Raw genomic sequence first — 57671 nt, forward strand, 5'->3', positions numbered from 1 at the left:
TACGATGCTTGATGGGTGTAGCCGATCAGATCGTATCTTTTTGATTTAGTTCCATCGATTTAAGCAACAAAGCCGTCGAACGGGGGTCGTCTCTAAAGAACGACAGAAAGGTTGAAACAAATCGGTATCAGGTTGCAGTTCAAGCTGCTCGATTAGCGTTTGAATAAGATGACCATCTAGCTTGAGATGAATTGAGCCTTGATGATCGTCAAACGCAATGTTTAATTGAACGTTAATGCCAATTCCTCTAGGGGTCTCATACTCACCCGTGTCCCACATTTCACCAGGAGCAAGCCAACCGATGATGATTCGACTGATGCGCTCTTGTAAACGTAAGTCACTGGCCGTCAGAGTAGCGGCTGAGCGCTCTGCACTTGCACCATAAAATCTATCAGCCAACTTTATTAGCGTGTGAGGGTTACCATGGATGAATACCATGCCGCCTTCCTGATGTTGATAGGTCGACGTTTGCTCTTTGTCCATCTCAACCGATGTAAAGCGGTGCAAGTCTACTGAGGTTAAGCTAGCTTCCACTTTTCCTGTGCTGAGCCAATTTTGTAATTCAGTCGTAAGGTTTGAGCAAGATTCTGAAATTAAATTATCGAGCTTCTCACGAATGATATGAATAGGTTTGCCTAATAATTCTACATCAAGTAGTTGACTATCAGAAATAGGCTCGCTAACTCTATTTTCCATTTATATTTTACCGTGCGTTAATAATCGAAAGTGTTTTAACTTAATGGCGTGTAGTCTACACAGAAATTTTAATGATCTTTTAGCTCCAAACTCTAAGATTGTGACTTTAGTTCACATGTTGCTTTGTTCATATAGTCATAATCTTTTAATGAAATTTAAAAAGAGTTAGTTTTCTTTATAAATCGCTTAATAAATAAAATAACAATGTTGAGCGTTTTAGTTGTTATAGATTTTTTAAATTGCCTTTATGGCGTAACAACAACTTCAAACAAATAAATTATAAGATACTGTTTTTTATGCTTAAAGCTTCCATTGGAGGCTAAGCGTGCTCTCTTGAGCGTTTTGTAACCAATTTTAATATTCAGAATAGGTAATTAAAATGATTAGCTATGCCAGTTCTCTCGGCTTGGTGGCATATTTAATTAAACGGTTTAAGTCATGGGAATGTAAGATATACATGAATCATGTCCGTTTGATAATTTGTAACACAATTATTGTTATCAGTTTTATTTTTTCAAAAGTGTCATATTCAGAAGAAGTCTTAACAATCCCTATGGACCTCTCTAAATGGACATATGAGGGAAATAAATTCAAATGCAACTTGTTGCAATCAAATAATGACTATGGGAAGTTTTATTTCCTAGCGGAACCTAATAATAAATTCTATTTTATTTCCGATATAGAATATGAAAACAATAAATGGAAAACGATTGCTTTAACAACTCAAAATGCTCCTTGGAGTAATGAGCTTTATAGAAAAGAATTTGGCTCCCTTGAATTTACTAAGCCGTCTCAGCGTTTCATCTTTAATAAAGGCGCTGAAGAATTCATGGATTCAATTGCTTCGGGTAGTTGGGTGACGCTGTCACTTAAAGGAAGTAATGCTTCCTCTGTTTCAGAGATTGTGATTCCTACTCTTCAAATTCAAAACGCATTGAAATCATTTAATGCGTGTCGCGCGCGATTGCCTAAATTGTCTTTTTCAGAGGCAAGGGATATGGCGCTCTCATTTGAGTTTGGTCAGAAGACGTTAAGTCGTGGACAGAAAGCAACACTAGAAGCGCTGTATAGCTATGTATCTGTGGATGATCGAGTGACCAAAATCCTCATCGACGGTCACACCGATAACGTTGGTTCAAGTTTAACGAACCTTTCTGTGTCACGTACTCGAGCAGAGCAAGTCACCAACGCTTTGATTGAGCTTGGGGTCGACGAGTCGATGATCGAAACACGAGCTCATGGTTCGCGTTACCCAATTGCCAGCAATAACTCGGTTAATGGCCAAGCAAAAAACCGACGTGTCACCCTGCGTTTAGTGAGGGACAACGAGTATACGGCTACGAAACACCACCCAGATCTACAATCACAAAATCAACAAACGAAAGTTAAGGTTCAATGATGACGAAAACGAAAATTTTGTTGGTTGAGCCAAATGAAGCTCTTGCTCAACCAGTATTGGATGTGTTGCAAAATGCAGGTTACACCGCGAAACACACTCGTACTGGTCGAGGCGCTTTGCTTGAAGAGCGAGCAGAAATCACTTTAGTGAGCTCTACGCTGCCGGATATGTGTGTTCGTGAGTTTGTCGCGTGTCACCAAAAGCAGCGAAATTCGGGTGTTGTTATTGCGATTGTCGACCAAGAACAAGGCATCTTGGCTGCTGAGACGATGAAAGCGGGCGCTACTGATTATCTATTACGCCCATTTGAATCTAATCAGTTGGTTAATCTGCTTAAACGTGTTGAAGCGTTAGGTAAGCCAATGGCCAACATTGTTGCGGAGTCTTGGAGAAGCAAACAAGTTCTGCAATTAGCGCATCGTGCAGCATGTACTAACGCGAGTGTGCTTATTACAGGTGAATCGGGAACGGGTAAAGAAGTGCTGGCGCGATATGTGCATGAGCACTCTCCGCGTATCAATGGTCCATTTGTGGCGGTTAACTGTGCCGCCATTCCAGAGTCAATGTTAGAGGCTGTGCTATTCGGTCATGTAAAAGGCGCGTTCACCGGAGCGACAAATTCTCAAAGCGGTAAGTTTGAAGAAGCAAATGGCGGGACGATTCTGCTTGACGAGATTGGTGAAATGTCACCTGCGGTTCAAGCGAAATTGTTACGCGTCCTTCAAGAGCGTGAAGTAGAACGTGTTGGTAGCCATAAAGCCGTTCAGCTCGATATTCGTGTTATTGCGGCAACCAACAAAGACTTACGTGAGGAAGTTCAAAAAGGCACGTTCCGTGAAGATCTTTATTATCGATTAGATGTGCTGCCTCTGCACTGGCCGCCTTTGCGTGAAAGAAAAGAGGACATTCTACCGATTAGCCAATTCTTTATTGAAAAGTATCAAGATAGCAGCCGCTGTCACCTATCCCAAGATGCGATTAGTGCGCTGAGTCAGTATCACTGGCCGGGCAATATTCGTGAGTTGGAAAATGTCATTCAACGCGCTTTGGTCATGCGTCATGGTGATTACATTACAGCCCATGACCTGATGCTGCCTATTGAGCTTGTCGCGTCAGTTCCTACAGCAGAGCCAACTTCAAGTTTTGGTCATGTAGAAGCGAAGAAGCAAGCTGAATATCAGTTTATTTTGGAAAAGTTACGTCAGTTTGGTGGAAACCGAACGAAAACCGCAAACGCGCTTGGAGTCTCTACTCGAGCGCTACGCTACAAGCTCGCAGCAATGCGAGAACATGGTATTGATTTACAGTCGGCACTAGGCTCGGCTGCCTAATAGGAGAAAAAATAGATGGCAAGTCAACCTACTCATGCGGTCTCGGCAGAGCAACTTATGTTGTCAAAAATGCAGGCGATGCAGGCACAAGTGCAGCCGCCAGAGTTTATCGTGAGTGCAAATCCTTTAGATCAACAATCACTAAACGCACCTTTATCGTTCTCACAAGCGATGACAAATGTGTTGGATACAGTGAATCAACATCAATCAGTGGCTAGTCAAAAAATGACGGCCGTAGAAACAGGAAAAAGTGATGACCTAGTTGGTGCAATGGTCGCGAGCCAAAAAGCCAGCTTGTCCTTTAATGCTTTGATGCAAGTGCGCAACAAAGTCGTGACCTCATTTGAAGATATTATGAAGATGCCGGTGTAATTCATGTCAGAACTAACCCCCCAAGTCGCCGGAAACACAGCTCTGGCTACCGGCACAGCACAGACATTTTCTACTGCCAACGGCATGGACGATGTGACAACGAAGCTGAAGCAAATCTGGTCTAGCAGTCAGAGAAACTTAGTGCTATCTGCGGTGTTAGCTGCGATTGTTGCAGCGATTATTGTGGTTGCACTATGGAGTTCCTCGCAGAGCTTTCGTCCGCTATATAGCCAGCAAGAGCGTTTTGATATCGGCGAAATTGTGTCGGTATTAGAAAGCGAAGGCGTAAGCTACCGCATGCAAGAGCAAAATGGACAAGTTCTTGTACCAGAAGGTGAGGTTGCGAAGGTACGCATGTTGCTTGCATCAAAAGGTGTTAAAGCTAAGCTGCCGACAGGTTTGGATTCGCTCAAGGAAGATAGCTCTCTTGGTACGAGCCAATTTATGGAAACGGCGCGTTATCGTCATGGTTTAGAAGGTGAGTTAGTACGTACTATCATGTCTTTGAACTCAGTAGCGAACGCGCGTGTTCATTTAGCAATACCTCGTCAAACTCTATTCGTCCGCCAAAACAGTGAGAATCCTTCAGCATCTGTCATGCTTGAGCTCAAACCTGGTGAAGACTTAAAGCCTGAACAAGTTGAAGCGATCATTAACCTAGTGGTCGGCAGTGTCACGGCAATGAAGCCAGAATTTGTTTCTGTCATTGACCAGTATGGCCGTCTTCTTAGTGCGGATGTCGCTTCTGCGGAAGCTGGTAAAGTAAATGCGAAATATCTTGAATACCAGAAGAGTGTTGAAAAACAGATCATCCAACGCGCAGCAGATATGCTTACGCCGATTGTGGGGCCGAGTAACTTCCGAGTACAAGTCGCTGCCGATCTGGACTTTAGCCAAGTTGAAGAAACACAAGAAATTTTGGATAACGCACCGGTTGTGCGTAATGAGCACACCATTCATAACAACTCGGTTGATCAAATTGCGTTGGGTGTTCCTGGTTCTCTAAGTAACCAACCGCCAGTGACAGGATCTGGTGAAGTGGAAACGAACGATAGCCAAAACACGAATGCGCGATCTGAAGTGAATCGTCAATATGCTGTAGGGAGCAGTGTTCGTCGTACTCAATACCAACAAGGCCAAATAGAAAAGCTTAGTGTCTCGGTTCTGTTGAACTCGAAAGCTTCGCCAGATGGTGTCGCGTGGAGTGAAGCCGATAAAGAGCAAATCTCAAACATGATCATGGATGCTGTTGGTATCTCTGCCACACGTGGTGACAGCTTAAGTTTAATGAGTTTCAACTTCACCCCAATTGAAATTGATGCTCCTCCTGCACTGCCGTGGTGGCAAGACCCTACAGTACAGCAGCCAATACGCTACGTTATTGGTGGCTTGTTAGGCTTGGCGATGATCTTCTTCGTACTGCGTCCATTAATCATGCACCTAACTGGCGTTGATAAACCTGTGCCTGAGCTAAATTTTGCTGAGCCCCAGGAAGAACCTGACTACGAAAACTTGCAAACGCGTGAAGAGCGCGAGCATGAAGAAGTACTTGATCGCCGCCTATCTGAAAAAGGCATCTCAGCCTCTTCAGGTTTAGATGTAAACAGCGACATGCTACCACCAGCAGGTTCGCCATTAGAAATTCAATTGAAACACCTACAGCTTATTGCTAATGAAGAGCCAGAGCGCGTAGCCGAAATACTGAAACAATGGGTAAACATCAATGAACACAGTTCTATCAAAGCAGACGCTTAGTTATGTTGAACAAACCGCGCTCGTGCTATTAGGCATGGGCGAGGATGCCGCAGCGAAGGTTTTGCAACACTTTAGCCGTGATGAAACCCAGCGTGTGACTCGTGCAATGGCGAAGTTAAATGGCATTAAGAGCGATTCTGCTCGTGGTGTTATTCAAACTTTCTTTGAAGATTTCCGTGAGCACAGCGGTATTCGAGGAGCCTCTAAGGAATACCTATCTAATACATTGCGCAAAGCGTTGGGTAACGATTTGGCAAAAGGGTTATTAAATACCTTATATGGCGATGAAATTCGCAACAATATGCAGCGCTTACAGTGGGTGGAAGCAGAAACTCTCGCTCGTTTCATTGTGAATGAGCACCCACAAATGCAAGCAATTTTTCTAGCGTATTTGCCAGCGGACAGCTCTTCAGCGGTATTGAAGCACTTGCCACAAGATTACCATGACGAAATATTGTTCCGTATTGCTCAATTGCAAGATATCGATCATCAAGTTGCCGTTGATTTGCATGAACTCGTTGAGCGTTGCATCGAAAAAGTATCCGCAAGTCAAAGCACGCCGTTATCAGGTGTTAAGCAAGCAGCAGATATCATTAACCGCTTTGAAGGTGACCGTGGTTCATTGATGGAAATGCTGAAGTTGCATGATGAAGATGTTGTTAATGCAATCGAAGAAAACATGTTCGACTTTATGGTTCTTGGCCGACAACGCGAAGAAACTATGGACATGTTGGTGCAGCAAATCCCGCTAGAGTTGTGGGCAGTTGCGCTAAAAGGTTCCGATATTACCTTACAACAAGCTATTAAGCGTTCAATGCCGCAACGTATGGTGAAAGCGCTAGAAGATGACATGGACGCACGCGGCGCTGTTGCGTTAAGTCGAGTTCAAAAAGCACGTCAAGACATCATGCAAATGGTACGTGAGCTGGATGAATCTGGTGAAGTTCAGCTGCTTCTCTATGAAGAGCCAACGGTGGAGTAAGGTCATGCTAGAGACAAAATCAAGTACTATGCGATTGCCTCCGAGCGGGTATCGTTTACACCGTTTTCCGCCTTTAGCGCAACCTAAGACTATCGAAGACGAATTCGGGCTAGATAACCAAGGCTGGCAAGAACCTCAAATAGATATCCAACAGCAACTTGAAGAAGGTTTTCAACAAGGTTTGCAACAAGGACATGAGGAAGGCTTACGCCAAGGTATCGAACAGGGCAAGCAACAAGGTCTGTTGGAAGGCCAAAAAGAAGGTTTCCAAAAAGGCTTTGTTTCCGGTGAGCAGTCTGGAAAGCAAGGCTTTTTGGAGGCGGCGAAGCCTGTCAATGAACTTTTTCACGCCCTTTCTCGTTGGCAAGATGAAAAAGAACAGCAACAACGCCATATGATTTGTGAACTGGTACAAAAGGTAGCTCAGCAAGTGATTCGTGCCGAGCTCACTTTAATGCCTCAGCAGATCCTAGCTTTGGTGGACGAGACATTGTCTGCCATGCCTGGTAAAGCGGAAACAGTAACTGTGCATTTAAATCCGCAAGATTTAGAGCGCATTACTCACATCAATGCTGATTTGCCGCAATCTTGGAAACTGGTCCCTAATACGGAGCTTCCTATTGGTGGCTGTCAGTTAGTGACTGATGACGCAGAAGCGGATGCGAGCTGCGACTCTCGTTTGGAAGCCTGTATGGACAATGTAAAGCAACACCTTTTGGATGAAGTCAGTATTCCACAGGTAGAGTCTGAGCATGAGTAATACCCTAAGCCATGAACTATTAAGTGAGCGTTTGAGCGAAGCCTTGGCTTCGCTCGATTCAATCCCTGTTGCTCGCGTAACAGGGCGATTGATAAAAGTAAACGGCTTAATGTTACAAGCCGTAGGGTGTCGGTTTAAGCTTGAGCAGCGTTGTCTCGTAGAAACCGCGGAAGGCGATATGATCGAAGCGCAAGTTGTGGGCTTTGAACACACTATTGCTTACCTCATGCCTATCCGCCGTTTAGGCGGTCTGTTTGCAGGTGCAAAAGTCATCCCTCTTGATGGTGACAGTACCGTGCAGCTAAGCTCTCAGTGGTTAGGACGCGTACTGAATGGTTTAGGTGAGCCGTTAGATGACGGGGCACCGCTTAAGGGGGGAGAGCGAGTTTCACTTGAACCAAAACCGATTAACCCACTGAAGCGACGCCCAGTTGATACACCACTCAACGTAGGCGTGCGTGCGATTAATGGACTATTGACGGTAGGCAAAGGCCAACGTATTGGTTTGATGGCTGGCAGTGGCGTCGGTAAAAGTGTGTTAATGGGGATGATCACCAAAAACACGGAGGCCGATGTAATTGTGGTCGGGCTTATCGGTGAGCGAGGCAGAGAAGTACGTGAGTTTATCGAGAGAAACTTAACCCCAGAAGCGCGCAAGAAAGCGATCATTATCGCGGCTCCTGCTGATGAATCCCCGCTAATGAGGTTAAGAGCGACACTACTTTGTCATCGCGTTTCAGAGTATTTCCGAGACCAAGGCAAAGACGTTCTACTTCTGATGGACTCTCTAACCCGATACGCCATGGCACAGCGCGAAATCGCTCTTTCGCTCGGTGAGCCTCCAGCTTCTCGTGGTTATCCGCCCTCAGTCTTCAGCGTGTTACCTCAACTCCTAGAGCGAGCGGGTAACAGTGAAAATCAACATGGTAGCTTAACGGCAATTTATACCGTATTGGCAGAAGGGGACGACCAACAAGATCCTGTCGTGGATTCCGCGCGCGCCATCTTAGATGGGCATGTCGTTTTATCGCGTCAACTGGCTGAGCAAGGGCATTATCCCGCGATAGATATCAACGCGTCTATTAGCCGTTGTATGAATACTTGTACGCAGGACGCACACAGCACGATTGCGAATAACTTCCGTCAAATGTACTCCAACTACCTTCAGGTTAAAGAGTTACTGCCATTAGGGGGTTATCAACCAGGACAAGATCCTGAGTTAGATCAATCTGTTGCTATGTATCCAAATTTGCGTGCATATCTACAACAAGCTGCCAACGAGTCTGTAGATTACCCAACCAGTTTGACCGAGCTCGCGCAGCTTTTTCAAAGTGCTTAATCAAATGGGAGTGACAAGGCTGAAATGAAATCCAAGTTAAAAGCCGTAGGCAAGTTACAGCAAATGGAAGAAAAACAGCGTGACCGTGTGGGTCAACAACTTGATGCCATGCGTCAGCGTCACTCCCATCTTTCAATGCAATTGGAACAGTTGTCGGCGTTGAAAGGCCACGCTGGACAATCAACCCGAACCGGCCCGACGCTGACGAGCGCGGCTTTGATGAACTTTAATCGTGTTGACCAAATGCTACAAAGAATGCTTCGTCACCACGAGCAAGAGCAAGCCGTTATGCAAGCGGAATGTGCATCTGTACAGAAAACGCTAGAACACAAGCAGGCACGCGTTCAAGGGTTAGAAAAAGTGCTTGAACGTTGGCGTACTAAGCAGAACTATGAAAAAGCGAAAAAAGAGCAAAAGATGATTGAAGACATCATTAACTCTCGCGTTAAGCGCAAGATATTATGATGTCTTGTTGACGCTACTAGGAGCGCGAATAATTTCTGCGGTGTCTTAGCCAACCAAACCAGCCTCCAAGCATGATCAACCCTGATCCGAGAGCACCGCCGCCACTGCTGCCGTTGTTACCAAAGCCAGATGTGTTGGTATCGACAGGCTCAAAGCCAGAGTCCCCTTCGCTATGATAATCTTCCGAACTTGCTAAGAGGGCGTTATAACTGGTTTTTACACCTGAGCTGGTTTGGGTCTCAATCCATGTTGCATAGTTCAAAATCTCGGTAAACACACTTGGAATCGCAGCGGATTCGCAAACTGAAGAACCGTAGCTCACAATGCCAATTTGCTGATACATGCCATTATTGTCTTGATAGGTGAGAGGACCGCCTGAGTCACCACGACAGATGCCAGTGTAGCTTCGTTCAGGAAATCCATTCGCACATAAACTTTCCTGAGCGTTAAACCCTGTTACCAACGAAGCGCATTGGGTGTCGGTAAGGGGTTTTACTTCTGCCCAGCGTAAATAGTTAGGGGGGCTTTCATCATTGGTTGAGGTCTGACCTAAACCGAATATCTGATAAACTGACTTGCTGCTGTAGTCTCCAAAGTCTTGCGGTAAAGTGATGGATTGGACGTTATCGGTGATAGGTCTAGTCAATTCAAGGACAGCGATGTCATTAATCCATAAATCGCTAGGCACATAATCAGGATGAATCGTGATAGAGCGAACATCTTTGAATTCTTCAACAAACACGTCATTCATCGTAGGGTTTTTGACTAGCACTCGTAGATCGTTGATTGTCCAGCCATCAGTAAAAACGCTTGGTTCTACGCAGTGGGCCGCAGTTAAAATGAAGCGGTCGTTTACAATGGTTCCCCCACAAATATTGGCAAACTGATTAGCGCCAGTTTTATGTAGAATAAGACGTGCAAAAAAAGGAAGTTGGTTTTGGGTAGCCTGCTGACCCCCAATAATTGCCGTGGAGATCCCTTGTTCTGAAAGGCGGTTATCATTTTCTACTTCAGCGGTCGTACTCAAAGATACTGCAAAACAGAGTGCGCTTAGCCATATTTGATACTGCTTCATAAACCATCCTTGGATGAAAAGTGCTCTTCTAACTTTATACTAGTTTTTCAGTGAATGTGCTTAACAAAAGTTTCTAATAGTTGAATGATTGTTGTAGCCAAGATCGCAACAGATGAAACGATTCAAGCTTTAGCTTGTGTGGCGGGCATACAAAGTAAAGCTGTTGATGAGGATTAATGACGGGTTCACCCAGCTCGATTAGCTGACCATATTTGATGTCATCCTTCACAAACAAGCGATGAGTGACCAATAACCCCAAACGACGAGTTGTGGCCTGGACGGCTTGTATCGACATGTTAAAAGTGATTGGTTTTTTATTTTTAGGTCGCTGGATACCCGTCGCGTCCTGCCACACGTTCCAGTCATTTTTTCTTCGCTCGTTAGTAACTTCAATGATGGGATATTGCTTTAAGAGTTGAGTGATGTTTGAGTCCTTTGTCTTCGCTATCAATTCAGGACTGCACACCAAAACCAGTTCATCTTCACTGAGCTTTTCGCAGTAGTAATCCTGCCATTCTTCGGGATTTCCATGCACCAAGGCCGCGTCGATACCTTCTTGTTCTAAATTGAATCTGCCAGACAGGTTTGATAAACGAACGTCTAATTGAGGAGCAAACCCTTGTAAATCTGACATTCGAGGAATCCACCAGTGAAGAGCCAATGAATTCACCATATTGAGCGTAACACGCTGCAAGTTCTGATCTTGGATGAGTGCTTCCGTTGCATCGACAATTTGCTCTAAAGCGGGTGCCACCTTCCTGTAATACTTTTTACCGTCCGCGTTGAGTTGAACTTGTCTGCCTATGCGATCAAATAGAGGCTTGTTGACTTGACTCTCCAGCGATTTAATTGCCTGACTTACGGCTGAGTGGCTCACACTTAATATCTGTGCTGCTTCTGTCATGCTGCCAGACTCAGCTACTGCAACAAATGCGTAGATGGACTTTAAGGGGACTAGTTTCCGCATAATTTAAAAACCGTAGCTGGTGATAGATAAGTTAAACTGTAAGTTTTTCTTACATCAATGGTTAATATTACTCGCTATTTACGATAAGTGATGTCTTTTAAAATGCTCCATATATTAAGGAGTATTGAATGAATGCTGTAAATAAATCTATCCTTTTCATGTTGATGTCTACGTTAAGCTTATCTGTTACTGGACTGTTAGCAAAGCAGTTGTCAGGCGAACTTTCCGTCACACTATTTAGCTTCTTACGTTTTTTAGTGCCTGCGCTTATCTTGCTTATCTTACTTCGTGTGAAAAACCTTACCTTTCCTAAAGCGGGCACGCTAAAGCCTATTTTATTGCGTGCTCTTTGTATCGGTTTGTCACAACTTTGCTTTATCGCGTCATTACAAACGTTAACGCTCGTTGAGGGGGTCGTTTTGTTTGCTACTGGCCCATTATTTATTCCCTTGGTTGAAAAGCTGTTCATGAGGGGGCGCATTCGTGTTTCAACATTGGCGGCTTTAGCAATGGCGTTCACTGGTGTGGTTATGTTGGCGGGCGGTGGAAGTGAGATTACATGGCGAGCGGATTTATTGCTCGGCTTGGCTGGTGGACTCTTCAATTCTGGTTCTCAGCTTACGTTATATAAAGTGAGTAAAACAAATATGTCGCCGCTAGAAATCAACTTTTGGGCGTTTGGTTTTGCTGCCGTATTTCTGTTGCCGCTAACTTTGTTTAACGACTTCGACGTGTTACTTAATATGAGTGTTATGGCGCCTGAGATTTCTTCAAATACGCTGTGGATCGGTATGATGTCTCTGATGATCATTAACACCCAAGTTTTTCGCTCCAAAGCATATAAACTGGCAAGCAGTGGCTCTCAACTTGCGCCACTCATTTTTACTAACTTATTGTTCACTGCGGTTTGGCAGAGCCTGTTTTTTGAAGACCGAATGAGTCAAAGTCAAATTGTTGGGATGAGTTTAATAGTGCTCGCAATCATACTGAACACATGTTGGGTTCGTTTTACGGCGCATCGCAGTGGTGGTTTACAAGCGAGAACTTCTTAGTCTGTCGGAAAATGAAGGGGGCAGGTAGATAAATTGGTCGTGTGGTTTGATTTTTTTTGAGTATGGGCTAGCGTCAAGAAAGGTTCAGGGAGAGAAATCATGCTTACGCTAAATTATTACGTCGAAATTTCGGCGACACCGCAACGAGTGTGGGAAGTGCTAACCGATGTTGAGTTGTATAAACGTTGGGCACAAGCCTTTTCACCGCAGTCTCAATTTGAAGGAGCTTGGGAAGAAGGAGGTGGCATCACTTTTTTTGATCCAGATATGGGCGGGACAAGGGCGATCATAGATACGGTGCTACCGCTTCAAAAACTTGAATTTCATCATGTTGCCATTTTTAATCCGGATAATCGTCAACAACTCGATGCTGACCTAGCATCTAGGTGGATCGGATCGCGAGAGATCTACCAGATCGATACCAACAACGATCGTTTACTACTCAATGTTACCATTCATACTCACAATGACTTTGTTTCCATGTTTAATCACGGATGGGAAAAAGCTTTACCCTTGATAAAAGCCATTAGTGAAGAGCAAGTTTAGGGTTCTTGCTTATCTTGAGCTGACGATGCGTTGCCTGAAGGTATACAATAGCACGCAAGATAGCGCACCTAAGAGAGTGGATGATGGAATTTAAAGTTGATACCCATACACATACGTACGCCAGTGGTCACGCGTACAGTACCTTGATTGAAAATGCAAAGTTGGCAAAAGAGAACGGGCTGGATATGTTCTGCACGACCGATCACGCAGAATTAATGCCGGGTGCGCCTCATTACTGGTTCTTCTCTAACCAGAAAATTCTGCCTCGTTTTCTTGAAGGCGTTGCGATTATTCGCGGCGTTGAATCTAACATTATGAATACCGAAGGCGACATTGATATTCCACTGAGTGTGGACCGCAACTTAGATTGGGTGATCGCGAGTTTTCATGAACCCGTTTTTCGTCCAGCAAACAAGCAAACTCACACGGAAGCACTTGTTAATGTCATTCAGAGTGGTCGTATTGATGCGCTCGGTCATCTTGGTAATCCAAATTTCGACTTTGATTTTCAGACCGTTTTAGCGTGCGCGAAAGAGCACAATGTAGCGATTGAAATTAATAACACCACGCTGAAAGGTAACAGCCGAGTAGGCAGCGTAGACCGTTGCCACGAGATTGCACAAATCGGGAAAGATCTCGGTGTTTTCTTCACCACGGGCAGTGACGCGCACTTCTGTCACGATGTTGGTAATCTGGAGTTGGTTGGAGAGTTAATGGACAAAGTGGGTATTGATAGCAAGAAAGTGATTACTCGCACCGCTCAGCAGTTTTTGTCTTTCTTAGCTTTGAGAGGCCGTAAACCAATTGCAGAATATGACAGCATTCTCAACGCATAAACTTGATTACATTTAAGGTATGCACCTGACGCCAGATTGCTTTACACTGCGACCCGGAAATACTCAAATAAGCTAGTTTTTCGCCTTTTATGGCGTAGGTTATTTGGGTGAATAAAGCCGACACAGAATTCGGCACTATAAATGGAGAAGTGAAAAATGTTACGTCCTTTAGTCCTAGGGTGTGCGATTGCGTTTGGCTCAACATACGCAATGGCAGAAGCGGTTGATTTAAAACAAAACATGAAACAGATGAAGATGGAATTCAAACAGGCGGCAGAAGCATCTGATGTCGAAACCATGAAATCTGCGATTGATAGCTTGCAAGCGATTGTTGAACAATCTAAGCGTGGTAATTACCCACCAGAGAAGTTTGATACTTACTTAGAAGGCTTTAACAAACTGACGGTAACGCTAGATAAGATTGAAGCGGATCTTGATGCGGGCAAGCTACAAGAAGCAAAAGCTCAACTGCGTGAAATCGATAGTCTTCGTGAAGAGTACCACGACAAGCGCAATCCAAGCATTTGGAGCAAGTTGTTCGGCTAATTATCTACTGAGCGGAGCATTTGCTCGTGGCAGTGGGTTACGCGTTATTTCTAAGTAATGAATGAACACATTATCAGCCTGCCATTTCGGCGGGCTTTTTTGCGCCTGTCAATCGATGCATTCAAGAAAACCTGTGAGGTAGCAAGCACTTATTGATCCTGTTTTTGAGCTACCACTCAGAATTGGTTACGCTGTGTGAAATTTGTTAAGTCACCGTTATGCGTAGATTAATTCCTTTTTACCGCTCAATGTTATTTGCTAGTGCTCTCAGTTGGGTGCTAGTGACGCTGATGCCTGTTATCAATGCTCATGGTAACAGCATGGGCGTGTGGGCGACGCTATGTACGCTTAACGGTTTTGAATTGGTTCAAATAGAAGAGGGCGACAATTCGGTTAGCCACAAAGGTAAGCCTTGTCCGTTTAGCCACTTCTCGACTTTTCATCACGATACACTTCCAACGACACCGATACTTTCAAGACAGAGCTTGGTGACTTCTGACAGCTACGCTTATTTGGCTCTAAGTGTGCGATTTGAAACACCAGTTCCTAGAGCGCCGCCGGTTTCCCTTTTCTCATAACGAAAACAATTACACGATACCCAAGTAACCTCGAGATGCTTGGTTCAGCGAGAATGACTTGGTTTGTAGACGCGGCGGCGATTTAAAGGTCTAGTGGGTCTAGATCAAGATATCGACAACAAAGTATACAAGCCAAGGCAACTCGCCCTTTGGGAGCGTGTCATTGCTCCGATTGCTGCTTCAAACAACTTGGAAAGAGTGGTCTATTACACAGCGTTGTTTTCTTTGCACTCGAATCAATGACAACGCTCTGAATCCAGCATCTTGAAGTCACTTGGGTATATAGTCAGCAACACTGCCACTTCGAGCAGTGGTACTCCCAAATCTAAGTCAAATAACGCCGCATACGAATGTGTATGTGCAGGATGCGTTTGGCTGAATTTGGGTGTTCAACAATGAAAAAAGGAAAATACACATGTTGAGAAACTCGGCAAAGCCTCAACTCAAGGAAGCCTCACGCGCAAAATCCATCTACTTTATGACGTGGCGATGGCACTTTTACGCAGGTTTGTTCGTCATTCCATTTATGCTGATGCTTTCCCTAACGGGGTTGGTGATGTTGTTTGATGATGAAATCGAACTGGCTCGATACGAAGCGACATTACAGGTTTCACCACAAGAGCAAATGGTTCCTGTCTCTGCACAATTAGAAACCGTAAAGCAGGCGTATCCCGATTTTAATGTCACCCAATTTGTACCTGCCAAAACGGCCGATATTGCCAACCGATTCTCGATTCAAAACCAAGAAGGCAGCTCTCTGATTGTTGCAGTAAATCCTTACACAGGAGACGTACAAGGCACCATTAACCGTGGTGATAGCATCTATGAACTGATGAACAGCATTCACGGCACCTTGCTCATCGGCGACCTAGGTGACCGCTTAATTGAAATCGCCGCAAGTTTGGGGATTTTGCTGTTGGTGTCTGGTTTGTACCTTTGGTTACCTAGAGACAACGCCAGCCGCGCCGGCTTTTTGAAAATCCGCTTTAACAATGGCCCTCGAATTTTGATTCGTGACCTGCATGCGAATTTAGGTGGTGTGCTGTCGATTGTGCTGTTGTTCTTTTTGATTTCAGGATTGTCGTGGGCAGGGATCTGGGGTGCGAAAATGGTACAAGCTTGGAATACCTTCCCAACCTATTACACATGGGGTGAGAAACCGGAATCCACACTGACACACAAAGATCTTAACCATGGTGCTTCAGAAGAGATGCCATGGAACTTAGAGCTTGCTGCTGTGCCTGAATCGAAAGATAAGCCCGCTCATGATCATGCCAACATGAAGGAAGAGATGGCATACGCAGGCAGCCATGATGCGCTCTCCATTGATGATATCATCCTCAAGGCTGAAATGTTGGGCTTCACTGGTTATAAGTTGTTTTTGCCGCGCTCTGAGACGGGCGTTTACACCGTTGCAGCTAACTCTATGGGCGGCGACATTTCCGACCCAAGACAAGATCGCACCAGCCACTTTGACCAATATTCCGGTCGCTTGTTGGTGGATGTAACGTGGCAAGATTACAGCCTATTTGCCAAGTTCATGGCGGCAGGTGTGTCATTGCATCAAGGTGATGTCAGTGTGCTTAACAAAGTGCTCAACGTGGTGTTCTGTTTGGCGTTCATCTTAATCTCAATTACAGGTGTGGTGATGTGGTGGATTCGTAGACCAAGTCGCAGTGCTGCATTGGGCGCGCCACCTAAGTTTCAGCAAGACGGTATTTGGAAGCTTGGCTTAGTAACGTTGGTGATATTGTGCTTGGCGTTCCCGATGGGTGGTTTGGCAATTGTTACGGTTCTCGCACTGGATTGGCTGTTGTTTAACCGCGTCGAGAAGCTGAAAACGGCGTTGAATTAGTAAAGACAAAGAATGGAATAGTAAAAGAGCCAGCGACGTGCTGGCTCTTTTTATTTCTGGTAAATCTCCAGTGGCAAGCCATCTGGATCTTGGAAGAAGGTAAAGGCTTTGCCTGTGAATTCGTCAATACGAATTGGCTCAACTTCAACGTCATTCGATTCTAGGTAGGCTTTCACCTGTTCAACATCATCTACCAAAAACGCGAGATGTCGCAGGCCTTGCGCTTCGGGAAAGCTCGGTCTCTCTGGTGCGCCCGGAAAGCTAAACAGTTCCACTTGGCTGCCGTCAGGTAAAGCGAGGTCAAGCTTGTAGGAGTCTCTGGCTTCACGATAGTTTTCAGCAATGACTTTTAATCCCAACACTTCAGTGTAAAAGCGTTTTGACCTTGGGTAGTCGCTGCAAATGATCGCGACGTGATGAATGGCATTAAACATGGTTAGCCTCTTCAAACATGGCTCGTATCCTCAAGCATGGTTAGTGTCCTCGGAGACTAAATGCTCCTTAACGAAGTCGATAAACACGCGCAGACGAGCAGGCATGTATTTGGTTTGCGCATACTGCATCGCGATAGCGCCGTGGTAGTTACTCTTGATCATCCAATCCGGCAATACTTCCACCACTTCTCCTTGCTCTAACGCGTCTTTGATCACGAAGTCATGGAAGATCCCAATTCCCAAGCCAGACTTAACCCCGTTCAAGCGCATTTGAGAATGGTTGACGGCGTAGCGTCCACTCACGGCAATGGAGTGGAATGCTTCTTCTTTAAAGAATGACCAGATGTTGTCTTTGTCGTTCTCGGCAAGGTAAATGCAGTCGTGCTGCTCAAGTTCAGTGGGATGCTCAGGCATACCGTGTTTGGTGAGGTAATCTGGAGAGGCACATAAAACGAGATTGGTCTTGCTGATCTCTTTAAGTACCAGATTCTCATCGGGTTTGTCGGTGAGCTTAAAGGCGACATCAATTCCTTGGCGGAACAAATCGATCTCACCATCTGCTGCACGCAGCTTAAGCTGAATATTTGGATAACGTTCTAGGAATGGCAACACAAATGGCTGAAGCACCGAATTAAGAAACGCTTCGGGAGCTGCCACTGTGAGTGCGCCTGTTGGCTCGGCATGATCTTCTGCAGATAACTCAACGGCTTGCTGCGCGGCATTCACCATTGCGATGCTTTGGTCGTAAACCTTTTGCCCTGCTTGAGTGATGATCAACTTACGAGTTGTGCGCTCAAACAGTTTCACCGAGAGGGCTTGTTCCAACCGTGTGATCAACTTACTCAAAGCCGATGGCGTTACGCCGAGTTGTTTGGCTGCAGCGGTAAAACTGCCTTCGTTTACCACTAGGATAAACGAAGCAAGATCAGGAAGTAGGGCAATGAGTTTTGGATTAACCATAATTGTTCAGTTCTTCGCAGCGGAATAACGATATTGTCTGGTACGGTTTCACGAGGTTCAAGTGTCACCGTCTCGCTTTAACGATATTTTGCCAAAAATGCATTGAGTGCAGACAAGCCAGATTCACCAGCATGGTATTGCTGCCAACAGTGATAAATGGCCGTTTCGTGGTCTGCAATCAACTCGATAGCTTCTCGCTCAGCGATTGAATACTGCTGTGAAGCGTTCACTTCTTCATGCCACTCTCGATACTTGACCTCATAAGGCTCCACCCACTTAAGAAGAGTCGCCACCAACTCTTGCCATGGTAAACCAATCCACTTGGTTGCATCTGCCAAGCCTTTATCCAGCATCTCTTGGTGTCGACTTTCGATATCCATGCCATTTGTTAGCAGTACAGGTTTGAGCTTTTCTGCGGTGAGTTCTTCCACTTCAATCAAGGTTTGCCACAGTGTTTGTTGTTCACTTTGGCCGTAATGGCTCAAGTAGTGGTTGAAAAAAGCGATGCCGTAGATTTCGCCGTAGTAGGCAGACAGAACGTTATGAATCATGGTGAGAATCGTGATTTAAACAGAGAATACCGCATTGTAGGAGGGGAAAGCGCGACGTGTAAATACCTGATTAAGAGTAAAAAAGTGCTGCTGGCAGAATTCGAACAGAACTTGTGAGAATTTTATGAGAATTCGATGAAGTTGCTGATAGATTTGCTCGTCATTCTTAGAGGCAAGAACGCAAAACGTTCGAAACGTAATGCTTAACCTACTCAAGTCACGAACAAAGAAGTAAAGCCGTACACATGGGCTTGGGTAGTTCAACCCTCATTAAAGGATGGAATCACAATGAAAAAACGTACCCAACTCGGACTCGTCATGACTTCAGTCGCTATGGCACTAGGCTCTGCATCAGTGAATGCGGCGGAATTGGAAATCACCGTGACAAACGCAACCAAAGGCATCTACTTTACGCCACTTATTGTTGCTGCACATGGCTCTGATCTTCAAATGTTCAGAACGGGTCAAGATGCAACGCCAGAACTAGAAGCAATGGCAGAAGGCGGTGATATCTCTGGTCTTGCTAGTGTAATTGGTAACGCTGGTGGTGCGGTGGTCGAGAACCCTGCTGGCGGTATTTTGAATCCGGGTGTTGCAACCACCTTCACCTTGGACAGTGGCGACCACGGTTATCTTTCTTTGAGCGCGATGCTGCTGCCAACCAATGACGGTTTCGTCGGTCTAGATAGCTGGAAGATTCCAACGGAAGCGGGTACATACCGAGCAACGCTAAGAAGTTACGATGCTGGTACAGAAGCGAACGATGAGCTTGCGTCTAGCATGCCAAACCCACCTTTCATTACCTTTGGTACTGGCGGCACAGGCGTTGAAGCAACGGTAACTAACGACAAAGTTCACGTGCATCCGGGTAACCTTGGTGATAGCGACCCAACTGGCGGCATCAGTGACCTAGACAGCAGCAGCCATCGTTGGTTAAACCCGGTTGCAACCATCACAATCGTTGTGAAGTAAGGGGGATGTATGAAATACAGAATCTTACTAGTAGCAGCTTCAGTCGGCTTGCTCGCCGGTTGTCCAAGCGATGATGATAACGATGTAGTGAAATCGTACCGCTACACCGTCAACGTGGCGAACTTGACTGCGAATCAACCTATGTCTCCGCTTGCGGTACTCACTCACAATGGTGACTATCAACTGTTTGAAATTGGCCAAGCTGCATCTATTGAACTTGAGCATCTTGCCGAAGGCGGTAGTAACGCCGAACTGATTGAGTTGATGAACAGCAATGACAGTGTTTACCAAGGTATTTCGGGTAATGGATTGGTGTTGCCGGGGGCATCGGACGAAGTCACCATCACGGTTGACCCTAGTCGTTACGGTTACTTGTCTGTGGCGTCTATGTTCGTGAATACCAACGATGCCTTTGTTGGCGAAACGGGGTTATCGCTCAAATCGCTCGCAGTAGGTGAAAGCTACGAAATGAGCATGAACGTTTGGGATTCGGGCACGGAACTGAACGATGAGCTTGCCGCAACCATTCCGGGTCCAGCAGGTGGCGGTGAGGGCTTCAATGCTGCTCGCAATGACAGCAATGACGTTGTTGCATTCCATGCGGGTGTTGTTAGCCAAGATGATGGATTAGTAAACTCAGCACTTTCTGCGAACCATCGTTTCTTGAACCCAGGTGCGAAAGTCACCATCACTCGAGTCGAGTAACACAGGCTCCGATGACGTCTCCTTTCCAAAGCGCTTGTAGCCGAGCGCTTTATCCCTCACGGCGTCATCGGAACCTTTTTTGAAAGAATTTCTAATTTGTTCCGGTCATGTGCAAAGTGAGGATACTCGAAGGCAAGGAAAGGACCATGGAACAACAGGCAATCAATTTAGTCGCGAACATCTTGTTGGTGGAAGATGACGATGATTTGGCAGAACTGGTTCAGATGCATCTCAAGTTTCAAGGACACCAAGTGTCGCGAGCCACAAATGTCGCCGATGCTAAAACGCAATACCAGCAACAACCCTTTGATTTATTGATCCTTGACCGAGGTTTACCAGATGGTGATGGTCTAGACATTTGCCATTATTTGCGTCAGCAACAAGATTGGAGCCCAGTGCTCATGCTGACAGCCAGAGACGGTGAAATGGACAAGGTTGACGGTTTAGAAGCGGGCGTTGATGACTACATCACTAAGCCATTTAGCGTATTAGAATTCCAAGCACGAGTGCGAAACGTGTTACGCAGAGTCAGCCAAACCGCAGAAGCAAAGGTGGCAAATGAAGTCCTCGACGATGCGATGGATTTTGGTCCGCTGAGAATCATTCCGGAGTTGCACCAAGTATCCCTAAACGACAAAGACGTCACTCTTACCGCGACAGAGTTTACTTTGCTGCAGTTTCTCGCGACTCGTCCGGGCAGAGTTTACAGTAAAGATGAATTGCTCGATCACGTTTGGAGCACTAGTCATTCTGGTTATCACCACACGGTGTGTAGCACCATTAACCGTTTACGCAGCAAATTGTCGTTGTCTGATTCTGATCATCACTTCATTCAAACTGTTTGGGGTGTTGGGTATAAGTTTCAACCAAGACACTAATGCAAGAAAGTAAGTCAAAACATCAAGCCAAGACAGTAAGTCTGCAGTTGTTTTCACCGTCATTTTTCAATCATCACGGGTGTTGCAAAAACACCGCTGTTTAAGGAGGCGATAGGATGAGCTTCAAATCTCGCTTGGTAGTATTTACTAGCTTGTGGTTCTGCCTCGCGGCGGTGGTGATTGCACTGACTTACAATTGGCAAAAAGAAACCATCGAGTTACGCACTAAACAAAGCCTGCATAAAGAGCTAGCTAGCCACATGCGTGATGATAACCCGCTGATGATCGGGACGGATTACAATCCGAAAGCGCTCAAGTCGATTTTTCACACGCTCATGCTGATCGGCCCTGATTTTGAAATCTACTTCCTCGATAGCCAAGGTAACATCACCACCCATGCAGCACCGGAAGGGGCGGAGATCATGGGGAAGGTGGATCTCAATCCCATTAAGCAATTCTTAAATGACCAACCTTTTCCTATTTTGGGTGAAGACCCACGTAATCGTGGTGAGCACAAAGTCTTTTCTGTCGCCGCGATAGAAGAATTAGGCTCTACGATCGGTTATCTCTACGTGGTGATTGGCAGTACCCGACATGACGCCATTGCCAATGCTCAAGTCGATACTCCTTACATCGCGCTGGCAGGATTGGTCTTAGTGTCCATTTTAGGCTTTGCTCTTGGAGCTTATGTGCTGGTCAAACGTAGCCTATTGAATCCGATTGAGCGCGTGACCAAGCAACTTCAACAGCAAGCTGAACATGATTTCCGCCTGCAACCTGATTTTACTCACCAAGTGCCAGAGCTTGTGCCGATTGCGCACTCTTATCAGATGATGGCGAAGCACATTCAGCAGCAGTTTTTACAGTTGGAGTATCAATCGTCTCATCGTCGTCAAAGCTTGTTGCAGCTTAGTCATGATTTAAAAACGCCGTTATCGAGTGTGCTTGGCTATTTGGAAACGTGGCGTTTGCAACATCCGGAATCTGATCCTTTGATTGATGTCGCTTTCCGAAATTGTGAGAAGCTCTCAACTCAATTACATTCTTTGTTAGACGCTGCGCGCAAAGAAGCTCCAATGCCAAATTACGAGTACCGCCCCGTAGATCTTGGCGTGTTGATGGCAGAATGTGCCGAAACGATGCAGAGCCAGTTTTCTCGTAAAGAAGTGGTGTTGAAAGTGGATATCGATAGCGAAATCCAAACTGTGGGTGACAAGGGGCTATTGGAGAGGTTGGTATTGAACCTGCTTGAAAATGCAGTGCGCCACAGCCCAATCGGCTCGGAAGTGCATTGCCAAGCGCATTTGAGTGAGGATAAGTCGCGTATCCACTTTACCTTCGTCAATCACATCGAGGAAGAAGCGGAGGGCGGTTCTTTGGGGATCGGGACGAAGATTGTCCAATCGATCTTAATGCTTCACCACAGCTACCTTGAGACCAATGCAACCTCCTCTCAGTATCAACAGAAGTTCACACTTCTCGCAATCTAAAGAGAAGTGTGAGACATAAGTTAATGTTTATTCAATAACACCACATACGACGCGAGCGCCGCCACCACCTAGCTTACTTGGGTGATCGGAGTGATTGTCACCACCTGCATGGATCATTAACGCTCGACCTTTTAAATCCGATAATTTTAGGCGAGGCGCGACAACGGGCTGATTGGCATTGCCGTCCATGTCCACATAGAGTGGAGGCAAGTCGCCTAAATGATTGTCATCGGTCCAAGGATAGCCATGCTTCCCTGTGTTGTTAGGATCATAATGGCCACCTGCTGCGCCGCCTAATACGGTTTTGTCATCCTTTTCTATGCTATCGCAAGATGGATTAGTGTGAACATGGAAACCGTGCACACCTTCTGACAAACCTGATAATTGGGGCGTAAAAACAACGCCATAATCACTTTGTGAAATCTCAATGGTACCAGCGCTCTCATTGGTGTTGAGAGCAGTCATTTCTACCGTTTTTGCTAGCGCGTTAGGGGCGGCGACAAGAGCGGATGCAACTGAAATGCATAGCAATCCTTTTAACATGGGACCTCCTTCTTTTAGGGTGTACGCTCAAGCACATATTAGTGAAAACCTGTTTTACTTATGTCTGTTGAGCGGTGAGTTTATGTCATAGAGTGATGTGTATCACTTTATGGTCTTAAACTGATATCTCGATCCGAAATCAGCTTTCTTTTATTTAGTCTTAACATGTTGAGATCGTTAAGATATAAAAAGAATAGACGCCAATCTTAAAATAGCCTGAATATTTTTAAATTAACGCAAAGTTGAATTTTTAATGACTTTATAACAAAGCTCATAATTGTTTTATAAAGAATTTGGTGGAATTGTCCGCAATAAAGAATAATCAAATTAACGAATATATTAATGTGAACATTGTTGTTTATAGATTTGTGGTCAAACTGTTGCTTATATCATCAAATAAGATAAAAAAATGGAACTAAAGTCACTTAATGGCAGAGGAAAAAATTAAACTCTGATTGTAATGGGTAATAATGTTTTAGTAACAGATAGTTACGCACTTAAAATTAATAATATGGCTAATTTCCGACAAGGATTGAAAAAGATGAAAGACAAGGAATCTATTCAGACTAATAGCAGCCGCCGTAATTTTCTGAAAGGCGCAACAGGAGCTGTTGTTGCTGGTGTGAGTGCTTCCGCTTTCTCAGGCGTAGCTCAAGCACGAGAACAGAAAATTGATTGGAGCAGCCGCGGGCTAGGTAGAAAACACGATAAGCGCTTCTGGCGTAAAGTGCGAAGACAGTTCGTTTTGGACAAACGAACCACTTACATGAACATTGGTACAACAGGTTCAATGCCAAAACATGTTCTTGAAGATTACGAGCATAACAACAAGCTGGTGGCTAAATATCCTTGGGATATGAAAGGCAAATTTGGCTCTTGGCCTTATGTTTCAGAGATGGTTAAAGACGTCGCACCAGGTTTTGGTGCTAACCCAGAAGAGATCATTCTCAGCCGCAACACTACTGATGGCTTATGCTCGATCATTAATGGCTTACACTTTGAACCAGGTGATGTGATTCTAACGACACACCATGAACATATTGCTGCAACATCACCTATGAACGTAGCGAAACATCGTTTTGGTGTGGATGTGGTAGAAATTCAACTACCAGTATTTACTGGTACCGAAAACGTTTCTGAGCAAGATTACATTCAAGCGTTCCGAGACGCGCTTGATGCGAATCAAAACGTTCGCCTAATTGTTTTCTCTCATATCACATACAAAACAGGAACCGCGCTACCAGCAAAAGCCATTTGTGCTTTAGCAAAAGAGTATGGTGTGCCTACTCTTGTTGATGGCGCGCATACGGTCGGTATGTTTGACCTTGATTTCCACGATATGGATTGTGATTTCTATGCAGGATCTGGTCATAAGTGGCAGTGTGGTCCGGGCGCGACGGGTATTCTGTATGTTCGTGATAACGGTAACCGTTTGAATGAGTATTGGAGTGACCGAGAGAACCCGTTATGGTTGATCAACTCCTCACTTTCTCATGCTGATTACCTGGGTAAACAGCTGCAAATGCAATACATTGGTAACGATAACTATCCTGCGAAACAAGCACTAGTTGATAGTTGCAAAATGTGGGATGAGATTGGTCGAGACCGTATCGAAGAGCGAGTTGTAAGCCTTGGTAGTTTATGTAAAACCTTGCTTCAAGAGTACTTACCACAAGCCAAAATGTATTCACCAAACGTGGAAGGCTTAACCAGTGGCTTAACGACGGTTAACCCGTTCTCCGATGTAACTAATGAAGAGATACTGACGGAATTCCGAGATCGTTTACGTGAAGAGTATGGTTACATCATCCGTACGACTAGCTTTAAGCTGCATAAGGATGATGACTTTGATACTTACGCGCTGCGTATCTCTACGCATTTGTTCCATGACGAACAAGATGTGGAAGGGCTCGTAGTGGCGATGACGAATTTGTATTACTCGTCGTTCTAACATCGTTGTTTATCACTCAAGCGCCCATTATTGGGCGCTTTGTGAAAGGTAAGGATATTATTATGTCAGTCATAACATTCAAAAGAACTTTAGCGACGGTGGCGCTCATGGTTACCTCTGTTGCGTCGTCTGCCGCTTGGTCAGACGATTTACAACAAATCCGTGAACGCGGTGTACTGCGTCACATTGGTGTCCCGTACGCTAACTTTGTCTCCTATATTGAACAAGGTGAAGTGGAAACTTTGACTGGCTTGGATGTAGAGATTATAAAAGGTTTTGCCAAGTCGTTAGGTGTTCAGTACCAGTATGTTCCAGCACAGTGGAGCGACGTGGTTGGTAAGTTGACAGGGCAAAATGTGCAATATCACAACAAGCAGGCTGTTGTCGGAGAAAGTGTTCCAATTGAAGGCGATTTGATCGCAAATGGCGTTACTATTCTTGATTGGCGCTCTGAGGTTGTCGATTTTTCACAAGATTATTTTCCTTCAGGTGTATGGTTGGTTTCCAGATCCGACTCTAGTCTGAACCCGATTAAACCAAGTGGGTCGGTCGATGAAGATGTTAAAAACGTCAAGCAGCTGATCGATGGTCGCGAAGTGTTAGCTTTAGAACATTCTTGCTTGGATCCTAACCTTTATGACTTATATGACACAGGTGCAAAAGTTATATTACCTGATGGGGCGCGTCTCCTTAATGAGATGGTTCCAGCGATAATGAAAAATGATGCGGAAAGCACATTATTAGATGTTGCGGATACGCTAATTGCCCTCGAAAAATGGCCGGGTGAAATAAAAGTCATTGGCCCTATATCTGAAAATCAAAAAATGGCTGTTGCATTCCGTAAAAATTCCCCTGAATTACGCAAAGCATTTGATCGTTATTTAGACTCGATAAAAAAAGACGGTTCATACGAAAAACTAGTAAAAAAATACTATCCATCTATTTACTACTTTTATAACGATTACTTTATAGAAGATAAAAAGAAAGTCCGATGAATAAGGCCGTTAAAAAATTTTCCAGTAAAAGATTTATTACAATAAGCGCAATATTAGTTTCAATTTACTTAGCTATGCTTATTACTGTGACTAGCGTAGGTCAAAATAAGTTAAAAGAATCTCAATACAGAGAACTAGATTTAAAAGTTAAAAGTTATGCAAGCACACTCGATAATTTATTTACCATAGCGAGTGAAGATGTTGATAATCTAGCTACAGATAAAACAATACAAACATTCTTTGGTAATTTAGCTTCTGGCATGTCAATGGAGTATGGATTAGGTGCCAGTCTAATTAATTTAAAGCGTCGCTTCGATGAGAAGATAGACAGTAAGCTAATTAATAGCAGCCAAATCTATAAGAAGCTCACGCTGGTAGGCAGTGATGGAGTCACCATTGTCACCACTGGATCTGAAAACCTTGCCGAGCACAAAATGGACATACAAACCTTAATGACTCAACACGGGCATCCCGAAGAGGTTTGTGCGACGCGATACAATGATGACGTTCGCATTCAAGTCATTAAGCAAGTTAAGTTCTCCGGAAAGCCTGTTGCTTTTTTAATTGCCGATCTTAATAAGAATATTGTTATTGACCAACTTACTAACCAAGAACACGAAGATAGTTATAGCCGAATGGTGCTAAAAATAAAAGACGTGGAAATGGTTGTATGGGATACCATAAATAAAATACCTTCTCACAATAAGGATGAGAACCATTTCGTTTCTGAGGCTGTAGACGGAAAAATTTACTTTGAAGTGCCTGTGGATAAACATCACTTTAAATTGATGGCGTGGTTCGAGCCTTTGAGTGAACGAGATATATTTACATCACGGCTCTTTATTATTGGTTTGAGTATTCTGGCCGTTATGATCGTCATTGCTTTATGTTATGCATTCATCACGAACAATAATAGGATTGAATTGAAAATTAAGCTTGAGGAAGAAAAAAAGCGTAAAGATATTCTTTCTCAACAGAATAAAAAATTAACGAACGAAATTGAACGTCGAAAAGCGTCTGAAAAAGAACTCGCCTTCCAAGCTAAATATGACACATTAACTAATTTGCCTAATCGTAGTTATGGTTCCGAGCGATTGGCTTTGGAGTTAATTAGGGCATCGCGTAGTGGGTCTAAAGTTTTGGTGATGTTCATCGACTTAGACCACTTCAAGCAGATTAACGATTCAATGGGACACTTTGTTGGGGATGAAATCCTTAAACTCAGTGCTCAGCGACTGTATCAAGTCGCGAGAAAAACAGACTTATTGGCGAGAATTGGTGGGGATGAGTTTTTACTCGTCATCCCTGATTTGCCTGATAATGATACTGCAAAGCGAGTTGCTTCAAGTGTACTTTCGGCGTTTAACGATCCGTTTGTTTGGAACAACCATGAATTCTTCTTGAGTAGTAGCGTCGGAATGTCTGTGTTCCCGGATGACGGAGACAACGCTGAGCAGCTTCTTGCATGTGCAGATATGGCAATGTATCGGGCGAAACAAGATGGGCGTGATGGCTTTTGTTTTTATAACCATAATATGAACCAAGATTTGCAACGCTATTTGGATCTGGAAAATCGTCTGAGAAGTGCGATCTCCAATCAGTTATTAGAACTGTATTATCAGCCAATTATTGAGCTGAGTAGTGGTAAAATCGTAGGGGCAGAAGCGCTAATGCGTTGGAATGATGACAAGTACGGATTCGTAAACCCTGAAGAGTTTATCTCTATTGCAGAGAAAAATGGTTTAATTCATCAAATTGGTGAGTTTGCTATTCAACAAGCGTGTCGACAAGCGGCACAATGGCAAAGTCTGACTCCGTTGTTTGTTTCTGTAAACTTTTCTAGTGTTCAATTTAGGTATTGCGAGCGCTTACTTACGTTTATTAAACACAGCCTTGAGGAGTCTGGTCTTCCGTCAGATAAGTTCGATATTGAAGTGACAGAAAGTCTCCTCTTCAATCACGATTCTGAGCTATTAGACATGCTTAATAACTTACGAGCGTTAGGCACCAAACTTACTATTGATGATTTTGGTACTGGTTATTCTGCGCTGAGTTACTTGCAGAAGTTTCCGTTCGACCGCTTAAAGATTGATCGTAGCTTTATGCAAAATATGTTCGAGAACGACTCAGACCGCGAGCTTGTGAACGTAATCATAGCAATGGCGAAAGCGCTGGATCTTAAGATCGTCGCAGAAGGCATCGAAGAACAGCGTCATGTGGATTACCTGAAAAACCTAAACTGTGAGTTCGGACAAGGTTTCCACTATAGCCGACCATTACCTGCTAAGGACTTTGAAGCACTTTTGGCTAAGCCTACCTGGCTATAATTCCTTTTATAACAACCTCATAGAAAAGCATTAATTGAATTTATGCCTAGGATTCATTAATGCTTTTCCACCTTAAGGTATAATCCTTCCTCCTTCCTTGAATTACACTACAATTAATTGATGAGTGATAGCCCGTGACGCCCGTCACATAAAGGCTAAGCCTAATTCTAAACGAGTAAATACTCGCCAAAATAACTAGGAAGGAATTTCAAATGTCTTCTGCATTCTACCAACAGATTCAGCAGCAAATCGAAGAAGTAAAGGCGGAAGGCCTTTACAAATCAGAGCGTGTCATTACGTCTCAACAGCAAGCGGCTGTTAAAATCTCTACTGGTGAAGAAGTACTAAACTTCTGTGCGAACAACTACCTTGGTCTTGCTAACCACCCGGCACTTATCGAAGCGGGTAAAGCAGGCATGGACGAGCACGGCTTTGGTATGGCTTCAGTACGTTTTATCTGTGGTACGCAAGACATCCACAAAGAGCTTGAGCAGAAGCTTTCTAAGTTCCTAGGTAAAGAAGATACGATTCTTTACACATCATGTTTCGACGCAAACGCGGGCCTATTTGAAACTATTCTAGGCAAAGAAGACGCAATCATCTCTGACGCTTTAAACCACGCGTCAATCATCGATGGTGTTCGTCTATGTAAAGCGATGCGTTTCCGCTACTCAAACAACAACATGGAAGAGCTAGAGCAACAACTGATCGCTGCGAAAGAAGCAGGTGCTCGCCACATTCTTATCGTAACGGACGGTGTGTTCTCAATGGACGGCGTAGTAGCAAACCTTCCGGCTATCTGTGACCTAGCAGAGAAGTACGGCGCATTGACTATGGTTGATGACTCTCACGCTGTTGGCTTCATGGGCAAAACAGGTGCAGGTACGCACGAGCACCACAACGTGGTTGACCGTATCGACATCATCACTGGTACGCTAGGCAAAGCAATGGGCGGCGCTTCAGGCGGTTACACATCTGGTAAAGCGGAAGTGATTGACTGGCTACGTCAGCGTTCTCGTCCATACCTATTCTCTAACTCTGTTGCACCAGCAATCGTAAGCGCTTCTATCCGCGTTCTAGATCTACTAGAAGAGAGCGGTGACCTACGTGATCGTCTATGGGAAAACGCAGCACACTTCCGTACTCGTATGGAGGACGCTGGTTTCACAATGGGTGGTGCTGACCACGCAATCATCCCAATCATGCTTGGCGACGCAAAAGTAGCAGCAGAATTTGCAGAGCGTGCGCTGGAGAAAGGCATCTACGTAATCGGCTTCTCATTCCCTGTAGTACCAAAAGGTCAAGCACGTATCCGTACTCAAATGTCTGCGGCGCACTCTCGCGAGCAACTAGACCGTGCAATCGACGCGTTCATCCAAGTTGGTAAGGACATGGGTCTTATTTAAGATTCTAGGCCTTAGACAATAGGGCCTTTAATTAAGGTTACATTATGAAAATTAAAGCATTATCAAAGCTAAAGCCTGAAGAAGGCATCTGGATGACTGAGGTTGATAAACCTGAAGTTGGCCATAACGACATTCTGATCAAAATTAAGAAAACCGCTATCTGTGGTACAGACGTACACATCTACAACTGGGACGAATGGTCACAAAAGACAATTCCAGTGCCTATGGTTGTTGGTCACGAATACGTGGGTGAAGTGGTTGCGATTGGTCAGGAAGTTCGTGGCTTTGAAATCGGTGACCGCGTATCTGGCGAAGGTCACATCACGTGTGGTCATTGTCGTAACTGTCGTGGCGGCCGTACTCACCTATGCCGTAACACGATTGGTGTGGGCGTTAACCGCGAAGGTGCATTCGCAGAATACCTAGTTATCCCAGCGTTCAACGCGTTCAAGATCCCTGAAGGCATCTCTGACGATCTAGCGTCTATCTTTGACCCGTTTGGTAACGCAGTACACACAGCACTTTCTTTCGACCTAGTAGGTGAAGACGTGCTTATCACAGGTGCTGGCCCAATCGGTATCATGGCAGCAGCGGTTGCTAAACACGTTGGTGCTCGCCACGTAGTGATCACAGACGTGAACGAATACCGTCTAGAACTTGCTCGTAAGATGGGTGTAACACGCGCAGTAAACGTGGCTGAAGAGAAGCTAGAAGACGTAATGGCTGAGCTAGGCATGACAGAAGGCTTCGACGTTGGTCTAGAAATGTCTGGTAACCCAGCAGCATTCAACTCAATGCTAACCACAATGAACCACGGTGGTCGCATTGCACTACTAGGTATTCCACCGTCAGACATGGGTATCGACTGGAACCAAGTTATCTTCAAAGGCTTGGTGATCAAAGGTATCTACGGTCGCGAAATGTTCGAAACTTGGTACAAGATGGCTTCACTGATCCAATCTGGTCTGGATCTATCGCCAATCATCACGCACCACTACAAGATTGATGACTTCCAAGAAGGCTTCGATGTAATGCGCAGCGGTATGTCAGGCAAAGTTATTCTTGATTGGGAATAACTTATTCAAGTAAGAAATGCGCTCCTTTTTGGGGCGCATTTTTGTTTCATGAAGATTTTTGTTTCGGGAAGAAATGGTCGCCAATCTTTTCTAAACTTCTCGTATCGTTCTGCTACTTTTTTTAGATTTTTTCCACTCAACTTCACCCTACCTTCTAACTAATTGTCAATTCTGTATTTGGAATAAGATAATAACCATTTGTTTTTAGTGGTTATTTTTTAGCATTACATGCTTAAAAATCGTCATTTTTAAGTTTAATGTTTTTATTTTCCGTTCGTCTTTATCCTTATCCTGCTTCTTTTTATTGTTTTACATTTTATATGCATTTGGTTTGTCATAATTGAGCTATAACTAATAAAAAGGTTACCGATATACAGTGGAATGTAAAAATGGAGCTTTATATGAAAAGATTTTATCTGATGATGCCTCTGCTCTTAACCTCATTTAGTTGGCAAGCGAATGGAGCGTCAGTGAGCGGTACGATTGATGTTTCAATTAACCTTGTACAAGGTTGTGTGATTAATGGAAATAATGCGGTAGATGCAGCTTCTGGCGTTGGCTTTGGCTCACTTGCCTTTGGAGACGTGCCTGCAATCTTCAGTGAACAAGATGGTGTGGTAAATGGTGGTAGTGCGACGGGTATTGAAGTGCTTTGTAGTAACGGTGTGACACCGACGTTTACATTGGGCACCGGATTGTATGATGCAAGTGCGACCGTTGGTACCTACGCGATGTCAAATGGCGCGCAATTTATTGATTATACGTTGTTTACCGACTCAGACCGAAGCACACAAATTATACAAGGCGGGACGGTAGCTCTGTCTGAATTTACTAGTGCAACATCGCAAACTATTGAGCTTTTTGCGAAAGCTTACGGTACGAGCAGCATTGCCGGCACATACTCCGATACCATCAGTGTGACGCTAAGCTGGTAAAACGTGACGCTGGTTGTTAGGGGCTTTTCACTTGTCGCGATGAGTTTGTGCTCTTTAACTGTGCTGGCTGATGCGACACAAACTTTTCAGGTGTCTGCCACCGTAGATACAGGTTGTTTGATTAACGGCGCAGTACAAGAAGAAAGCGCAACCCAAGCCGGGCAAATAGGCACGTTAGATTTTGGTGAGCATTCTTCAGTTTACGCGACGGAAGTACAAGGCAGCATCACTTACAGTTCATCACTCACATTAAGCTGTACTCCGGGTATTACGATGAATGTTTCCGTAAATGGCGGGATGAATGCATCGGATGGTGTACGTAAGCTAAAGCACAGTGAAGAAGCGACAACGGTAGATTACTTTTTGTTCCAGGATCTAAATTACACGCAGGTGCTTGATATTGACACGCAATATTCCGTCGATACTGACCAAGACCCAGATAATATTCAGTTTCCTATCTGGGCAAAGGCGACAATAAATGGGAATGAAATGGCTGGAATTTATATGGATACGCTTACGCTGACATTAGAGTGGTAAGTGAACTTTGGAGGGGTGAAATGGAATTCATACTCAAAAAACTATTATTAATAGCCTTCCTTTTTGTTTTTTTCTCAAATGCCAACGCTAACTCATTATTAATTTGGCCAATTTACCCCAAAATATCAGAGGAGAGTAATGCAACATCACTTTGGATGGTAAATAAAGGCAGTGTTGATTCTTATTTACAGGTGAGAATTTTTAAGTGGGAACAAAACGAAGGAGAAGATAGTTATTCAAGTCAAAGCCAGTTAATTGCAACCCCTCCGTTTGTCAAAATTGAACCAGGTGAAAAGCAGTTAATCCGCATCATCAACCAAGATGAGGCCTCTGCAGGTAAGGAGTATGCATACCGAGTGATCATAGATGAATTACCGCCAACTCAAAACCCTCAAACAGAATTGACGGAAAATGAACTCGCTGTAAAAGTCCGAATGCGTTACTCGATACCTTTGTTTATTTACGGGAAAGGGCTGACTGATACTCAAAAACCAAACCGTGACAGTGAATTATGGGGTGATTTACAGGCACAGTTTATTAAGAAAAATAATCAGCGTTTTGTTCACATTAAAAATTCAGGAAAACACCATGTTCGCTTAGTGAATTTACAATTGAACCTACCAAATAAAGATCCTGTCGTTATTTCCGATGGACTAGCTGGCTATATTCTTCCTGAACAGTATAAGGTTTGGTCTATTCCCCATAGTAATGTCAGACCTATGAGTTTGAGCGCGAATATTGGAGGTAAACGTTACCAAATACCATTGAAGCAATAATGAATAGATTTAATACAATGAATGCTTTCTTTTGGTTGGTATTACTTAGCGTAACGTGGAGCAGTATTGGTCTTTGTGCAAATTCAGCAAACCATTTCTCTGAGCTACCGAGTCCTGAAAATTTCTCTTTAGAAAAGTTTGAGAATATTAGCCTCAATCTGGAGTTGGTGATCAATCAAAGAGCAACAGGGCTTGTTGCGAAAGTTGAGCGAGTTGGCGATCAGTTCTTTTTGCTCCGGGAGGACCTCATTTCAGTTGGGGTTACCGCCAAGTCGTTGCCTGGAACCGAAGAGAGACTTGAGGTTACGTCTATCCCAGGTGTTAACGTGCGTTACTTGCAATCGTCATTGCAACTCGCAATTGACGTACCGCCTAATTGGTTACCGATGCAGAATTTATCAGCGCAGGATATGGGGCGATTTTCCCCGGCTCAGTTTGGGCGTGGTGGCCTGCTTAACTACAACGTATTTGGTGTGTACGAGAACGAAAGCCGACAAAAGGAGGTTTCTATAAATCATGAAGTCAGAGCCTTTTCTGAGTTTGGCGTTTTTTCTACTACCGGGATATTTAAATCTAACTTTCATCGCGATGTTCAGTCCCAGCAAAGCAGCCAGTACACTCGTTTTGATACGAGTTACGAGTACGTCAATCAAGAGAAGCGAATTCGTATGGAGGTAGGGGACTATATTGTTCGCCCTTTATCTTGGAGCCAACCAGTAAGACTGGCGGGTATTCAGTTGTCGCATGATTTCTCTATGCGTCCGGATGTCGTGACGACGCCGTTACCTGCATTTTACGGTGAGGTCACAGCGCCCACTACGTTAGATTTGTTTATCAATGGCTTTAAAACTGACTCAATGAATGTTGGGCCCGGTCCTTTCATTATTAACGATATTCCAATGCTCTCTGGTGCTGGGGAAGCAACGGTAATTGCAACGGATGCTCAAGGTAAGCAAACGGTCATGACCAGCCCATTTTTTCTCTCTTCCGAGCTACTCAAGACCGGATTTACATCTTACAGTGCGAGTATTGGTGCGATCAGAGAAAATTTCGGTAATGCATCTAACGACTATGGAGACGGTGGCGTGGTTACCGCTCTGCGTCATGGCATGACTGATTGGTTAACATTAGAAGCTCAAGCCGAAGCAAAAGATGACCTGATCGTTGCGGGGCTGGGCTTTGTCACCAATGCTTTCAACTTGGGTACGGTGGATGCCTCGTTTCGTGTGAGTGATTTTCAGGATCAATCTACCTCATATGCGCTAGGTTATAGTTATCAGTCTCGGCTGTTTAGCTTCGCTGCTCGAACTCAAGTAGAACAAGCCGACTTTTATACCTTATCTCATTTACCAAATTACGAAATGCTCGATGAAGGCAAGGACGCTTCACTCGCGTCGCGCCATCTATCACAAATCAATATGGGAGTCCGTTTGGGAGATTGGGGCTCACTTTCTGGTGGGTACTTTGATATTCAACAATCCGACTCAGATTCACGTACCCTAAATCTTACTTATAGCTACGCTCTGCCTTTTAATATCAATATGTCCCTTTCTTACAACCATAGTATTGGTGGTCAGAGTGTTACGTTGGCTCAATTCTCTCTACCTTTCAGTTCTTTGGGGGGAAGTTCGGGGCTAACGCTGAAAAGAGAGGACGATGGCGATGTGCGAGGGCGAGTGGGTTACAGCCGCCTTGCGCCAATACGAGGTGGATGGGGCGTCAATTTAGCGCATGATATTAACGAACACCCAGAAAACCGTAAACAGGCTGATTTGACCTACCGTGCGTCATGGGCGCAGTTCAGAGCGGGGTTAAATGGCACCAGTGGCGACTATGATTATTTTGCGGAAATGGCAGGTTCGGTCTCTACATTGGATGGAGAAATATTCCCGGCGAATGAAGTGTATGACAGCTTCGCTGTGGTGAGCACCAGTGGTTTTGAAGGTATTCCGGTTAAATATGAAAATCAAATTGTCGGAGTGACAGACGATGAAGGTTACTTACTTGTTCCTTGGGCTACGGCGTATTACAACGCCAAATATGAAATCGATCCACTTAATTTACCTGCCAATGCTGCGTTTTCTGCGACAGAGCAGTTTGCTTCGATACATTCGGGCTACGGCTACCTGTTAGAGTTCCCAATAGAGCTACAAATTGCACTGAGCATGACGGTGGTAGACGAAAATCATTTGTTCCTTCCGATTGGTACATATGGCCGCTCAGAAACGGGCTTAACAAGCCAAATTGGTTGGGATGGTTTTACGTACTTTGAAGGCGTTGACCCAGGCCGCTATATTCAGTTTTATCCTCAAGGACAGTCGCCATGTAAAGTGTTTATTGAGGGGTTGTATCAGCGTGACAGTCAAAAAATACAAACATTGCCTGAGCAGGTTTGTATCAAAGCCGAAGAAGAGACCGCACTATGATTTTGCGCCGCTGGCTTGCTAGCCTACTTCTCTTTTTCTCGTGCTCGACAATGGCTTGTCAGCTCACGGCGGCAACACCTTTAATCTTGTTTGGCAATGTTTCTTCGTTTACTGTTTCAAGCTCTCAGCAGCAAAGCTCAGCTCAGCCTCATGCGGGGATTACGTGTGACTTTTCTACACTTGTGTCTTTGTTAAGTGGCGACTACGTATCAGCAACGTTTAACAGTATAAATAATGGTTTGCTATTAAATGAGGATGATCCGAGTTCGGAGCTCAGCTATCAGATTTTTGGCGATCCAGGTCTTTCACAAGAGTATGTATTCGGCCAAACTTACAATTTTTTTGAAATTGGGTTACTCGATTTACTCGGGTTGTTTGGCACTCAAGCTGAGTTTCCGCTTTATGCTCGGACGGGAGTAGGCAGTAATCTTTCTGCTGGGACTTATAAAGACCAAATCACCGTATCCTGGATTTGGGATTACTGTAAGGGTATCGGGGTTCTAGGGGTATGCATTGGCCGCGCCAATGGCAGCGCTCAAAGCGTGATTACGGTTGAGTTGGAAGTGACCCCTGATTGTATGATCACGGCGCCAGATATTGATTTTGGTTCGTCCCCATTAGTGGCCGGTTTTGAGCCAGTCAGTCAGGTTATATCGTTAACTTGTACCAAGAATAGTTCCTTCTCCATTGGCTTGAATGACGGCCTAAATGCGTCCGGCGGTCAGCGGCGAATGATTTCTAGTGGTCACTATTTGGAGTATGAAATCTATAAGTCATCAACGATGGAGCGCTGGGGAGGCACCAGTTCTGAACGTCGTGAACACGGTGACGTCGATACTGGCGGCTCCATTCCGGATGGTATCACTCCACAGAATTATAATTATCGCGCGCAGATACTAACCAGCCAAACGACCCCTCCTGCAGGTACTTACACCGATTCAATAATCGTTGACGTTCAATTTTGAGCATCATGTCAATTACATCATTAGAGGCTTCTATTCCAAAAATCTTTTGTAATCATAGTTTTCACTCTGTCACTGCTTAATTTTGTGAGGTTAGTATGGCTTTATTCTCACGGAATTTAACTTTCAGAAATAAGGAAAATGATGAAGAAGTCACTAACAACACTAGGTTTGGCACTGGTATTTACAGGAACAGCTTATGCAGCAAGCTGGGGCTACGAGGGAAACCATGGGCCAGCTCATTGGGGTGAGTTTGCATCTGAGTGCGCAAAAGGTCAAAACCAGAGCCCAATCAACATTGAATCGGCGACCGAAGCGAAGCTAGAAAAATTGAATTTCGACTACGAAGGTAAGGCAATTTCACTGCTGAACAACGGTCACACTTTACAGACTGGTTTAGAAGGTAAAAACACACTCACCATTGATGGTAAAGAGTTTACGTTGAAACAGTTCCACTTCCATACGCCATCTGAAAACCATGTGGACGGTAAAGAATACCCTCTAGAAGCACACTTTGTGCATGCCGACAAAGTAGGTCATCTAGCTGTTGTCGCGGTGTTCTTTAAACTGGGTGACGCGAACCCAGATCTAGCTAAGATGCTAGCTAACATTCCAACTAAAGATCAAGATGTTACCATCAAGGTTCCATTTGATGCTGATGCCCTTATCCCAAGTGATAAAGACTACTACCGCTTTAACGGCTCACTAACGACACCACCATGCTCTGAAGGTGTGCGTTGGTTGGTGATGAAAGAAGCACAAACTATTTCTCCTGAGCAGATAAAATCTTTTTCGGAAGTAATGGGGAAAAACAATCGCCCAATCCAACCGCTGAATGCACGTATGGTGTTAACGCAACAATAACCACTTCATGCGAAGAAAAATAAAAAGCCCGCTTAAACATAGCGGGCTTGATTATTTGGGTATTGGTGAAAACTAGAAGCCGTGATCTTCTTGCTCTTCCGCTTTTACCATTTGTATAGGATCAAGCTTAAGCGTCTGAGTAGGGAACGCGATATCTGCATCGTGTTCTTTAATGATGTTGATTACCTTAAGCAGTATGTCCTGCTTAACCTCATGGTATCTCACCCAATTCACGGTTTTAGTAAAGGTATAGATAAAGAAGTGCAATGATGATGGACCGAATGTATCGAAATTAACGATAAGAGTTTGGCGTGCATCAATGTCTTTGTGATTTTTCAGCATTTCTTTTACCGCGGTGATAATTTGCGGCATTTTTTCAGCATCGTCGTAACGAAGTCCAATTTTTTCGTAGATACGTCGGTTCAGCATGCGAGATGGGTTTTCTACGACAATGCTGCTAAACACTGAGTTTGGCACATACAGTGGACGCTTATCGAAAGTTCGGATAATGGTCATACGCCAGCCAATGCGTTCTACCGTCCCCTCTATTTGTCGGTCTGGAGAACGGATCCAATCGCCAACTTTAAATGGACGATCGAAGTAGATCATAAGACCTCCAAAAAAGTTAGACAGCAAATCCTTCGCCGCTAAACCGACGATCAAACCACCAACACCACCGAAGGTAAGTAGGCCCGATAGTGACAGACCAAATGCCTGCATTACGGTTAGAATTCCGATGGTAATAAAGAACAGGCGCGCAACCTTAGCTATCGCTTGTACTGTTGTTTCATCTCGGTTCTTTTGTTCGAGAACATGCTCTTCAACATTGGTAATGAGCCGCATAACGGTCCATACGAAGATGCTGATGATTAAAATCAGTTTCAGCGTACTTAACCAGTTTATTTTATCGTTGAGCTCGCTCTCTAATATGATGCCGATAGAGACGGTTGCTGGCCAACACCAAATGAGTGTACTGACTGGCGCTTTTAGCGCATCAAGCAACATGTCATCCCAGTGGAAGGGCGTTTTCTCTACGAGCGCAGCGAGGCGAGAGCGGATCAGCCGCCAAGTTATCCAAGCTATAAAGCTAGCGAGCGTAATGAAAAGGACGCTTCCACTCCAATTTTGATGAGACGTTTCAATGTAGCTTTGTAATTCGGTAAACCACTGTGGCATATGTAACTTATTTCTAGTGAACCATGGAAGGAAAGGTAGCAGATATTACTCCTTCACCCCAGTGATTTCCTTTAAATCATTTACTTATGTCTAAACCGTCCGAGATGGACTTTTCCTTCCGATGACAAGAGAGTCACCTCAATGTTCTGTTGAGCGACCGCCTCATGCATGTTCAGAGGTACGCTACCAATGATTGAGGGTTGATATTTGGACGATCAATTATAACTTCTCTGACTTATCGCTAACATTTATCTTAAGTAAGTGTGAGAGTGTATTGGCTCTTGAATTAGCGGAGGCAGATATGGAATTTACAGAGCTGGATCGAAACGCGCTCTACGACATCTGGATGTCACAAAAAGCCAAAATGCACATCACTCAAATGGAAATGGCGAAGCGCCTTGGTTTGAGTCTACACGAGTTTTCTGGCTTGTTACGTGGTAATTCTCCACTGACGCTAGGTTTTGTAAAACAGCTATGCGAGCAGCTACATGTACGTCCTGGTCAGGTGATTCCGTCTTTGACGGAGCGTGATCTATCTGCATCTGGTACCGTTTATTTACAAAATCGTGTGACGGTGGATGGTGATATCAGTAACGTGTTTATCGACGGAAACCAAGTCGTGATCGAGTACGTTCACCAAGTTAGCTAGCTTGCTCGTCAAATTATCGGGTTGAAGAGCAATAAAAAACGAGCCACTGTTGGCTCGTTTTTTCGTTTCTGTTTTGCTCGATTGCAAAGATTATGGGATTTTCACTAGCGAATCGCGTGAAAGATCCGCGATAGACTTAGCGCCAGTCAGCGTCATTGCTACACGCATTTCTTTATCGTACAGATCCAGTAGATTTTCAACGCCTGCTCCGCCTTGTGCTGCCAATGCGTACACAAATGAACGGCCAAGAAGCGTACAGTCTGCACCAAGTGCGAGCATACGAACGACATCAAGACCAGTACGAATACCAGAGTCTACGAAGATCTTAAGATCACCTTTTACCGCATCCGCAATGCTTGGTAGTGCTTTAGCGCTTGAAAGTACGCCATCTAACTGACGGCCACCATGGTTAGATACCACAATGCCATCTGCGCCGAAACGTACCGCATCTTTCGCGTCTTCTTCATCTAGAATGCCTTTGATAACCATTGGACCATCCCAAAAATCACGAATCCACTCAAGATCTTTCCAGGAGATAGAAGGATCGAAGTTTGCGCCTAACCAGCCGATGTAATCTTCTAGCTTTGTTGGTTCGCCACGATAAGTTGAGATGTTACCTAAGTCGTGCGGTTTACCAAGTAGACCCACATCCAGCGCCCAGCTTGGGTGGCGCATCGCCTGGAATACACGACGCATGGCCGCGTTAGGGCCACTCATACCTGAGTGCATGTCACGGTAACGTGCGCCAGGAACTGGCATATCAACGGTAAACACCAGCGTTGTTACGCCTGCTGCTTTTGCACGCTCAAGTACGTTTTTCATAAAGCCACGATCTTTAAGCACGTAAAGCTGGAACCACATTGGACGTTCAATTGAAGGTGCGACTTCTTCAATCGGACAAACCGAAACAGTTGACATAGTAAATGGGATGCCTTTTTTCTCGGCTGCTTTTGCTGCTTGCACCTCGCCTCGGCGCGCGTACATACCAGTTAGACCAACAGGAGCTAGCGCGATTGGCATTGCCAGTTTCTCACCGAAGATCTCGGTTTCGAGGCTCAAATCTGTCATATCGCGTAGGACGCGTTGGCGAAGAGCGACATCACCTAAATCGTCAGTATTACGCTTCAGCGTGCGTTCGTCGTAAGAGCCGCCATCAATATAATGGAATAGAAACGGGGGAAGCTTGGCTTTCGCGGCAGCGCGGTAGTCAGTAGAAGCTGAGATAATCATAATGGTGTCCTAGCGGTTATTCTAAGCAAAGTTGTGGAGCAATTTGCTCTTTCGTTGAGTCTTCATCGCAAAGCAGTGAAGACATCAAAATGAGTATAGTTACCTATGGTTCACTTACGTTTGAATCGGTGATGTTGGTAACCCATTTACATAATTGGTTGAAAAATTTTATTAAATCACTCAATCAGTTATGCAAACTGGAAAGGGTGACACAGCTGTCGGGGGAATTGATGTAGCAAGCTAAATCAACATGTCGGGGTAGTAGTGCAGACAGCTGTGTCAAATTAGGCAGGGCTGTAAACCCTGCATTTCGCGTTACTTCATTAAGACATCTGTCATTTGGAAGCCATAAATCAGCACCAATCCAATAATGCCTGTCATTACAATGTAGTAGAACGTAGGGATAATCGTCTTACGCAATGTTGCGCCTTCTCGACCAAGCAAACCTACCGTGGCTGATGCGGCAACAACGTTGTGAATCGCAATCATGTTACCTGCGGCAGCACCGACGGCTTGGAGTGATACAACAATCACACTCGAAATAGACAACGTTTGTGCCACTTCGAATTGGAACTGGCTGAACATCATATTTGATACCGTGTTTGAGCCAGCGATGAACGCACCCAGTGCACCAACGGTGGCACTCAGCGCTGGGAACGCAGAACCAACAAGGTCAGAGGCGAAGTTTGCGGTTGTGACGGGCATACTTGCTAGGTCAGCACCGTTGATGCCTGAGTTTATAAAGATACGAACCATCGGAATGGTAAACACCAAGACAAAACCCGCCCCAATCAGTGTTTTGCTTGACTCGCCAAACGCTTCACGCAATGGCTTTACACTACCGCTTTGTAACATTGCAGCAAGTAGTGCGACAAACACCAGAATGCCACCAGGAAGGTATAACGGCTGAATCGCAGCGCTAACGCCAGTCTCACCAAGAATGTTGCTGAACGACAAACTTACGCTTTGTACAAAGCCTTTCAGCTCAGGGCTTACGCGGCTTGCGACGAGAATAACTGCCAGCATTACATATGGAACCCAAGCTTTTACGATGCTCATTGGCTTGCCCGGATTGTCGTTTAGATCGACTTTTAGCGAACCTAACCACTCTGCAGGCCATTTGTCTTCGCTTTCGAAATCCCACTTAGTCTTTGGTACTAAAAAGCCTTTTTTCGCTGCGGTAACAACGATAGACAGACCAACCAAACCACCGATAAGTGAAGGAAACTCTGCGCCCAAGAATACGCCGGTTAACGCGTATGGAACGGTGAAAGAGACACCAGCGAATAGCGCAAATGGTAGAATATCCAGGCCTTCACTCCAGCTTCTGTTCTTGCCGAAAAAACGTGTTAACATCATCGCCATTAATACTGGGATCATCGTACCTACGACTGCGTGAATGACAGCAACGTGCGCTGTGATATCTTGCAGGTACATTTCCCACGTTGCACCTTGTGCGGCCAACGACTCACTGATGTTATGCGTGTCTAAACCTTTGTTTACACCTACGATGATAGGCGTGCCTACCGCGCCGAATGAAACAGGCGTAGACTGAATCATCATGCCCATTAGGACAGCGGCTAGCGCAGGGAAGCCGATTGCAACCAGCAGTGGTGCAGCGATTGCTGCCGGGGTACCGAACCCAGATGCGCCTTCAATGAACGAGCCAAAGCACCAAGCAATGATGATGGCTTGTACACGGCGGTCAGCCGAAATATCGGTAAATCCATTACGGATTGTGGTGATCGCTCCAGTGTGTTTTAAAGTGTTGAGCAAGAAGATGGCACCAAACACGATCCATAGAACAGAGACAGTAATGCCCAGTCCTTGGAATACGGAAGCCAGTACGCGATTGGCTGACATATCCCAAAACATAAGTGCGATAGCGACGGTTAGACCGAACGCAACAGGCATGGCTTTTTTAGCAGGCCAGTTGAGACCAACCAATAAGATGGCGGCAACAACAATTGGCGAAAATGCCACTAGGGCAAGTAGGGTTTCACTCATTTGTACATCCTTCGTACGCTGACTTCTCGAACGGTGTCAATCCGCTGTAGAGGTGACTTTTTGTTGTAATGGTTTTGTTAATTTGGCGTGAATTTACTCCTTTATTTTTTGTTGATATAGGGAAATAATGAAAATAATTAATTCCAAAAGTGACATAATGGTATGAGAGCAGACGACTTAATCCTATTTTCTCAAGTAATCGAACTTGGCAGCTTTAGTAAGGTTGCAGAGGCAAATAACCTTACAAATTCGGTAGTTAGCAAAAGAATGGCGAGGTTGGAGGAAGAAATAGGGGCTCAGCTATTATATCGAACAACGCGCAAATTAACCTTGACCGAGGCAGGTAAGGTGTTACTCCACAGTGCTAAAAATGTGAAGCAGGCCACTCAGGAGGCTATGGATGCTGTTGCAGGCTTTGGAGAGAATGTGAGCGGTCATATAAAAATGTCCGTGCCGTGTATCTCTGGAGATTTGATACTTGCTGATGCTGTTGCCGAGTTTTGTAACCTTCATCCGGGTCTGACCGTGGACATGTCATTGGATAACCGCTTTGTCGATTTAGTGGCTGATGGTTACGACTTAGTCATTCGAACTGGCTACCTAGCCGACTCCAGTTTGATCGCACGACATATTCTCGATTCCCAATGGGTGGTATGCGCGTCCCCTTCATATATCGCTAAAAATGGGAAACCGATCGAGCCGATTGATCTCACCACGCACAATTGTCTGCAATACGCTTACCAAACCACAGGTGCAACGGATTGGGAGTTTAAAGGAGAAGATGGCAATTACATCGTCAAAGTATCGGGCTGCTTTTCTACTGATAACGCGACCGCATTACGTAAAGCCGCTCTGGGCGGCCATGGTATAGCTTACGTCCCGCGATGCTTGGTGTATCATGATATTCGCAATGGCCAACTGGTGGATATTTTTCCTGAACTAGTGGGTAAAAAGTTGGGTATCTATGCGGTGTACCCGTTTACTCGTCAACCACCGAATAAAGTGAAACTGCTTATTGAGCACATTCGTGATCGTTACTTAACGATATCTCATTATTTCTAGTTCCTTCATAGATTTAAAACAATGTCATTGAAATCAAAATTGGGTGCTCTAAGGTAATCACCGCTATAAAACGATTGAAGATAAACAACTTAATAAAAACAACGGAGTAACACGGACGTTATGCATTACCCAAAAACACGTAAAGATTCTGTCGTGGACACTTATTTTGGTCACGACATTACCGACCCTTATCGCTGGTTAGAAGATGATCGCAGTGAAGAAACCGCTCAATGGGTTTCGGGTCAAAATTCGGTCACCTTCGATTTCCTTGGTCAGATACCGTACCGCCAACAAATCCGTGACTTAGTGGCGAAGAGTCAAAACTACGAAAAATATTCCCAGCCATTTGTACGTGGTGACTACACCTACTTCTACAAAAACGACGGTTTGCAAAACCAAAGCGTATTGTATCGACGTAAAGGCGAGGGAGAAGCCGAGGTTTTCCTTGATCCAAATACTTTCTCCGAAGAGGGCACGACCTCTCTTGGCGAAGTCAGCTTCTCTAAAGACTACCGTTTGGTCGCGTATTCCATCTCGGAAGGGGGCAGTGATTGGCGTAAGATCTTTGTCATTGATACGGAAACCAAAGAACAGTTAGAGCCTGAGATTGTTGATGCGAAGTTTACGTCGATTTCTTGGCTGGGCAGCAAAGGCTTCTATTACTCAAGCTACGATAAGCCGCAAGGCAGCGAGTTGTCTGCTCGAACTGAGCATCACAAGCTTTATTATCATGAACTTGGTACACCTCAATCTGAAGATAAAGTGATTTTCGGTGAGTTGGATACGCAAGTTCATCGTTATGTGTCTGGTACGACGACGACAGATGATCGCTTCCTCATTATCTCTGGCGCAGAATCTACATCGGGTAATCGTCTGTTTTATATTGATTTACAGTCTGAGTTACAGGCAATTGTGAAGCTGCGCGAGACAACGCAAGGAGACACCTACTTAATTGATAGCCAAGACGCAACCTTGCTGCTTTACACCAACCTAGACGCGCCGAATGGCAAAGTTGTCAGCTACAACACTCAGACAGAACAATGGGCTGACGTGATTGCTGAACAAGAACAGCCGTTAGAAATCAGCAAAGGTGGCGGTTATCTGTTTGCGACTTATATGGTAGATGTGCTTTCTAAAGTGCAGCAGTTTAACTACCAAGGTGAGTGGATTCGAGATGTACAATTGCCGGGAGAAGGCACGGCTTATGGTCTGGCGGGTAAAAAAGAAGAAACCACACTTTATTACACATTCACTAACTACGTGACGCCTCCGACGATTTTCTCATTTGATGTCGAATCTGGTGAATCGACGCTGTTTCAAGAATCAAAAGTGCCATTCGCTCGCAGTGAGTATGAATCAAAACAGGTGTTCTACACCTCAAAAGATGGCACGCAAGTTCCGATGATCATCTCATACAAGAAGGGCATCGCGCTTGATGGCAGTGCGCCAACCATGCTGTATGGTTACGGCGGTTTTAACATCAGCCTCACTCCAATGTTTTCTGGCAATGTAGCCAACTGGCTAGAGTTGGGTGGTATTTACGCTGTCGCCAACTTGCGAGGCGGCGGTGAATACGGTAAAGCCTGGCACAACGCAGGCACTCAGCAGCAAAAGCAAAACGTGTTTGATGACTTTATTGCAGCGGCGGAATACCTGATTGAAAACGACTACACTAGCTCCGAGCGTCTAGCGATTCGTGGTGGTTCAAATGGCGGCTTGTTGGTTGGTGCGTGTATGACGCAACGTCCTGAGTTATTTAAGGTGGCGCTGCCAGCTGTAGGTGTGCTTGATATGCTGCGTTACCTTACGTCTGGAGAAGGCTGGAAGTATGACTATGGCACGTCTGAACAAAGCGAAGCGATGTTCCAATACTTGCTTGGCTACTCTCCTGTTCACAATGTAAAAGAAGGCGTGCAGTATCCTGCGACATTGGTGACAACTGCCGATCACGACGATCGTGTGGTTCCAGCACATTCGTACAAGTTTATTGCGGAGCTGCAAGACAAACAGCAAGGCGCTAATCCAGTATTGATACGCATTGATGTTAATGCCGGTCATGGTGCAGGAATGCCGCTGAGTAAGCAAATTGACCTCACCACAGACGTGTATGCATTTACGTTACATAATATGGGTATTGAGTCGATTTAATGCCCTAGTTGTTCTAAGCTTCTGAGAATAAAAAAATGCCGCGACAGTGTCGCGGCATTTTTCATGGTTGGGGGAACTCAATTCATACTGTTTGCCAGTATTTGAGCCAGGTTGACTAAGTCTGACTCTTGAACCAACCAGTCTCGGCGGCCAAACCGAAAGGCAGCTACGCCATTCTTAAGACAAGATGAATTTATCACCTTTTCTTAATCCTAGTTTATGAATATGAAACTGTGATGAACCTAAGCCGCATTGTGCTGATTTTCACTGTTTTCAAGATCAAATGAGGCATCTATCAGTTTTTTCGTGTAGTCATTTTTAGGGTTTTGGAAAATATTTTCGGCTGTACCTTGTTCCATGACCTCGCCTTTTTGCATGACAAGAACACGATCAGAAAGGGCTTTGACGACTGATAGATCGTGGCTAATAAACAAGTAGCCAATGTTATGCTTTTTCTGCAAATCTTTCAGAAGGTCAATCACTGTCAGTTGCACCGAGCGGTCTAATGCAGAGGTTGGCTCATCAAGCAGAATAAACGAAGGTTCAAGGATCAGTGCTCGCGCGATAGCAATACGCTGACGCTGGCCTCCTGAAAACTCGTGCGGATAACGGTTGATGGACGCGGGATCTAAGCGGACCTCACGGAGCACGTTGCGCGCTTTCTGCATACGTTCTTTTTTACTCAACATTGGTTGGTGGACAGTTAATCCTTCTGTGATGATCTCGCCGATAGTCATACGAGGAGAAAGCGAACCATAAGGGTCTTGGAATACCATCTGAACGTCTTTTTTCAGCTCAAAACGTTCTTTGTTTGTCAGCAAGGCCATATCTTGGCCTTTATATTCTATTTTGCCAGTTGAGGGCAGTAGACCTATCAAAGCTCGGCCGAGTGTAGACTTACCTGAACCGGACTCCCCAACGATCCCGAGGGTCTCTCCTTGTTTAAGCTCAAGAGAAATGCCTTTTACCGCTTCGAAGTACTCATTCTTGCTCGCAATAAAATGCGACTTTACCAAGAATTTGACTCGTATATCGTCGGCCTTTAAAAGCTGTGTAGCACTTTCGCTAATAGGCTCCTTACTGCCTTTAGGAATCGAGTTGATTAGCATACGTGTGTATTCGTGCTTTGGGTCCTCGAAGAGTGTTTGCGTTTCGCCTTCTTCGACGACTTCTCCTTTACACATCACAATGACACGATCTGCAAAGTGTTTTACGACGCCTAAGTCATGAGTAATAAATAGGATTGCCATGCCCATCTGAGCTTGAATTTCTTTAATCAGGTGCAACACTTCTGCTTGAACCGTGACATCCAACGCCGTTGTTGGTTCGTCGGCGATCAAAATATCGGGCTCGTTAATCAGTGCCATCGCAATCATGATGCGTTGCAATTGACCACCAGAAAATTCGTGTGGGTACTTGTTGTACGCTTTTTCTGGGTTTGGCATATGAACTAATTCAAACAGCTCTAACACCTTTGCTTTTGCTGTTCGTCTGTCGACCGGGCGGTGACACATGATGGCCTCAGTGACTTGGATACCCACCCGCATGTACGGGTTTAGTGAGGTCATCGGCTCTTGAAAAATCATGCCAATGCGATCACCGCGAATACTTTGCATTTCACGCTCTGTTTTATCCAAGATGGAGCTACCCTCGAACATGATGGATGAGTTTTCATGCAAAATAGCGTTGTCTGGCAGTAGTTTCATCAGTGCATTGGTTGATACTGACTTGCCAGAGCCAGATTCGCCAACGATGGACAGCGTCTCGCCTGCTTTTAAATCGAAGCTAACATTCTTTACTGCATCGACGATCCCATCGTTTGTCGTAAAGCTGACTGATAGGTTGTTCACCGAAAGAATGGTTTTAGAAGACATCACAGATCCTTGTGGTTGATAAAGCAAATGATACTCAAGCAATGGACAGTACAAACCTAGCTGGCCTCAATGCTTGAGCTTTAGATTAATTATACAGGTGAGAAGGCGAAGCTTTTGCCGAACTCATTGCTTGCAAATGTAAGAACTGCTCATGCGCGCGCGTTACGTGCTCGAGTTCTATCATCCATTGAGCATTACGTTGGGCAGAGCAAAATGCCGCCATGTGAGCTAATAAGTCTTCGCTCTGTTGACCAAGTAGGTGACCTACGCGCTCAATCAGTTCATGGCTCTCTAGCTGCAAAAATTGAAATAGCGCGTAAGTTTGATTGAGTATTGAGAACGCATCATGCTGTAAGCCGAGTTTGTTGAGAATCTCTGATTGCGTCACGCTAGCATCTCTAAGTCCCGTAATGAGACATACAAATTGGCAAGGTTTAGTTTGTGCATTTTCTAGCGCTAAATGAATGTGGTTGGGTAGATTGTTGAGCACGTCGTCATATAAACGATGAGCTTCCGGCCAATGGCCTTGTTCCATCAGTTGCTCCGCTTTTAAGTAGCGCATCCAGCATTGCTCAATATTCATATCCATCTCCACAACATTTGATTTGTTTAGATATTAAATGAAATTGATTATCAATTGCAAGTGCGTGTTAATATCACTTATGTGTTCATAAAATGTCCAATCAATCTAGGGTGGAAGGTAAATCACTTAAAATTAAGCAAATAATCTCTACACTCAAATAACGAAAATAAGAAAAAAGGAAGTGGATATGGCAATACTAAGATTGAAAGCTAAGCAGCTATATTCTGTAGCAGATCTAGAGAATATGCCATGTAAGTCGACCAAGGAGTTACCTCCAATTGATGAAATCGTGGGCCAAGAGCGCGCGCAAAAAGCGGTCGAGTTTGCGATGTCCATCAAAGAGAAAGGGTATAACATCTACGCCATTGGTCAGAATGGGCTAGGTAAACGCACCATGATCTTGCGCTATCTGAATCGTCACCAGCACGATGCAGCAGCCCTGTTTGATTGGTGTTACGTTGCGAACTTTGAGGATACCCGTACACCAAAGGTATTAAAGCTGCCTTGTGGTATCGGAAATAAGCTACGTGTTGATATTGAAGCTTTAATGGGCAAATTATTGAATGCTTTACCCCTAGCATTCGACAATGAAATGTACTTTAGCCGCGCTGAGCGATTAAAAAATCAATTGGCAGCTAAGCAACAAAACGAGCTGGATCGTATTAGCCGAGAGGCAAAAGAAAAAGGCATCAGCCTAACACTGACTACACAGGGGGATTATCAGTTTGTCGCCATGAACGGTGATGAGCTTCATACGGAAGAGTCTTTTGATGTACTAAGCAAAAAAGAACAAGAGCAATTCAGCGATGCTATTGATGAACTCGAAGTGCGATTGCGCTCGATGGTTCGTGAGCTTACGGAGTGGGAAGAGACATACAGCGATAAAATCAAAAAGCTCAATGATGAAGTGACGCTTGATGTGATTACTCACTTCATCAAAAAACTCAAAGTGGATTACGCGCAATATTCCGAAATCAAAACCTACTTAACTGAGCTGCAAAAAGATATTGTTGAAAACGCAGATATCTTCCTTGACCAAAGTGGCGAGCAAGGCGAAATTGCGACGGCATCCTTGGATAAAAAATTGCCACGTCGTTATAAAGTGAACGTCTTGGTAAGCCGTAAAAGCAGCGAATTTCCTATCGTTGTTGAAGAAAATCCCAACTATCATTCACTCTTCGGGTCGATTGAGACTGCCACTTTCAAGGGAACGGTGTTTACCGACTTCTCGCTGATTCGCGCAGGGAGCTTGCATAAGGCGAATGGCGGCGTTCTATTAATGGATGCTCAGAAAGTACTTGAACAGCCTTACGTTTGGGATGGTTTGAAGCGCGCATTGCGTGCTCGTCAATTGAGTTTTACGTCTCTAGAAAAAGAAGTCACATTGACGGGGGCGGTATCACTCGATCCTGAACCGATTCCGCTTGATATCAAAATTATCTTATTTGGTGATTACCGAACTTACCAATTACTCCAACATTACGATCCAGAGTTCAGCGAGTTGTTCCGTGTGACGGCAGATTTCGAAGACGAAATGAAACGTACGCCGGAGTCTGAGCTGCATTACGCGCGCTTTATCTCTAGCGTGGTGCATGACAACAATATGTTGCATTGCGATCGCAAAGCCATTGCTCGGATCATCGAATACAGCTCACGTTTGTCTGGCGACCAATCCAAGCTATCTCTACATTCGGCTAATATCGCCAACTTGCTTCGAGAGTCGAACTACGTGGCTCGTCAAGCTAACTCTAACATGATCCGTATTGGGCATGTTGAAGAGGCGCTCAATAACCAAGAAATGCGAGTAAGCCGATTACGCGATAACGTAATGGAAACCTTTATTAACGGCACAACGCTGATTCGCACCGAAGGAGAAGCCGTAGGCCAAGTGAACGCACTTTCGGTATTGAGCACTAGTGACTACATGTTTGGTGCACCGAATCGCATCACAGCGACGACGTGTTACGGTGATGGGGATGTTATCGATATCGAGCGCAGCGTGGATTTGGGTGGCAGTATTCACTCTAAGGGCGTAATGATTTTGTCTGCCTACTTATCTTCCGTATTTGGTAAAACGGCACGAGTGCCATTAACGACAACCATTACCTTTGAGCAATCTTACGGTGGTGTTGATGGTGATAGTGCCAGCATGGCTGAGTTATGTGCGGTTGTGTCTGCTTTTTCAAAGCAACCAAACCGACAAGACATTGCGATAACAGGGTCGATGAATCAATTTGGTCAAGCTCAGCCTATTGGTGGCGTAAACGAAAAGATCGAAGGATTTTATGATGTGTGTGTAATTAAAGGTCGTCATGACGGGCAGGGGGTCATTATTCCGCGCTCTAATGTTCACAATCTAATGCTTCGTTCCGACATCGTGAAAGCAGTCGAAAAAGGCGAGTTTAATATTTGGGCGATTGACCATGTTACTGAAGCTATCGAATTGTTTACGGGGAAAGTTGCTGGTGAGCCAACCGATGAAGGTTCTTATCCAATCGATACTATTTTTGGCCTTGCTCAAGCTAAGCTCAATTCGTTGAGAAAATAGGCTAAAACCGTCCTAAATGTGAATGTATCTCATCATAAGTGAACATAATTTATCATAACGACAATATCCCGACGCCACTGTCGGGATATTGTCAATAACAGATTGAAAATGGAGAGTTTTTGCACTAGACAAAAGTGTGATCGACCTCTAATATTCGCCACTTGTTTATTCGTCTGGGATTTATCCCGTCGCAAGGAAGCATAGATATTCAAACTGCCGAAAAGTAACGTTGTTATAGGCACTGCTCGAGTTTGTTTGGATATAGACATCACGCATACAACTGAGGCCCTGTCATGCAGTTATCACTGAAAAATTTGTCAGTACGAACGCAAATTTTGGTTCCGGTATTATTTACCGCGATTGTTTTGTTTATTGCTCTTTGGATTACTAAAAACAATCTTCAAGCAGAGCAAGGTGTTATTGCTTCCAACCAAGAATCTTTGGTTTTTCACAAAGACACATTGGCGAGTATTGACGACCAAATTTACCCTCTGCGCATAAGCGCGGTTTACGCTATTTACGATGCTTCTCGTCGTGAGAATTTTCTAACCGAATTGAAAGAAGGCTTAAAGCAAGTTGATGCCGATTTAAGCGCAATTGAAGCCCGAAACCTATTCCGTGACGATGCCGTTAAAGTTCGCCAAGCAATTGAATCCTATGTGCGATATTCAGAGCGCTCAGTTGATTTCTTCAACCAATACGATCAAGGTTTGAAATCGGATAGCGAGTACCGTGCATTTGTCAAAGAGTATCGCAATGTTGGCCGAGAAATGGTCCAACAAATTAACACGCTATCAAAGCATGTAAACGAGCAAGCTGAACAATCTACTATCAGAAGTCATCAGCAAAATGAACGTGTGCAAAATAACGCTATGTTGACGGTTTTAGCGGTATTTGCTTTCTCATTGATAGGCGCTTGGTTCCTATCTGGCATGATTGTTACACCAATCCAAAAGCTGCAAGAAGTGATGCGTCAGTTAGCAATGGGTAATCTATCAGTACGTGCAGATGTCGATGGGGACAATGAGATCTCTAAGCTGAGCAAAGATGTAAACCAAACCGCAGAGCAGTTATACAACACTGTGGACCAGTTAACCCGTATTAGTGAGGAAGTTGCATCTGCATCGACCGAATTAGCTGCAGTAATGACGCAAGCGGAAGCGAACGCTCAACAAGAGTTGGCGGAGATCGAGCAAGTTGCATCTGCGGTTAACGAGCTTGCAAGCACTGCGAATAATGTGAGTGATAACGCGACCTCTGCTGACGCAACCGCGCGTGAAGCTGATGGACTTGCTCAATCAGGTTTGGCTATCTTCCAAGAAAGTGCGGAAGCAAGTGCGCAAATGTCTCAAGCATTGAACGATGCAGCGCAAGTTGTTTTGCGTCTAAAAGAGCAATCTGTACAGATCAACGATGTTATTGAAGTGATTCGCGGCGTATCTGAGCAGACCAACTTGCTAGCATTGAATGCTGCGATTGAAGCGGCGCGAGCTGGTGAGTCTGGTCGTGGTTTTGCGGTAGTAGCTGATGAAGTACGCATGCTAGCAGCGCGTACTCAAGACTCGACACAAGAGATCCAAACGATCATTGAAGAGCTTCAAGCGCAGTCTGGGCTTGCGAATGACAGTATGCAAGTCAGCCTTGATATGCTTAGCCGCAACAACGAGCTGACGCAACAAGCGAATGAGGCGTTGGTTGGAATTACCGAGTCGGTCGCCAACATCAACGATTCAAACACGCAAGTAGCAACCGCAGCCGAAGAGCAGTCTCAAGTTACTCAAGATATCAATCGCAACGTGGTTAACATGTCGGAGCTTGTAAACCAAAACGTAGCGGGCATCAGCCAGAGTGCAAGTGCGAGTACTGAGCTTTCTTTACTTGCAGAGAAGCAGAAAGAGCAATTAAGTTTCTTTAAGCTTTAATTCATCATCTACTTATCAAATCTCTAAATCCCTGAGTGAATGCTCAGGGATTTTTTTGTTTGTAACAATCGGATTTATTATCAATAAGTCTATCTAAAACAGTCAGTTAACAAGATTTTTTTGCGGGCAGTATCACGTTTTGTGATATTGTTTTTACATTTTTTTCGTCAATTTTTTTTTGACGCGAACATTTTTTTTAACTCAACCGATAACTTGATGGTTGAGAGGTATTCATATCGTCATTTTAAGTGGTGTTTTCTTCTATAAGCGCTGTTTATTCAACACATTGCGTGAAAAATAACAGCTGCTACTATGCCGCCAGTTTTCTCGTTGGTACAGAAAAGTCCTGTTTTTCTGGTGAGAAAGCACATATAAAACAATGATATGGAAAATAAAAATGAAATTAAAAACTTTAGCTGTAGCAGTGGCGCTAATGGCATCAGGATCTCAAGTTGTCGCTTCAGAACTATACAACCAAGATGGCACTTCTCTTGAGATGGGCGGCCGCGCTGAAGCGCGTCTTTCTATGATGGATGGTAAGGCAGAAGACCGTACTCGCATCCGTCTTAACTTCCTAGGCAAACAGGAAATCAATGAAAACCTATACGGTGTTGGTTTTTGGGAAGGTGAGTTCAAAACAAAAGAAGAAGGTGCTGTAGATAACGATAGTGATCTTGAAACTCGTTACGCTTATGCAGGTCTGGGTGGCAAATACGGTGAAGTAACTTACGGTAAAAACGACGGCGCACTAGTGGTTCTTACTGACTTTACTGACATTATGGCTTACCACGGTAACACAGCAGCACTTAAACTGCCTGTTTCTGACCGTACAGATAACATGCTGTCTTACAAAGGCCAATTCGAGCAACTAGCTGTACGCGCTAGCTACCGTTTTGCTGATCGCACAACAGATGCACAAGGCTTTACAGACAACGAGGAAGATGGCTTCTCTCTATCTGGTGTTTACGCGTTTGCTAACACTGGTTTTGAACTAGGTGCTGGTTACGCAGATCAAAACGACAGCGATGAGTTCATGCTGGTAGCTGCATACTCTGTAGGTGACTTCTACTTCGCTGGTAACTACACTGGCGCGGATATGGATGTTGCAGGCAAGACTCTTGATTACAAAGGCTACGAACTAGCCGCTGCTTACACTATGGGTCAAACTGTATTCACTTCTACGTTCAACAAAGGTGAACTAGAAGACGCAGATACTGTAGAAAACCTAGCTGTTGATGTAACTTACTACTTCAAGCCTAACTTCCGTGGCTACGCATCATACAACTTCGATCTAATGGATAACGAAGGCGCTGATGAAAAAGATGAGCTAGCGCTAGGTCTACGTTACGACTTTTAAGTCATGACTCTTATCTAAGACACTGCCTTATTCTTAGTAAATAAAACCCCTTACTGAAAAGTAAGGGGTTTCTTGTTTTCTAGCACTTCAAAGCTTCTTGATAAGCGATAGGGGTTATCAAATCTATCTTTTTAGTGTGAGCTTAGTACCATCAAATTTGAGGTGACTGAGGAGGTTTTTAGCGTTGTTTTTACCAACCTCATCAAACTCCATTCCGTAGCGAGCATAGTGCGTTGATTTTTGTAAATTACAAATACGACCTCGCAACGGCGCTAGCATACGACTTTCTCCGGGCATCGTTAGATCCAATGAAACGTGGTCACCAACCTGAAGTGGTCGGCTCATTGGTGATGTTACAAAACGACAGCCATTACGAGATAAATCTCTTATTTCGCATTCAGTTCGATAGGCTTCTAAACAAACACGCGCTCTCAAATTTACTTCGTAACGCACTTCTTTGCGAAGCTGAAAGACCTGCATAGTGTTGGGTAGGTCTAGCACCAAAATTGGGTACGGATCGCCTAGTCGATGCTGTAATTGGGCCCGAAATGGGATAACGGCCCCTTCACCTCGATGAGAGTAGGCTTTTACATTGATCCAAAAGCCTTCTTGAAAATAGAACTTCAAGTCTTCATCGGAGATGTTCGGAACCTCTATCAATGCAGTATTATTTGAGTGACAGCCAACAAATGTGCTGGTTGTAATAAACTTTGTACCAACGGGGGTGGTGACGTTTAAGCTCACTTCACTGCCATGTTCGACCATTGCCATTGCATCGGTGCTATTTAATGTACTTGCCTGACGTTCTGGTGCCTTCTTGCTTTGCAGAGGTAGCTTGCCGTCTCTGGCAATTGGGCTCATATTTCTCATTATAATTGTCGTACCTGATGTAAGAAGGTAATCGCGTGAGGCGAAGCAGCACTCTCGCATGGTATCGATTTTATTCAGTGATATAGTTTGATTCAATCAATCTGTAACAAAAATTAGAGAGCAAGATATGCATAAAGTAACTCATGAGACCACGAATAGTACATTCTGGGTTGATTTAGAGCAGGGTTATAAAGCCAAGGTGATTTATCAGCTTAAGGGTGATGTCATGCACATTACATCAACGGTTGTTCCTGAAGCACTGCGAGGTAAGGGGTACGGAAAAGTGATGATGGAAGCGGTGTTGCCAGAAATTGAGTCACTCGGTTATCAAATCAAACCAGTTTGCCCATATGTTATTCACTATATGGAGAAGAACCAAACGTGGTCACATCTGATCGCATGATGAGTAACAACCACCAATGCTACCAAAATATTGGCCAGGAACTCAATCTCGGTAATTACCGCTCTGTAGAAGTCATACAATCGCTATGGGGAGGCTATGGGGAGTTAGTCCGAGTTACTTATTCTACTCGTTCGGTGATCATTAAGCATGTAAAACTCCCTAAGCCTTCAGAGCATCCTAGAGGCTGGAATACGGACCGTTCTCATCAAAGAAAGTTGCACTCTTATCAGGTGGAAGTGAATTGGTATGAGTATTTTTCCGGAGAGGTGGATACTCGCTGCCGAGTACCACAAGGTCTAAAAACGTTCCAATCGGAGAATGAATGGCTCATTGTGATGGAAGATCTCGCCGAGGTGGGCTTTCCAAAAGTCATCACAGATGCACAGCTAAAGCATCTACAAGCCTGCCTCACTTGGTTGGCGAACTTTCATGCGCGATACATCAATGTTCGTTCTGATAAGTTGTGGCATATCGGTACATACTGGCACTTAGCAACCAGACCCGACGAGCTTGAAGCATTGCAAGACACTGAGCTACAAAATGCGGCTCAATTGATTGATCAAACGCTTTCGCAAGCTAAGTTTAAAACACTAGTACACGGTGATGCCAAATTGGCGAACTTCTGTTTTGATGAAGAAGAATCAAACGTTGCTGCGGTTGACTTTCAATACGTTGGATGTGGGTGTGCCATGAAAGATGTGGCACTGTTTATGAGTAGTGCCGTTAAGCCAGAACGTTGTGCAGAGATGGAAGTTTGGGTTTTGGATACGTATTTTGCTCAGTTGCAACACGCGCTAATGGGCTATCAACCGAATCTTGACCCTAATGAAGTCGAGCGTGAATGGCGTCCTTTGTTTGCTGTGGCTTGGGCAGACTTTCAGCGATTTGTGAAAGGTTGGAGTCCCGACCACTGGAAGATCAATCCCTACACAGAAGCATTGACTCGCAGAGCGTTGGCTTACTTACGAAAGTGAGTCGAAGTTTAAAAAGAAAAGCCTCCAATTAGTAGGAGGCTTTGTTTTATCTTTGGCCTGGTCTGATGCGCGCCATGTAATAGGTATTGATGAATTCACCATCACGGAAGGAACCGTCAATCGCTTCACCCTCAATTTTAAATCCATGCTTTTTATAAAGCCCAATGGCGGCGTCGTTATCGGCATTGACCTCTATTTGAATTCTTCTCACATTTAACCAGTTATCTGCTAGTTCAGTGACTGTTTCTATCAGTTTGCTACCAATACCGAGTCCGTGGAAACTATCATGTACTCCGATGCCAAACGATGCCGTGTGCATTGTTCTTGGACGTAGAGAGTGATGAAAGCCAATATTTCCGACGACTTTACCATCTATTTCAGCGACATAGCTATAAACACCATCAGGTATGTTTGACAATCTTTCCACCCACATCGCGAGCGAAGGCTTTGGGAGTTGCAGGGTTTCACGTTGTGCTTTTGGTTGTGAATAGATTTCTACGAGTGCTGCTGCGTCTTCGACGGTCGTTGGACGTACGATAATTTCCATGTCTCTCTCCTTCGCTTTTTAGTTTTAATTTTTAATCTAACCACAGTTTTCTTATTTGGATAGTGTTTTCTTATGTTTAATGGATAAATGCCTTTTAAATTAGCTTGTTATGATGTCATTTTTTTGAATTTTTAGTAGTGGTTTATCATCGAATTGAGCGAGTAGATTGCAAAGGTGTTGAATTATTGTACTGAGAATGGCGCGTACTGCAGAGTATCGTGGTGAATTTCATGTCGCAGTAAATAAACGCATTTAGTCAAACTGTGACGACGGCACTGTGCGTCAGTTGACTTGAATCAATAGAGGATGGGGTTACCTCCTATGAGGTATAGGGAAACGACACGTTTAGGGCTATTTATGCTTAACTTGATAAGGGAGTTTTGTTGAGGAAATAGCATGAAATCCTCTCAGTCTAAAATATCGCAAAGTCGGCGCCGATTTTTGCGTGATACAGCTCGGACTGCGGCTGGTGTTGGCGCAGCTGCGTGTGTATTGGGCTTACAATCGCTACAAAGCCAAGCTCGAGAAACCAAAGGTGTGCCTATTCGTCCGCCAGGTGCATTGCCGGAAGGCGATTTCGAATCAGCTTGTATTCGATGTGGCTTGTGTGTTCAGGCATGCCCTTACGATACCCTGAAACTTGCGACATTACTTTCACCCGTCGCGACTGGCTCTCCTTACTTTACTGCGCGCGATATTCCCTGCGAAATGTGCGAAGACATTCCTTGTGTGGTGGCTTGCCCGAGTGGGGCGCTGGATCCGAAACTAACCGATATTGATGATGCTCGAATGGGTACAGCGGTTCTTATTGACCATGAAACTTGCCTTAACTGGCAAGGGTTACGATGCGATGTTTGTTATCGCGTTTGTCCGCTGATTGATGAAGCCATCACGTTAGAGATGGTTCACAACGACCGAACCGGCTATCACGCCAAACTTATCCCTACAGTGAATTCTGAAGTGTGTACCGGATGTGGTA

At 44.6% G+C, this 57671-nt stretch carries 51 protein-coding genes and 1 pseudogene (1 of these 52 running past the window's edge); 38 read left to right on the forward strand and 14 right to left on the reverse strand.

Features of this window, described 5'->3' with window-relative positions; all coding sequences use genetic code 11:
- Nucleotides 1-75 precede the first annotated feature (75 nt).
- Nucleotides 76-696 (reverse strand): annotated as a pseudogene (locus R8O10_RS10330) (flagellar motor switch protein FliM); the annotation flags it as partial.
- Nucleotides 697-1075: 379 nt separating this feature from the next.
- On the opposite strand from R8O10_RS10330, the gene R8O10_RS10335 reads away from it, so the two are divergent.
- The 8 genes from R8O10_RS10335 to fliJ are packed head-to-tail and all read left to right on the forward strand — an operon-like array spanning nucleotide 1076 to nucleotide 9099.
- Nucleotides 1076-2095 carry an OmpA family protein gene (locus R8O10_RS10335; protein ID WP_213893260.1) on the forward strand — a complete coding sequence of 340 codons (1020 nt, stop codon included), beginning with the start codon at nucleotides 1076-1078 and terminating at the stop codon, nucleotides 2093-2095.
- On the forward strand, nucleotides 2095-3426 hold the full coding sequence (locus tag R8O10_RS10340; protein WP_031778880.1) for a sigma-54 interaction domain-containing protein: 1332 nt from the start codon (nucleotides 2095-2097) through the stop codon (nucleotides 3424-3426). The genes R8O10_RS10335 and R8O10_RS10340 overlap by 1 nt, the downstream gene beginning before the upstream one ends.
- 15 nt (nucleotides 3427-3441) lie before the next feature.
- Nucleotides 3442-3798 carry a flagellar hook-basal body complex protein FliE gene (gene fliE / locus R8O10_RS10345; protein WP_005375045.1) on the forward strand — a complete coding sequence of 119 codons (357 nt, stop codon included), beginning with the start codon at nucleotides 3442-3444 and terminating at the stop codon, nucleotides 3796-3798.
- Between the two features lie 3 nt (nucleotides 3799-3801).
- Complete coding sequence (fliF, locus tag R8O10_RS10350; RefSeq protein ID WP_318191358.1) at nucleotides 3802-5553, forward strand: flagellar basal-body MS-ring/collar protein FliF; 1752 nt, start codon at nucleotides 3802-3804, stop codon at nucleotides 5551-5553.
- Nucleotides 5522-6535 (forward strand): flagellar motor switch protein FliG, encoded by a 1014-nt coding sequence (locus R8O10_RS10355; protein ID WP_005375048.1) that lies wholly within the window; start codon nucleotides 5522-5524, stop codon nucleotides 6533-6535. Before fliF ends, R8O10_RS10355 begins: the two co-directional genes overlap by 32 nt.
- 4 nt (nucleotides 6536-6539) lie before the next feature.
- Nucleotides 6540-7295: a flagellar assembly protein FliH gene (gene fliH, locus R8O10_RS10360; protein WP_005375050.1), complete on the forward strand. Its 756-nt coding sequence runs from the start codon at nucleotides 6540-6542 to the stop codon at nucleotides 7293-7295.
- The gene (gene fliI, locus R8O10_RS10365; protein WP_053350026.1) at nucleotides 7288-8634 is read left to right on the forward strand and encodes a flagellar protein export ATPase FliI; all 1347 of its coding nucleotides are present in this window, start codon (nucleotides 7288-7290) and stop codon (nucleotides 8632-8634) included. Before fliH ends, fliI begins: the two co-directional genes overlap by 8 nt.
- 24 nt (nucleotides 8635-8658) lie before the next feature.
- On the forward strand, nucleotides 8659-9099 hold the full coding sequence (gene fliJ / locus R8O10_RS10370; RefSeq protein WP_318191359.1) for a flagellar export protein FliJ: 441 nt from the start codon (nucleotides 8659-8661) through the stop codon (nucleotides 9097-9099).
- A 16-nt stretch (nucleotides 9100-9115) separates the two neighbouring features.
- On the opposite strand, the gene R8O10_RS10375 is transcribed toward fliJ, so the two are convergent.
- Nucleotides 9116-10174, reverse strand: a complete 1059-nt coding sequence (locus tag R8O10_RS10375) for a S1 family peptidase (RefSeq protein ID WP_025768593.1) — start codon at nucleotides 10172-10174, stop codon at nucleotides 9116-9118.
- A gap of 73 nt (nucleotides 10175-10247) precedes the next feature.
- A complete protein-coding gene (locus R8O10_RS10380; RefSeq protein WP_053307935.1) occupies nucleotides 10248-11141 on the reverse strand; it encodes a LysR substrate-binding domain-containing protein in 894 nt (297 codons plus the stop codon).
- Between the two features lie 128 nt (nucleotides 11142-11269).
- Between R8O10_RS10380 and R8O10_RS10385 the strand changes: the two genes are divergently transcribed.
- The 6 genes from R8O10_RS10385 to R8O10_RS10410 all read left to right on the forward strand — a co-directional run bounded on the left by R8O10_RS10385 (nucleotide 11270) and on the right by R8O10_RS10410 (nucleotide 16554).
- Complete coding sequence (locus R8O10_RS10385; RefSeq protein ID WP_025768592.1) at nucleotides 11270-12193, forward strand: DMT family transporter; 924 nt, start codon at nucleotides 11270-11272, stop codon at nucleotides 12191-12193.
- Nucleotides 12194-12292: 99 nt separating this feature from the next.
- Nucleotides 12293-12739, forward strand: coding sequence for an SRPBCC family protein (locus R8O10_RS10390; protein WP_025768591.1), 447 nt, complete (start codon nucleotides 12293-12295; stop codon nucleotides 12737-12739).
- Nucleotides 12740-12822: 83 nt separating this feature from the next.
- Nucleotides 12823-13575, forward strand: a complete 753-nt coding sequence (locus R8O10_RS10395; protein ID WP_042521750.1) for a phosphatase — start codon at nucleotides 12823-12825, stop codon at nucleotides 13573-13575.
- Between the two features lie 156 nt (nucleotides 13576-13731).
- Nucleotides 13732-14121 (forward strand): cytochrome b562, encoded by a 390-nt coding sequence (locus R8O10_RS10400; RefSeq protein WP_021035869.1) that lies wholly within the window; start codon nucleotides 13732-13734, stop codon nucleotides 14119-14121.
- A gap of 218 nt (nucleotides 14122-14339) precedes the next feature.
- Complete coding sequence (locus R8O10_RS10405; RefSeq protein WP_080276971.1) at nucleotides 14340-14699, forward strand: hypothetical protein; 360 nt, start codon at nucleotides 14340-14342, stop codon at nucleotides 14697-14699.
- 415 nt (nucleotides 14700-15114) lie between these two features.
- The gene (locus tag R8O10_RS10410; RefSeq protein WP_169629142.1) at nucleotides 15115-16554 is read left to right on the forward strand and encodes a PepSY-associated TM helix domain-containing protein; all 1440 of its coding nucleotides are present in this window, start codon (nucleotides 15115-15117) and stop codon (nucleotides 16552-16554) included.
- 50 nt (nucleotides 16555-16604) lie between these two features.
- Here the strand turns inward: R8O10_RS10410 and R8O10_RS10415 are convergent, their stop codons facing one another.
- The 3 genes from R8O10_RS10415 to R8O10_RS10425 all read right to left on the reverse strand — a co-directional run bounded on the left by R8O10_RS10415 (nucleotide 16605) and on the right by R8O10_RS10425 (nucleotide 18499).
- Nucleotides 16605-16988: a VOC family protein gene (locus R8O10_RS10415; RefSeq protein WP_009704980.1), complete on the reverse strand. Its 384-nt coding sequence runs from the start codon at nucleotides 16986-16988 to the stop codon at nucleotides 16605-16607.
- A 30-nt stretch (nucleotides 16989-17018) separates the two neighbouring features.
- Nucleotides 17019-17948 carry a LysR family transcriptional regulator gene (locus tag R8O10_RS10420; protein WP_042601221.1) on the reverse strand — a complete coding sequence of 310 codons (930 nt, stop codon included), beginning with the start codon at nucleotides 17946-17948 and terminating at the stop codon, nucleotides 17019-17021.
- Between the two features lie 77 nt (nucleotides 17949-18025).
- Nucleotides 18026-18499, reverse strand: coding sequence for a hypothetical protein (locus tag R8O10_RS10425; protein WP_318191360.1), 474 nt, complete (start codon nucleotides 18497-18499; stop codon nucleotides 18026-18028).
- A gap of 288 nt (nucleotides 18500-18787) precedes the next feature.
- Between R8O10_RS10425 and R8O10_RS10430 the strand changes: the two genes are divergently transcribed.
- The 4 genes from R8O10_RS10430 to R8O10_RS10445 all read left to right on the forward strand — a co-directional run bounded on the left by R8O10_RS10430 (nucleotide 18788) and on the right by R8O10_RS10445 (nucleotide 22544).
- Complete coding sequence (locus R8O10_RS10430) at nucleotides 18788-19471, forward strand: spondin domain-containing protein (protein ID WP_318191361.1); 684 nt, start codon at nucleotides 18788-18790, stop codon at nucleotides 19469-19471.
- A gap of 9 nt (nucleotides 19472-19480) precedes the next feature.
- Nucleotides 19481-20176 (forward strand): spondin domain-containing protein, encoded by a 696-nt coding sequence (locus R8O10_RS10435; RefSeq protein WP_318191362.1) that lies wholly within the window; start codon nucleotides 19481-19483, stop codon nucleotides 20174-20176.
- Between the two features lie 146 nt (nucleotides 20177-20322).
- Nucleotides 20323-21054, forward strand: coding sequence for a response regulator transcription factor (locus R8O10_RS10440; RefSeq protein WP_318191363.1), 732 nt, complete (start codon nucleotides 20323-20325; stop codon nucleotides 21052-21054).
- A 116-nt stretch (nucleotides 21055-21170) separates the two neighbouring features.
- Nucleotides 21171-22544, forward strand: a complete 1374-nt coding sequence (locus tag R8O10_RS10445) for a HAMP domain-containing sensor histidine kinase (protein WP_318191364.1) — start codon at nucleotides 21171-21173, stop codon at nucleotides 22542-22544.
- Nucleotides 22545-22571: 27 nt separating this feature from the next.
- On the opposite strand, the gene R8O10_RS10450 is transcribed toward R8O10_RS10445, so the two are convergent.
- A complete protein-coding gene (locus tag R8O10_RS10450; RefSeq protein ID WP_158173229.1) occupies nucleotides 22572-23087 on the reverse strand; it encodes a superoxide dismutase family protein in 516 nt (171 codons plus the stop codon).
- Between the two features lie 541 nt (nucleotides 23088-23628).
- Between R8O10_RS10450 and R8O10_RS10455 the strand changes: the two genes are divergently transcribed.
- The 11 genes from R8O10_RS10455 to R8O10_RS10505 all read left to right on the forward strand — a co-directional run bounded on the left by R8O10_RS10455 (nucleotide 23629) and on the right by R8O10_RS10505 (nucleotide 37342).
- The gene (locus R8O10_RS10455; RefSeq protein ID WP_005375092.1) at nucleotides 23629-25038 is read left to right on the forward strand and encodes an aminotransferase class V-fold PLP-dependent enzyme; all 1410 of its coding nucleotides are present in this window, start codon (nucleotides 23629-23631) and stop codon (nucleotides 25036-25038) included.
- A 62-nt stretch (nucleotides 25039-25100) separates the two neighbouring features.
- Nucleotides 25101-26033: a transporter substrate-binding domain-containing protein gene (locus tag R8O10_RS10460; protein ID WP_225466218.1), complete on the forward strand. Its 933-nt coding sequence runs from the start codon at nucleotides 25101-25103 to the stop codon at nucleotides 26031-26033.
- Complete coding sequence (locus R8O10_RS10465) at nucleotides 26030-28360, forward strand: putative bifunctional diguanylate cyclase/phosphodiesterase (RefSeq protein ID WP_042521666.1); 2331 nt, start codon at nucleotides 26030-26032, stop codon at nucleotides 28358-28360. The genes R8O10_RS10460 and R8O10_RS10465 overlap by 4 nt, the downstream gene beginning before the upstream one ends.
- 212 nt (nucleotides 28361-28572) lie before the next feature.
- Nucleotides 28573-29766, forward strand: coding sequence for a glycine C-acetyltransferase (locus R8O10_RS10470; RefSeq protein WP_005375095.1), 1194 nt, complete (start codon nucleotides 28573-28575; stop codon nucleotides 29764-29766).
- A 44-nt stretch (nucleotides 29767-29810) separates the two neighbouring features.
- A complete protein-coding gene (gene tdh / locus R8O10_RS10475) occupies nucleotides 29811-30842 on the forward strand; it encodes an L-threonine 3-dehydrogenase (protein WP_005383983.1) in 1032 nt (343 codons plus the stop codon).
- Between the two features lie 389 nt (nucleotides 30843-31231).
- On the forward strand, nucleotides 31232-31777 hold the full coding sequence (locus R8O10_RS10480) for a spore coat U domain-containing protein (protein ID WP_021035866.1): 546 nt from the start codon (nucleotides 31232-31234) through the stop codon (nucleotides 31775-31777).
- A gap of 39 nt (nucleotides 31778-31816) precedes the next feature.
- Nucleotides 31817-32314, forward strand: coding sequence for a spore coat U domain-containing protein (locus R8O10_RS10485; protein WP_017820521.1), 498 nt, complete (start codon nucleotides 31817-31819; stop codon nucleotides 32312-32314).
- 20 nt (nucleotides 32315-32334) lie between these two features.
- Entirely contained in the window at nucleotides 32335-33090 is a 756-nt protein-coding gene (locus R8O10_RS10490) for a molecular chaperone (RefSeq protein ID WP_054574910.1), read from the forward strand.
- The gene (locus R8O10_RS10495) at nucleotides 33090-35516 is read left to right on the forward strand and encodes a fimbria/pilus outer membrane usher protein (protein WP_412035162.1); all 2427 of its coding nucleotides are present in this window, start codon (nucleotides 33090-33092) and stop codon (nucleotides 35514-35516) included. Before R8O10_RS10490 ends, R8O10_RS10495 begins: the two co-directional genes overlap by 1 nt.
- Nucleotides 35513-36481, forward strand: a complete 969-nt coding sequence (locus R8O10_RS10500; RefSeq protein WP_318191365.1) for a spore coat protein U domain-containing protein — start codon at nucleotides 35513-35515, stop codon at nucleotides 36479-36481. Before R8O10_RS10495 ends, R8O10_RS10500 begins: the two co-directional genes overlap by 4 nt.
- A gap of 141 nt (nucleotides 36482-36622) precedes the next feature.
- Entirely contained in the window at nucleotides 36623-37342 is a 720-nt protein-coding gene (locus R8O10_RS10505) for a carbonic anhydrase (RefSeq protein WP_005375106.1), read from the forward strand.
- 72 nt (nucleotides 37343-37414) lie between these two features.
- Here R8O10_RS10505 and R8O10_RS10510 read toward each other — a convergent pair whose 3' ends face one another.
- On the reverse strand, nucleotides 37415-38518 hold the full coding sequence (locus R8O10_RS10510) for a mechanosensitive ion channel family protein (RefSeq protein ID WP_318191366.1): 1104 nt from the start codon (nucleotides 38516-38518) through the stop codon (nucleotides 37415-37417).
- Nucleotides 38519-38819: 301 nt separating this feature from the next.
- Here R8O10_RS10510 and R8O10_RS10515 point away from each other — a divergent pair, with 301 nt between their 5' ends.
- Entirely contained in the window at nucleotides 38820-39167 is a 348-nt protein-coding gene (locus R8O10_RS10515; protein WP_005375109.1) for a helix-turn-helix domain-containing protein, read from the forward strand.
- Nucleotides 39168-39257: 90 nt separating this feature from the next.
- Here R8O10_RS10515 and lldD read toward each other — a convergent pair whose 3' ends face one another.
- Both lldD and R8O10_RS10525 read right to left on the reverse strand, forming a co-directional pair.
- Nucleotides 39258-40397 (reverse strand): FMN-dependent L-lactate dehydrogenase LldD, encoded by a 1140-nt coding sequence (gene lldD / locus R8O10_RS10520; protein ID WP_158155471.1) that lies wholly within the window; start codon nucleotides 40395-40397, stop codon nucleotides 39258-39260.
- A gap of 315 nt (nucleotides 40398-40712) precedes the next feature.
- Nucleotides 40713-42404, reverse strand: coding sequence for an L-lactate permease (locus tag R8O10_RS10525; protein WP_005375111.1), 1692 nt, complete (start codon nucleotides 42402-42404; stop codon nucleotides 40713-40715).
- A 162-nt stretch (nucleotides 42405-42566) separates the two neighbouring features.
- On the opposite strand from R8O10_RS10525, the gene R8O10_RS10530 reads away from it, so the two are divergent.
- Nucleotides 42567-43466 carry a LysR family transcriptional regulator gene (locus R8O10_RS10530; protein WP_005375112.1) on the forward strand — a complete coding sequence of 300 codons (900 nt, stop codon included), beginning with the start codon at nucleotides 42567-42569 and terminating at the stop codon, nucleotides 43464-43466.
- Nucleotides 43467-43586: 120 nt separating this feature from the next.
- Nucleotides 43587-45614, forward strand: coding sequence for a prolyl oligopeptidase family serine peptidase (locus tag R8O10_RS10535; protein WP_318191367.1), 2028 nt, complete (start codon nucleotides 43587-43589; stop codon nucleotides 45612-45614).
- Nucleotides 45615-45856: 242 nt separating this feature from the next.
- On the opposite strand, the gene R8O10_RS10540 is transcribed toward R8O10_RS10535, so the two are convergent.
- Together R8O10_RS10540 and R8O10_RS10545 are read right to left on the reverse strand one after the other, a co-directional pair.
- Nucleotides 45857-47488, reverse strand: coding sequence for an ABC transporter ATP-binding protein (locus R8O10_RS10540; RefSeq protein ID WP_132936291.1), 1632 nt, complete (start codon nucleotides 47486-47488; stop codon nucleotides 45857-45859).
- An 85-nt stretch (nucleotides 47489-47573) separates the two neighbouring features.
- Nucleotides 47574-48071, reverse strand: coding sequence for a hypothetical protein (locus R8O10_RS10545; protein WP_017635485.1), 498 nt, complete (start codon nucleotides 48069-48071; stop codon nucleotides 47574-47576).
- A gap of 187 nt (nucleotides 48072-48258) precedes the next feature.
- On the opposite strand from R8O10_RS10545, the gene R8O10_RS10550 reads away from it, so the two are divergent.
- From R8O10_RS10550 to R8O10_RS10560, 3 genes are all read left to right on the forward strand, one after another.
- Nucleotides 48259-50619: a Lon protease family protein gene (locus R8O10_RS10550; protein WP_047102346.1), complete on the forward strand. Its 2361-nt coding sequence runs from the start codon at nucleotides 48259-48261 to the stop codon at nucleotides 50617-50619.
- A gap of 293 nt (nucleotides 50620-50912) precedes the next feature.
- Nucleotides 50913-52541 (forward strand): methyl-accepting chemotaxis protein, encoded by a 1629-nt coding sequence (locus R8O10_RS10555; protein WP_132936292.1) that lies wholly within the window; start codon nucleotides 50913-50915, stop codon nucleotides 52539-52541.
- Nucleotides 52542-52938: 397 nt separating this feature from the next.
- Nucleotides 52939-53898 (forward strand): porin, encoded by a 960-nt coding sequence (locus R8O10_RS10560; RefSeq protein ID WP_053350045.1) that lies wholly within the window; start codon nucleotides 52939-52941, stop codon nucleotides 53896-53898.
- A gap of 123 nt (nucleotides 53899-54021) precedes the next feature.
- On the opposite strand, the gene R8O10_RS10565 is transcribed toward R8O10_RS10560, so the two are convergent.
- The gene (locus R8O10_RS10565) at nucleotides 54022-54768 is read right to left on the reverse strand and encodes a flagellar brake protein (RefSeq protein ID WP_412035163.1); all 747 of its coding nucleotides are present in this window, start codon (nucleotides 54766-54768) and stop codon (nucleotides 54022-54024) included.
- Nucleotides 54769-54895: 127 nt separating this feature from the next.
- Here R8O10_RS10565 and R8O10_RS10570 point away from each other — a divergent pair, with 127 nt between their 5' ends.
- Both R8O10_RS10570 and R8O10_RS10575 read left to right on the forward strand, forming a co-directional pair.
- On the forward strand, nucleotides 54896-55171 hold the full coding sequence (locus R8O10_RS10570) for a GNAT family N-acetyltransferase (RefSeq protein ID WP_206958266.1): 276 nt from the start codon (nucleotides 54896-54898) through the stop codon (nucleotides 55169-55171).
- A complete protein-coding gene (locus tag R8O10_RS10575; RefSeq protein WP_176311648.1) occupies nucleotides 55168-56145 on the forward strand; it encodes a phosphotransferase in 978 nt (325 codons plus the stop codon). The genes R8O10_RS10570 and R8O10_RS10575 overlap by 4 nt, the downstream gene beginning before the upstream one ends.
- Nucleotides 56146-56191: 46 nt before the next feature.
- Here R8O10_RS10575 and R8O10_RS10580 read toward each other — a convergent pair whose 3' ends face one another.
- Nucleotides 56192-56692, reverse strand: a complete 501-nt coding sequence (locus R8O10_RS10580; protein ID WP_149191636.1) for a GNAT family N-acetyltransferase — start codon at nucleotides 56690-56692, stop codon at nucleotides 56192-56194.
- Between the two features lie 396 nt (nucleotides 56693-57088).
- Here R8O10_RS10580 and napG point away from each other — a divergent pair, with 396 nt between their 5' ends.
- On the forward strand, nucleotides 57089-57671 hold the 5' portion of the coding sequence (gene napG, locus R8O10_RS10585) for a ferredoxin-type protein NapG (protein WP_005383947.1). Its footprint extends 188 nt past the window's final position; only the first 583 of its 771 coding nucleotides appear in the window; it begins with the start codon at nucleotides 57089-57091; its stop codon lies off the right edge, out of view.

The organism is Vibrio sp. 1727 (assembly GCF_033344415.1).
GTDB classification, from domain to species: domain Bacteria; phylum Pseudomonadota; class Gammaproteobacteria; order Enterobacterales; family Vibrionaceae; genus Vibrio; species Vibrio alginolyticus.

What these genes read in the sequence shown, in the direction of transcription:
- fliJ (WP_318191359.1), top strand. Translation starts at nt 8,659, where the DNA reads ATGAAATCCAAGTTAAAAGCCGTAGGCAAGTTACAGCAAATGGAAGAA.
- fliF (WP_318191358.1), top strand. Translation starts at nt 3,802, where the DNA reads ATGTCAGAACTAACCCCCCAAGTCGCCGGAAACACAGCTCTGGCTACC.
- R8O10_RS10335 (WP_213893260.1), top strand. Translation starts at nt 1,076, where the DNA reads ATGATTAGCTATGCCAGTTCTCTCGGCTTGGTGGCATATTTAATTAAA.
- R8O10_RS10565 (WP_412035163.1), bottom strand. Translation starts at nt 54,768, where the DNA reads ATGAGAAATATGAGCCCAATTGCCAGAGACGGCAAGCTACCTCTGCAA.
- R8O10_RS10500 (WP_318191365.1), top strand. Translation starts at nt 35,513, where the DNA reads ATGATTTTGCGCCGCTGGCTTGCTAGCCTACTTCTCTTTTTCTCGTGC.
- R8O10_RS10410 (WP_169629142.1), top strand. Translation starts at nt 15,115, where the DNA reads ATGTTGAGAAACTCGGCAAAGCCTCAACTCAAGGAAGCCTCACGCGCA.
- R8O10_RS10405 (WP_080276971.1), top strand. Translation starts at nt 14,340, where the DNA reads ATGCGTAGATTAATTCCTTTTTACCGCTCAATGTTATTTGCTAGTGCT.
- R8O10_RS10375 (WP_025768593.1), bottom strand. Translation starts at nt 10,174, where the DNA reads ATGAAGCAGTATCAAATATGGCTAAGCGCACTCTGTTTTGCAGTATCT.
- R8O10_RS10535 (WP_318191367.1), top strand. Translation starts at nt 43,587, where the DNA reads ATGCATTACCCAAAAACACGTAAAGATTCTGTCGTGGACACTTATTTT.
- R8O10_RS10395 (WP_042521750.1), top strand. Translation starts at nt 12,823, where the DNA reads ATGGAATTTAAAGTTGATACCCATACACATACGTACGCCAGTGGTCAC.
- lldD (WP_158155471.1), bottom strand. Translation starts at nt 40,397, where the DNA reads ATGATTATCTCAGCTTCTACTGACTACCGCGCTGCCGCGAAAGCCAAG.
- fliH (WP_005375050.1), top strand. Translation starts at nt 6,540, where the DNA reads ATGCTAGAGACAAAATCAAGTACTATGCGATTGCCTCCGAGCGGGTAT.
- R8O10_RS10525 (WP_005375111.1), bottom strand. Translation starts at nt 42,404, where the DNA reads ATGAGTGAAACCCTACTTGCCCTAGTGGCATTTTCGCCAATTGTTGTT.
- tdh (WP_005383983.1), top strand. Translation starts at nt 29,811, where the DNA reads ATGAAAATTAAAGCATTATCAAAGCTAAAGCCTGAAGAAGGCATCTGG.
- R8O10_RS10380 (WP_053307935.1), bottom strand. Translation starts at nt 11,141, where the DNA reads ATGCGGAAACTAGTCCCCTTAAAGTCCATCTACGCATTTGTTGCAGTA.
- fliI (WP_053350026.1), top strand. Translation starts at nt 7,288, where the DNA reads ATGAGTAATACCCTAAGCCATGAACTATTAAGTGAGCGTTTGAGCGAA.
- R8O10_RS10495 (WP_412035162.1), top strand. Translation starts at nt 33,090, where the DNA reads ATGAATAGATTTAATACAATGAATGCTTTCTTTTGGTTGGTATTACTT.
- R8O10_RS10435 (WP_318191362.1), top strand. Translation starts at nt 19,481, where the DNA reads ATGAAATACAGAATCTTACTAGTAGCAGCTTCAGTCGGCTTGCTCGCC.
- R8O10_RS10445 (WP_318191364.1), top strand. Translation starts at nt 21,171, where the DNA reads ATGAGCTTCAAATCTCGCTTGGTAGTATTTACTAGCTTGTGGTTCTGC.
- R8O10_RS10540 (WP_132936291.1), bottom strand. Translation starts at nt 47,488, where the DNA reads ATGTCTTCTAAAACCATTCTTTCGGTGAACAACCTATCAGTCAGCTTT.
- R8O10_RS10415 (WP_009704980.1), bottom strand. Translation starts at nt 16,988, where the DNA reads ATGTTTAATGCCATTCATCACGTCGCGATCATTTGCAGCGACTACCCA.
- R8O10_RS10580 (WP_149191636.1), bottom strand. Translation starts at nt 56,692, where the DNA reads ATGGAAATTATCGTACGTCCAACGACCGTCGAAGACGCAGCAGCACTC.
- R8O10_RS10470 (WP_005375095.1), top strand. Translation starts at nt 28,573, where the DNA reads ATGTCTTCTGCATTCTACCAACAGATTCAGCAGCAAATCGAAGAAGTA.
- R8O10_RS10530 (WP_005375112.1), top strand. Translation starts at nt 42,567, where the DNA reads ATGAGAGCAGACGACTTAATCCTATTTTCTCAAGTAATCGAACTTGGC.
- R8O10_RS10455 (WP_005375092.1), top strand. Translation starts at nt 23,629, where the DNA reads ATGAAAGACAAGGAATCTATTCAGACTAATAGCAGCCGCCGTAATTTT.
- R8O10_RS10555 (WP_132936292.1), top strand. Translation starts at nt 50,913, where the DNA reads ATGCAGTTATCACTGAAAAATTTGTCAGTACGAACGCAAATTTTGGTT.
- R8O10_RS10560 (WP_053350045.1), top strand. Translation starts at nt 52,939, where the DNA reads ATGAAATTAAAAACTTTAGCTGTAGCAGTGGCGCTAATGGCATCAGGA.
- R8O10_RS10400 (WP_021035869.1), top strand. Translation starts at nt 13,732, where the DNA reads ATGTTACGTCCTTTAGTCCTAGGGTGTGCGATTGCGTTTGGCTCAACA.
- R8O10_RS10425 (WP_318191360.1), bottom strand. Translation starts at nt 18,499, where the DNA reads ATGATTCATAACGTTCTGTCTGCCTACTACGGCGAAATCTACGGCATC.
- R8O10_RS10505 (WP_005375106.1), top strand. Translation starts at nt 36,623, where the DNA reads ATGAAGAAGTCACTAACAACACTAGGTTTGGCACTGGTATTTACAGGA.
- R8O10_RS10430 (WP_318191361.1), top strand. Translation starts at nt 18,788, where the DNA reads ATGAAAAAACGTACCCAACTCGGACTCGTCATGACTTCAGTCGCTATG.
- R8O10_RS10450 (WP_158173229.1), bottom strand. Translation starts at nt 23,087, where the DNA reads ATGTTAAAAGGATTGCTATGCATTTCAGTTGCATCCGCTCTTGTCGCC.
- R8O10_RS10510 (WP_318191366.1), bottom strand. Translation starts at nt 38,518, where the DNA reads ATGCCACAGTGGTTTACCGAATTACAAAGCTACATTGAAACGTCTCAT.
- R8O10_RS10490 (WP_054574910.1), top strand. Translation starts at nt 32,335, where the DNA reads ATGGAATTCATACTCAAAAAACTATTATTAATAGCCTTCCTTTTTGTT.
- R8O10_RS10550 (WP_047102346.1), top strand. Translation starts at nt 48,259, where the DNA reads ATGGCAATACTAAGATTGAAAGCTAAGCAGCTATATTCTGTAGCAGAT.
- R8O10_RS10390 (WP_025768591.1), top strand. Translation starts at nt 12,293, where the DNA reads ATGCTTACGCTAAATTATTACGTCGAAATTTCGGCGACACCGCAACGA.
- R8O10_RS10480 (WP_021035866.1), top strand. Translation starts at nt 31,232, where the DNA reads ATGGAGCTTTATATGAAAAGATTTTATCTGATGATGCCTCTGCTCTTA.
- fliE (WP_005375045.1), top strand. Translation starts at nt 3,442, where the DNA reads ATGGCAAGTCAACCTACTCATGCGGTCTCGGCAGAGCAACTTATGTTG.
- R8O10_RS10545 (WP_017635485.1), bottom strand. Translation starts at nt 48,071, where the DNA reads ATGAATATTGAGCAATGCTGGATGCGCTACTTAAAAGCGGAGCAACTG.
- R8O10_RS10460 (WP_225466218.1), top strand. Translation starts at nt 25,101, where the DNA reads ATGTCAGTCATAACATTCAAAAGAACTTTAGCGACGGTGGCGCTCATG.
- R8O10_RS10340 (WP_031778880.1), top strand. Translation starts at nt 2,095, where the DNA reads ATGACGAAAACGAAAATTTTGTTGGTTGAGCCAAATGAAGCTCTTGCT.
- R8O10_RS10355 (WP_005375048.1), top strand. Translation starts at nt 5,522, where the DNA reads ATGAACACAGTTCTATCAAAGCAGACGCTTAGTTATGTTGAACAAACC.
- R8O10_RS10485 (WP_017820521.1), top strand. Translation starts at nt 31,817, where the DNA reads ATGAGTTTGTGCTCTTTAACTGTGCTGGCTGATGCGACACAAACTTTT.
- R8O10_RS10385 (WP_025768592.1), top strand. Translation starts at nt 11,270, where the DNA reads ATGAATGCTGTAAATAAATCTATCCTTTTCATGTTGATGTCTACGTTA.
- R8O10_RS10465 (WP_042521666.1), top strand. Translation starts at nt 26,030, where the DNA reads ATGAATAAGGCCGTTAAAAAATTTTCCAGTAAAAGATTTATTACAATA.
- R8O10_RS10570 (WP_206958266.1), top strand. Translation starts at nt 54,896, where the DNA reads ATGCATAAAGTAACTCATGAGACCACGAATAGTACATTCTGGGTTGAT.
- R8O10_RS10515 (WP_005375109.1), top strand. Translation starts at nt 38,820, where the DNA reads ATGGAATTTACAGAGCTGGATCGAAACGCGCTCTACGACATCTGGATG.
- R8O10_RS10420 (WP_042601221.1), bottom strand. Translation starts at nt 17,948, where the DNA reads ATGGTTAATCCAAAACTCATTGCCCTACTTCCTGATCTTGCTTCGTTT.
- R8O10_RS10440 (WP_318191363.1), top strand. Translation starts at nt 20,323, where the DNA reads ATGGAACAACAGGCAATCAATTTAGTCGCGAACATCTTGTTGGTGGAA.
- R8O10_RS10575 (WP_176311648.1), top strand. Translation starts at nt 55,168, where the DNA reads ATGATGAGTAACAACCACCAATGCTACCAAAATATTGGCCAGGAACTC.